45 protein-coding genes and 1 pseudogene (1 of these 46 cut by a window edge) are annotated in these 57671 nt (G+C 72.7%); 33 read left to right on the top strand and 13 right to left on the bottom strand.

Annotated features, from left to right (window positions below):
* Positions 1-127: 127 nt before the first annotated feature.
* From ACH4J0_RS05250 to ACH4J0_RS05265, 4 genes are all read right to left on the bottom strand, one after another.
* Entirely contained in the window at positions 128-2566 is a 2439-nt protein-coding gene (locus ACH4J0_RS05250) for a transglutaminaseTgpA domain-containing protein (protein ID WP_396236353.1), read from the bottom strand.
* Entirely contained in the window at positions 2563-3885 is a 1323-nt protein-coding gene (locus ACH4J0_RS05255; protein ID WP_396236355.1) for a DUF58 domain-containing protein, read from the bottom strand. The genes ACH4J0_RS05250 and ACH4J0_RS05255 overlap by 4 nt, the downstream gene beginning before the upstream one ends.
* Position 3886: 1 nt before the next feature.
* Complete coding sequence (locus tag ACH4J0_RS05260) at positions 3887-4831, bottom strand: AAA family ATPase (protein WP_396236528.1); 945 nt, start codon at positions 4829-4831, stop codon at positions 3887-3889.
* Between the two features lie 361 nt (positions 4832-5192).
* The gene (locus ACH4J0_RS05265) at positions 5193-5735 is read right to left on the bottom strand and encodes a beta-class carbonic anhydrase (RefSeq protein ID WP_396236357.1); all 543 of its coding nucleotides are present in this window, start codon (positions 5733-5735) and stop codon (positions 5193-5195) included.
* Positions 5736-6273: 538 nt separating this feature from the next.
* Between ACH4J0_RS05265 and rsmH the strand changes: the two genes are divergently transcribed.
* The 16 genes from rsmH to ACH4J0_RS05345 all read left to right on the top strand — a co-directional run bounded on the left by rsmH (position 6274) and on the right by ACH4J0_RS05345 (position 24862).
* On the top strand, positions 6274-7248 hold the full coding sequence (gene rsmH / locus ACH4J0_RS05270; protein ID WP_396236359.1) for a 16S rRNA (cytosine(1402)-N(4))-methyltransferase RsmH: 975 nt from the start codon (positions 6274-6276) through the stop codon (positions 7246-7248).
* A gap of 132 nt (positions 7249-7380) precedes the next feature.
* Positions 7381-7923, top strand: coding sequence for a cell division protein FtsL (locus ACH4J0_RS05275; protein ID WP_396236361.1), 543 nt, complete (start codon positions 7381-7383; stop codon positions 7921-7923).
* A complete protein-coding gene (locus ACH4J0_RS05280; protein ID WP_396236363.1) occupies positions 7920-10160 on the top strand; it encodes a penicillin-binding transpeptidase domain-containing protein in 2241 nt (746 codons plus the stop codon). The genes ACH4J0_RS05275 and ACH4J0_RS05280 overlap by 4 nt, the downstream gene beginning before the upstream one ends.
* Before the next feature lie 6 nt (positions 10161-10166).
* Positions 10167-11819, top strand: coding sequence for a UDP-N-acetylmuramoyl-L-alanyl-D-glutamate--2,6-diaminopimelate ligase (locus tag ACH4J0_RS05285; protein ID WP_396236365.1), 1653 nt, complete (start codon positions 10167-10169; stop codon positions 11817-11819).
* Positions 11816-13219, top strand: a complete 1404-nt coding sequence (murF, locus tag ACH4J0_RS05290; RefSeq protein WP_396236367.1) for a UDP-N-acetylmuramoyl-tripeptide--D-alanyl-D-alanine ligase — start codon at positions 11816-11818, stop codon at positions 13217-13219. The genes ACH4J0_RS05285 and murF overlap by 4 nt, the downstream gene beginning before the upstream one ends.
* Positions 13219-14280 (top strand): phospho-N-acetylmuramoyl-pentapeptide-transferase, encoded by a 1062-nt coding sequence (gene mraY / locus ACH4J0_RS05295; RefSeq protein WP_030282883.1) that lies wholly within the window; start codon positions 13219-13221, stop codon positions 14278-14280. Before murF ends, mraY begins: the two co-directional genes overlap by 1 nt.
* Positions 14277-15716: a UDP-N-acetylmuramoyl-L-alanine--D-glutamate ligase gene (murD, locus tag ACH4J0_RS05300; RefSeq protein WP_396236369.1), complete on the top strand. Its 1440-nt coding sequence runs from the start codon at positions 14277-14279 to the stop codon at positions 15714-15716. The genes mraY and murD overlap by 4 nt, the downstream gene beginning before the upstream one ends.
* Before the next feature lie 94 nt (positions 15717-15810).
* The gene (ftsW, locus tag ACH4J0_RS05305; RefSeq protein ID WP_396236371.1) at positions 15811-17151 is read left to right on the top strand and encodes a putative lipid II flippase FtsW; all 1341 of its coding nucleotides are present in this window, start codon (positions 15811-15813) and stop codon (positions 17149-17151) included.
* A 6-nt stretch (positions 17152-17157) separates the two neighbouring features.
* On the top strand, positions 17158-18264 hold the full coding sequence (gene murG / locus ACH4J0_RS05310; RefSeq protein ID WP_396236373.1) for an undecaprenyldiphospho-muramoylpentapeptide beta-N-acetylglucosaminyltransferase: 1107 nt from the start codon (positions 17158-17160) through the stop codon (positions 18262-18264).
* Positions 18257-19033 (top strand): cell division protein FtsQ/DivIB, encoded by a 777-nt coding sequence (locus tag ACH4J0_RS05315; RefSeq protein WP_396236375.1) that lies wholly within the window; start codon positions 18257-18259, stop codon positions 19031-19033. The genes murG and ACH4J0_RS05315 overlap by 8 nt, the downstream gene beginning before the upstream one ends.
* Before the next feature lie 363 nt (positions 19034-19396).
* Positions 19397-20632, top strand: coding sequence for a cell division protein FtsZ (gene ftsZ, locus ACH4J0_RS05320; protein ID WP_396236377.1), 1236 nt, complete (start codon positions 19397-19399; stop codon positions 20630-20632).
* Positions 20629-21360, top strand: coding sequence for a peptidoglycan editing factor PgeF (pgeF, locus tag ACH4J0_RS05325; RefSeq protein ID WP_396236379.1), 732 nt, complete (start codon positions 20629-20631; stop codon positions 21358-21360). Before ftsZ ends, pgeF begins: the two co-directional genes overlap by 4 nt.
* Positions 21360-22172: a YggS family pyridoxal phosphate-dependent enzyme gene (locus tag ACH4J0_RS05330; protein ID WP_396236381.1), complete on the top strand. Its 813-nt coding sequence runs from the start codon at positions 21360-21362 to the stop codon at positions 22170-22172. Before pgeF ends, ACH4J0_RS05330 begins: the two co-directional genes overlap by 1 nt.
* A 297-nt stretch (positions 22173-22469) precedes the next feature.
* Positions 22470-23078 (top strand): cell division protein SepF, encoded by a 609-nt coding sequence (locus tag ACH4J0_RS05335; protein ID WP_030282899.1) that lies wholly within the window; start codon positions 22470-22472, stop codon positions 23076-23078.
* Positions 23079-23177: 99 nt separating this feature from the next.
* Positions 23178-23459, top strand: coding sequence for a YggT family protein (locus ACH4J0_RS05340; protein ID WP_030282903.1), 282 nt, complete (start codon positions 23178-23180; stop codon positions 23457-23459).
* A 59-nt stretch (positions 23460-23518) separates the two neighbouring features.
* Positions 23519-24862 carry a DivIVA domain-containing protein gene (locus tag ACH4J0_RS05345; RefSeq protein WP_396236383.1) on the top strand — a complete coding sequence of 448 codons (1344 nt, stop codon included), beginning with the start codon at positions 23519-23521 and terminating at the stop codon, positions 24860-24862.
* 461 nt (positions 24863-25323) lie between these two features.
* On the opposite strand, the gene ileS is transcribed toward ACH4J0_RS05345, so the two are convergent.
* Complete coding sequence (gene ileS / locus ACH4J0_RS05350; RefSeq protein WP_396236385.1) at positions 25324-28452, bottom strand: isoleucine--tRNA ligase; 3129 nt, start codon at positions 28450-28452, stop codon at positions 25324-25326.
* A 559-nt stretch (positions 28453-29011) separates the two neighbouring features.
* On the opposite strand from ileS, the gene ACH4J0_RS05355 reads away from it, so the two are divergent.
* From ACH4J0_RS05355 to ACH4J0_RS05380, 6 genes are all read left to right on the top strand, one after another.
* Entirely contained in the window at positions 29012-29560 is a 549-nt protein-coding gene (locus tag ACH4J0_RS05355; protein WP_396236388.1) for a TraR/DksA family transcriptional regulator, read from the top strand.
* Between the two features lie 144 nt (positions 29561-29704).
* Positions 29705-30361, top strand: coding sequence for a signal peptidase II (gene lspA, locus ACH4J0_RS05360; RefSeq protein ID WP_396236530.1), 657 nt, complete (start codon positions 29705-29707; stop codon positions 30359-30361).
* A gap of 65 nt (positions 30362-30426) precedes the next feature.
* A complete protein-coding gene (locus ACH4J0_RS05365) occupies positions 30427-31365 on the top strand; it encodes an RluA family pseudouridine synthase (RefSeq protein WP_396236390.1) in 939 nt (312 codons plus the stop codon).
* Position 31366: 1 nt separating this feature from the next.
* Positions 31367-31828 carry a GNAT family N-acetyltransferase gene (locus ACH4J0_RS05370; protein WP_396236392.1) on the top strand — a complete coding sequence of 154 codons (462 nt, stop codon included), beginning with the start codon at positions 31367-31369 and terminating at the stop codon, positions 31826-31828.
* A gap of 266 nt (positions 31829-32094) precedes the next feature.
* Positions 32095-34929 carry an alpha/beta fold hydrolase gene (locus tag ACH4J0_RS05375; protein WP_396236394.1) on the top strand — a complete coding sequence of 945 codons (2835 nt, stop codon included), beginning with the start codon at positions 32095-32097 and terminating at the stop codon, positions 34927-34929.
* A complete protein-coding gene (locus tag ACH4J0_RS05380; RefSeq protein ID WP_396236396.1) occupies positions 34926-35795 on the top strand; it encodes an ABC transporter permease in 870 nt (289 codons plus the stop codon). Before ACH4J0_RS05375 ends, ACH4J0_RS05380 begins: the two co-directional genes overlap by 4 nt.
* Before the next feature lie 21 nt (positions 35796-35816).
* On the opposite strand, the gene ACH4J0_RS05385 is transcribed toward ACH4J0_RS05380, so the two are convergent.
* Both ACH4J0_RS05385 and ACH4J0_RS05390 read right to left on the bottom strand, forming a co-directional pair.
* The gene (locus tag ACH4J0_RS05385; RefSeq protein WP_396236398.1) at positions 35817-36455 is read right to left on the bottom strand and encodes a TetR family transcriptional regulator; all 639 of its coding nucleotides are present in this window, start codon (positions 36453-36455) and stop codon (positions 35817-35819) included.
* Positions 36456-36686: 231 nt separating this feature from the next.
* Positions 36687-37928: an MFS transporter gene (locus ACH4J0_RS05390; protein ID WP_396236400.1), complete on the bottom strand. Its 1242-nt coding sequence runs from the start codon at positions 37926-37928 to the stop codon at positions 36687-36689.
* 159 nt (positions 37929-38087) lie between these two features.
* On the opposite strand from ACH4J0_RS05390, the gene ACH4J0_RS05395 reads away from it, so the two are divergent.
* On the top strand, positions 38088-38465 hold the full coding sequence (locus ACH4J0_RS05395) for an ArsR/SmtB family transcription factor (RefSeq protein WP_396236402.1): 378 nt from the start codon (positions 38088-38090) through the stop codon (positions 38463-38465).
* Positions 38466-38571: 106 nt separating this feature from the next.
* On the top strand, positions 38572-39150 hold the full coding sequence (locus ACH4J0_RS05400; protein WP_396236404.1) for a dienelactone hydrolase family protein: 579 nt from the start codon (positions 38572-38574) through the stop codon (positions 39148-39150).
* A gap of 76 nt (positions 39151-39226) precedes the next feature.
* Here ACH4J0_RS05400 and ACH4J0_RS05405 read toward each other — a convergent pair.
* Both ACH4J0_RS05405 and ACH4J0_RS05410 read right to left on the bottom strand, forming a co-directional pair.
* Positions 39227-39520 (bottom strand): annotated as a pseudogene (locus ACH4J0_RS05405) (Lrp/AsnC family transcriptional regulator); the annotation flags it as partial.
* 376 nt (positions 39521-39896) lie between these two features.
* Positions 39897-41984 (bottom strand): transglycosylase domain-containing protein, encoded by a 2088-nt coding sequence (locus ACH4J0_RS05410; protein WP_396236406.1) that lies wholly within the window; start codon positions 41982-41984, stop codon positions 39897-39899.
* A gap of 447 nt (positions 41985-42431) precedes the next feature.
* Here ACH4J0_RS05410 and ACH4J0_RS05415 point away from each other — a divergent pair, with 447 nt between their 5' ends.
* The 3 genes from ACH4J0_RS05415 to dnaE all read left to right on the top strand — a co-directional run bounded on the left by ACH4J0_RS05415 (position 42432) and on the right by dnaE (position 47750).
* Positions 42432-42818 carry a VOC family protein gene (locus tag ACH4J0_RS05415; protein WP_396236408.1) on the top strand — a complete coding sequence of 129 codons (387 nt, stop codon included), beginning with the start codon at positions 42432-42434 and terminating at the stop codon, positions 42816-42818.
* A gap of 151 nt (positions 42819-42969) precedes the next feature.
* A complete protein-coding gene (locus ACH4J0_RS05420; RefSeq protein WP_396236410.1) occupies positions 42970-44055 on the top strand; it encodes a hypothetical protein in 1086 nt (361 codons plus the stop codon).
* Between the two features lie 161 nt (positions 44056-44216).
* A complete protein-coding gene (gene dnaE / locus ACH4J0_RS05425; protein WP_396236412.1) occupies positions 44217-47750 on the top strand; it encodes a DNA polymerase III subunit alpha in 3534 nt (1177 codons plus the stop codon).
* 58 nt (positions 47751-47808) lie between these two features.
* Here the strand turns inward: dnaE and ACH4J0_RS05430 are convergent, their stop codons facing one another.
* Positions 47809-48696, bottom strand: a complete 888-nt coding sequence (locus ACH4J0_RS05430; RefSeq protein WP_396236414.1) for a LysR family transcriptional regulator — start codon at positions 48694-48696, stop codon at positions 47809-47811.
* A 72-nt stretch (positions 48697-48768) separates the two neighbouring features.
* On the opposite strand from ACH4J0_RS05430, the gene ACH4J0_RS05435 reads away from it, so the two are divergent.
* From ACH4J0_RS05435 to ACH4J0_RS05460, 6 genes are all read left to right on the top strand, one after another.
* Positions 48769-49656, top strand: a complete 888-nt coding sequence (locus ACH4J0_RS05435; RefSeq protein ID WP_396236416.1) for a dihydrodipicolinate synthase family protein — start codon at positions 48769-48771, stop codon at positions 49654-49656.
* Positions 49657-49768: 112 nt separating this feature from the next.
* Complete coding sequence (locus tag ACH4J0_RS05440) at positions 49769-50815, top strand: aspartate-semialdehyde dehydrogenase (protein ID WP_396236418.1); 1047 nt, start codon at positions 49769-49771, stop codon at positions 50813-50815.
* Between the two features lie 249 nt (positions 50816-51064).
* Positions 51065-52366, top strand: a complete 1302-nt coding sequence (locus ACH4J0_RS05445) for an NYN domain-containing protein (protein WP_396236420.1) — start codon at positions 51065-51067, stop codon at positions 52364-52366.
* Positions 52367-52456: 90 nt separating this feature from the next.
* Positions 52457-53455 (top strand): ABC transporter ATP-binding protein, encoded by a 999-nt coding sequence (locus ACH4J0_RS05450; RefSeq protein WP_396236422.1) that lies wholly within the window; start codon positions 52457-52459, stop codon positions 53453-53455.
* Positions 53452-54261, top strand: coding sequence for an ABC transporter permease (locus ACH4J0_RS05455; RefSeq protein ID WP_396236424.1), 810 nt, complete (start codon positions 53452-53454; stop codon positions 54259-54261). The genes ACH4J0_RS05450 and ACH4J0_RS05455 overlap by 4 nt, the downstream gene beginning before the upstream one ends.
* Positions 54262-54314: 53 nt before the next feature.
* Positions 54315-55094 carry a hypothetical protein gene (locus ACH4J0_RS05460; RefSeq protein ID WP_396236426.1) on the top strand — a complete coding sequence of 260 codons (780 nt, stop codon included), beginning with the start codon at positions 54315-54317 and terminating at the stop codon, positions 55092-55094.
* 97 nt (positions 55095-55191) lie between these two features.
* On the opposite strand, the gene ybaK is transcribed toward ACH4J0_RS05460, so the two are convergent.
* The 3 genes from ybaK to ACH4J0_RS05475 all read right to left on the bottom strand — a co-directional run.
* Positions 55192-55686, bottom strand: coding sequence for a Cys-tRNA(Pro) deacylase (ybaK, locus tag ACH4J0_RS05465; RefSeq protein ID WP_396236428.1), 495 nt, complete (start codon positions 55684-55686; stop codon positions 55192-55194).
* Between the two features lie 15 nt (positions 55687-55701).
* Positions 55702-56439, bottom strand: coding sequence for an LON peptidase substrate-binding domain-containing protein (locus ACH4J0_RS05470; RefSeq protein WP_396236532.1), 738 nt, complete (start codon positions 56437-56439; stop codon positions 55702-55704).
* A 240-nt stretch (positions 56440-56679) separates the two neighbouring features.
* Positions 56680-57671, bottom strand: partial view of an oxidoreductase gene (locus ACH4J0_RS05475; RefSeq protein ID WP_396236430.1) — the 3' portion only. Its footprint extends 586 nt past the window's final position; only the last 992 of its 1578 coding nucleotides appear in the window; its start codon lies off the right edge, out of view; the stop codon is at positions 56680-56682.

The raw sequence follows: 57671 nt of genomic DNA on the forward strand, positions 1-57671 counted from the left end.
CGCGGGGGGGGGGGGGGCCCGGCGGCCCCCCCCCCCCCCCCCCCCGCCCCCCCCCGGGGGGGGGGGGGGGGCGGGGGGGGGGGGGGGCGCCCGCCCCCCCCCCCCCCCCCCCGGCTCCTGCGTTGTGTCAGGCCCCGGGACCGCTCCGCTCGCGCCGGGTGAACACCCGCCGCACCGGGCCGGTGATCGCCGCCGCGGCCCGGCCGGCTGCGGCGGCGACGGCCGTCCGGGCCGCCCGCACCGCGTCGGAGATCCGCCACCACAGCTGGGCCGAGGACGGCGGCAGCAGCAGCGCCCGGATCCGGCCGCGCCGGCCGGCGTCGGCCTGGAGGGCGCGCCGGGCGGTGCGGACGTCGGCGGCCAGCGGCGCCGTGGTGACCTGCCCGGCCGGGGCGTAGAGCACCCGCTCGGTGGCCAGCGCCAGCCGCCCGGCGGCGGCCGCCGCCTCCGCGTCCAGGTGCGCCGTCTCGGTGATCCGGCGGGCGGCCGAGCGCGGGGTGCGTGACTCGTCCGGGGGAATTCCGAGGTCCCAGGCGGAGTCGACCAGCTCGTCCCAGGCGGCCAGTACCTGGGCGTCGGTGAGTCGGGTCGGGCCGTCCCCGCCGGGCCGGCGCCGCCCGCCGCCGCCGAGCCGGCGACGGCGCACGGCGGTGCGCCAGAACATCGGTACGAGTAGCAGGGCGATCAGTGCCAGCACCACGGCCAGGGTGCCGAGCACCTGCCCGGACAGCAGCCAGGACTCCTCGGCGGACTGGCTGACGGCCTTGCCCTTGGGGGCGCAGTCGCCCAGCTGACGCTGCTTGGCGGTGCAGTCCGAGCTGCTGGACGGCGCCGGGGCGGCGGCCGCGCTGGTCGCCGCGAGGGTCGGCTGCTGGGTGGGCGCCGTGGTCGGGACGCTGGACGCCTCGGTGTAGCGGGCCGGGACGCCCCGGCTCGGGGTCGGCTCGAAGCGCATCCAGCCGTAGCCGGAGAAGTACAGCTCGGGCCAGGCGTGGTACATCCGGCCGGTGACCGAGTAGACCTTGCCGTCCTTGCTGTCACCGGGGGTGAAGCCGACCGCGACCCGGGCCGGGATCTTCAGCACCCGGGCCATCGCCGCCATGGTGGAGGCGAAGTGCACGCAGAAGCCCCGGCGGTCGCGAAGGAAGACCGCGATCGCGTTGCTGCCGGTGCCGCCCTCGACCGAGGTGTCGTACTTGAACTGCGGGCCGGTGAACCAGTTCACCAGCGCCGTCGCCCGGTCGTAGTCGTTGCGGGCGTTGGCGGTGACGGCCCTGGCCTGGTCCGCGACCACCGACGGCAGGTCGGAGGGGAGGGCCGTGTAGTGCTCCCGGACGTCCTGGGGGGCGAGCGGCGCGGTGCGCAGCTCGTCGGCGGTGGGCCGCAGGTCCAGCGCGCTGACCTGGTAGTGCAGCCCGCGGATCGCCTTGTCGCCGACCGGCACGACGGTGCCGGTCATCGGGTCGAGCTTCCAGTCGTTGCGGTTGGGGAGCGTGACCGAGGCGGCCGGGTACGGCATCGGCAGCCAGCTCTTGTCCAGCTGGTCGCTCACCTGGAAGTCGCCCTTGATCCGGGGGACGTTGGGGTCGTGCAGGCCCTCGGGCGCGGGCAGGGTGACCGGGAGGTCGCGGACCACGGGGCTGCTGAGCTTCCAGTTGGTGCCGTCGAACTGGTCCAGCGAGCCGGTGCGCAGGTAGATCTGGTCGGCGAGGTCGCTGTCCAGGGTGTAGCTGAGCAGTTCGTTGTTGCTCGGCTTGGTGATCGCGGACTCCAGGCTGACCAGCGGGTCGAGGCTGGTCGCCACGCTGCCCCCGGTGCCGCTGCCGGACGACCCGCCGGAGCCGGAGTCCAGCAGCCCGAGGTCCCAGCGCGGCAGGAAGACCGGCAGCAGCATCGCCAGTGCCAGCGCCAGGACGCCGACCTGCTGGCCGCCCGGGCTGACGTGGTTGGAGGTCACCGTGCCGCGCGCGCCGCCGCGGAAGACCCGCCCCCAGTGGGAGACCCGGTCCTGGCCCTCGGCGAACAGCAGCACCAGGTAGCCGGCCGCGGCGAAGCAGAACCAGACCCAGCTGCCGCGCTGCCCGGCGACGCCGTTGCCGATCGAGTACAGCGCCAGCAGTGGCAGCCCGGCCAGCGCCGCGCGCCGGTAAGTCACCGCGATGGTGTCCACCAGCACGGCGATCAGGCCGACCGCGGAGACCAGGATCAGCCGCAGGCCGGCCGTCGGCGGCGCCGGGAGGGCGTACTGCGCGATGTCGTCGACGCCGGAGGAGAACACCCGGCTCAGCACGCGCAGCGCGTTCGCCCCGGGCAGCACGCCCGCGGTCATCCCGGAGCCGGCGAACCCGATCAGCATCAGCAGGAGCAGCACCAGTACCTGGGCCACCGGCACCGACCAGCGGTACAGCGGGGAGCGCCGCATGCCCGCGCCGACCGCCGAGACCACTCCGACCACCAGGACGGCGTGGGTGAGCCAGCTGCGGGTGGTCAGCAGCGGCAGCATGCACAGCGAGGCGAGGACGGTGGCCAGCGCCGAGTAGACGGTCAGTTTGGCCCGGGTGGTCACGCGCCGGCCTCTTCTCGGTAGGGGGCGGTGGTCTTGGCGCCGTCGGCGGCCCGCCACAGGTCCGGCAGGGAGTCGCCGGCCCGGACCGGCAGGACCGTCCAGCCGGCGTCGCGCAGTTCGCGGACCCGCTGGTGGAACGGTTCGCCGCCGGTGTCGGGGGCGATCATCCGCAGGCCGGCCCAGGTGCCGGTGTCGAGGAGGAGGGCGATGGCCCCGCCGGTGCGGCTGCGCAGCCGTGCCAGCCGGGCGGCCTGCGTCTGGTCCAGGTCGCCGAGGACGGCGACCAGCAGGCCCTCACCGCCGGCCCGCAGCGGCTCCTCGGCGCGGGAGAGCCCGGCGCCGTCGGACAGCTCGGCGATCGCGAGGGCGTCCAGGATCAGCCCGGACGTGTCGGCGGCGAGGTTGTGGCCGCCGGCGCCGGGCCCGGGCACCCACTGGCCGGTGTCGGTGAGCAGCTGGGTCTGGTAGCCGCGCTCCAGCAGGTGCACGGCGACCGAGGCGGCGCAGCTGACCGCCCACTCGAAGGAGGAGGCGGGGCCGCTGCCCCGGTGGCCCACCGCGCGGGTGTCCAGCAGGACGGTGGCGCGGGCCTTCTGCGGCTGTTCCTCGCGGCGCACCATCAGCTCGCCGTACCGCGCGGTGGAGCGCCAGTGCACCCGGCGCAGGTCGTCGCCGGGGCGGTACTCGCGCAGGATCACGTCGTCGTCCCCGGCCAGCGCCAGGGTGCGGGCGTGGCTCTCGCCCTGGCCGATCCACTCGCCGGTCAGCCGTACCTGCGGCAGCGTCTGGACCTGCGGGACGACGGTGAGCACGTCGGAGGCGGCGAAGCCGCGGTTGACCTCGCACATCCCGAACGGGTCGGACAGCCGCAGCTGGAGCGGTCCGAGCGGGTAGCGGCCGCGCAGGTCGGAGCGGACCCGATAGGAGACCTCGCGAAAGCCGCGCGGCTCGACCCGGTCCAGCACGAAGCGCGGGCGCGGCCCGAGCACGTACGGGACCTGGTCCTCCAGGAGCAGCAGCCCGGTGGGCACCCGGGAGACGTTGTCCACCCGCAGGTGGACCCGGGCCTCCTGGCCGGCGATCGCCCGGTGCGGGCTGAGCCGGCGTCCGCTGGCCACCCGGTAGCGGGTGTTGGCGACCACCAGGGCGGCGGCCAGCGGCAGCGCGGCGAGCAGCACGCCGACCCGCAGCAGCGCGTCCTGGTCGAGCACGTAGGCGCAGACCATCGCGGTCAGACCGGCCGCGAGGAAGGAGCGGCCCCGGGTGGTGAGGCCGCGCAGTCCGGCCCGCAGTCCGCCGGTCTGATCGGATGAGGCCACCTCAGCCCCTCCGGACGGCCGGGCCGCCCTGCGGACGCGGCAGCGGCAGCCGGGCGACCAGGTCGCTCACGATCTGCTCGGAGCTGCGGCGGCCGAGCTGGGTCTCGGCGGTCGGCATCAGGCGGTGGGCGAGGACCGGGACGGCCAGGCGCTGGATGTCGTCCGGGGTGACGTAGTCGCGCCCGTCCAGCGCGGCGGCGGCGCGGGCGGCCCGGACCAGGTGCAGGGTGGCGCGCGGCGAGGCGCCCAGCCGCAGCTCGGGGCTGGTGCGGGTGGCGGCGACCAGGTCGACGGCGTAGCGGCGGACCGGGTCGGCGATGTGCACGGTACGGACCAGGTCGACCAGCTTGAGGATGTCGGCGGCGTGAGCGACCGGCTGGAGGTCGTCCAGCGGGTTGGCGCCGCCGTGCACGTCGAGCATCGCGAACTCGGCCTCCGGGCTGGGGTAGCCGATCGAGATCCGGGCCATGAAGCGGTCCCGCTGGGCCTCCGGGAGAGGGTAGGTGCCCTCCATCTCGACCGGGTTCTGGGTGGCCACCACCATGAACGGCGAGGGCAGCTCGTAGCTGGTGCCGTCGATGGTGACCTGGCGCTCCTCCATGGACTCCAGCAGCGCGGACTGGGTCTTGGGCGAGGCGCGGTTGATCTCGTCGCCGACCACGATCTGGGCGAAGATCGCGCCCGGACGGAACTCGAAGTCGTGCCGGTGCTGGTCGTAGATGTTGGTGCCGGTGACGTCCGAGGGCAGCAGGTCGGGGGTGAACTGGATGCGGCGCACGGTGCAGTCCACGGACCTGGCGAGCGCCTTGGCCAGCATGGTCTTGCCGACGCCGGGCACGTCCTCCAGCAGCAGGTGGCCCTCGGCGAGCAGCACGGTCAGGGCGATCCGGACCGCCTCCGGCTTGCCCTCGATCACGCTCTCGATGTTGGTGCGGACCCGGTCCACGACCGCGGCGAGCTCGGGGAGCCCGACCTGCTGGTACCCGTTCGCCCTCTGTTCGCCCCCCGCAGGACTGCCGAGACCGGCCTGATCGCTGTAGCTCGTCACCCGTTTACGCTCCCTGGCACGCTGCGCCCGCCCCACCCGAGGCCGGACCCCACCCCATGCTTGACGCGACCGTCCCGAGGGCGGTTCCGAAGGGGATCCGGCGCCGGGTAGGCGGCCTGCGGCCCGGCCGCCCCAGGTGGTTCGGGGTCTGACCGGCAGGCGCATTCTCCCCCGTGCGGCGGCCAGAAGTCACCATTCGGCCCTCGCCGAATGCAGGGGGCCGGGGCTCGGGGCGGGGCCGGGGCGCGGCGGCCCCGGGCTACCGGATCTCGCGCAGCAGCCCGGTGTGGACGTCGAAGACGAAGCCGCGGACGTCGTCGGTGTGCAGCAGGAAGGGGGAGGTGCGGACCCGCTGCATGGACTGGCGCACGTCGCCGTCCAGGTCGACGAAGGCCTCGACCGCCCACTGCGGTCGCTGGCCGACCTCCAGCTCCAGTTCGCGACGGAAGTCCTCGGTGAGCCCGAGCAGGCCGCAGCCGGTGTGGTGGATCAGCGCGATCGAGCGGGTGCCCAGGGCGCGCTGGCTGATCGTCAGGGAGCGGATGGTGTCGTCGGTGACGACGCCGCCGGCGTTGCGGATGACGTGGGCGTCGCCCAGTTCGAGGCCGAGCGCCGCGAACAGGTCGAGGCGGGCGTCCATGCAGGCCACCACGGCGATCCGCTGGACGGGACGGGCGTCCATGCCGCCGTCGCGGAAGGTCACCGCGTACTCGCGGTTGGCCGTGACGAAGCGGTCGATGATGGTGGGACTCGGGGAGTCGGCGGCGGCGTTCGGCGTGGGCCGGTCGGGAGTCACTGTCATGGTGGCGACGTTAGTGCGAACCGGGGCCGCACGGTGGGGCGAAGAGCTACAGAACGCGCGGCTGTGATCGAGCGCATGGCGACAACGGGACGGTTTGCCCGGGCTGGTCCCGGAGCGGGTTCGTACCCGGTCGCTCGACGGGGCGCGCGGCGGTCGCCGGAGGCCCCCGGCCGACGGTCCCGCCGGACCGTCCCCACGGCTGCGACCTGCGGTGATCCGTACCGCCGCCCGGGTGGTGCGCCGGAGCTGACCATTGACTGGAAGGGCCCGCGCGATAGAGTTGCGGCGCGTTGGAGCACATCCGCCGGAGCCCGTCAACCGGGCGTCGTCCGACCGGTGTGGCCGGCCGACGCGGCCTGTGGCCTCCACCCGCTCCGTGTTCACCTGGCGCACCTTCCCCGGCGCCGGGCGGTCACGACCTTCCCCCCGAGCGGGCGGGGACCACGGGCCGCGTCGTCGTGCCGGCGGGCGGTGGGCGAGAATGGTCGGAGCTCCCGGACGACGGGCTGCTCCGCACCGAGGAAGGGCGCCACCACGCATGACCACCAACGAACCGGGTCCCAAGCACGTTCCGGTGATGCTGCAGCGGTGCATGGACGCGTTGGCCCCGGCGATCTCGCGCCCCGGCGCCGTGGTGGTGGACGCCACCCTCGGCCTCGGCGGGCACAGCGAGGCGCTGCTGACCCAGTTCCCGGAGGTCCGGCTGGTCGCGGTGGACCGCGACCCGCAGGCGCTGAAGCTGTCCGGCGAGCGGCTGGCCCCCTTCGGGGACCGGGCCACCCTGGTGCACGCGGTGTACGACGAGATCCCCGAGGTGCTGGAGCGCCTCGGCATCGACCGGGTGGACGGCGTGCTGTTCGACCTCGGCGTCTCCTCGATGCAGCTGGACGAGGCCGACCGCGGCTTCGCCTACGCCCAGGACGCGCCGCTGGACATGCGGATGGACCAGACCCGGGGGATCAGCGCGGCGGAGGTGCTGAACACCTACAGCCACGGCGACCTGGCCCGGATCCTCAAGGTGTACGGCGAGGAGCGGTTCGCCGGGAAGATCGCCTCGGTCATCGTGCGGGAACGGGAGAAGGAACCGTTCACCAACAGCGCGCGTCTGGTCGATTTGGTGCGCAACGCCATTCCGGCGGCGACCCGCCGGACCGGCGGGAACCCGGCCAAGCGGACCTTCCAGGCGCTGCGGATCGAGGTCAACGGCGAGCTGGAGATCCTGGACCGGGCGATCCCGGGGGCGCTGGACGTCCTCGCGCTCGGCGGCCGGATGGTGGTGATGTCGTACCAGTCGCTGGAGGACCGGCTGGTGAAGCAGTACTTCGCCGCCGGGGCGACCAGCACCGCCCCGCCGGGGCTCCCGTTCGTCCCGGAGGAGCACCAGCCCTGGCTCCGGCTGATCACCCGCGGTTCCGAACTGGCCACCGAGGAGGAGATCGAGGAGAACCGGCGCGCCGCGCCCGTGCGGCTGCGGGTGGCGGAGAGGATCAGGGACCGAGGCAAGCGGGGCTGAGGGACGGCTCCGGCGGGGTCCGAAGGGCGGAGGAGAGCGGTGGGGCCGGTGGCCGGTGAGGTCCGGGCGGGGCGGGGAGGACTCCCCGGACAGGGCAGGGCGCGGATCACGGTCCGGCCGGGGCGGCGCCCCGTGCGGGGGCGCACCCCGTTCGCGGTGCTCGTGGTGGTGCTGTTGGCGGGCGGTCTGCTCGGCCTGCTGGCGCTGAACACGGCGCTCAACGAGGGCTCCTTCGAGCTGTCCCGGCTGCAGAAGCAGACCACCAAGGCGACCGACGAGCAGCAGAGCCTCCAGCTCGACATCGACCAGAGCTCGGCCCCGGACGCGCTGGCCAAGCGGGCCGGCGAGCTGGGCATGGTCCCGGCCGGCGGGATGGCCTTCCTGGACGTGCCGAACGGCGGCAAGGTGATCGGCACGCCCGGTCCGGCCCAGGACAGCCCGCCGGTGAAGAAGTCGACGGTCGATCCGTGGCCGACGAAGCCCGTGCCGGGGGCCCAGAACCCGGTGCCGACCCCGTCGCCGACCCCGGCCCAGCCGAGCGGCTCACCGAGCGCCCAGCCGACAACGCAGCAGGCGCCCGCGCCGCCGACCCCGGCGGCCTCGGCCGGTGACTCGGTGATCCAGCTCAACCCGGTGTCGCCCGCGCCGGCCCAGCACGGGGGTGGTACCCGATGACGACGCCTCGTCAGCCGTCCGGTTCCGGGTCGGGCTCCGGCCGCCGGCAGCCGCCGCGCAGCGGTGCGGCCCGACCCGTCGCCGGGCGCAGCCAGCCCGCGAAGGGGCAGCCGGCCAAGGGCCAGGGCGCCGCCCGCGGTCAGGCCGCCGACGCCCAGCCTCCGAAGAGTCAGCCCGCGAAGGCCCAGCCCGTGCGGGGCCAGTCGGCCAAGGCGCAGCCCGCCAAGACCGCGGCCGCGGGCCGTACCCCGCGCGCGCCGCAACAGCGCCGCCCGGAGGGCCGTCCGCCGGCCCGCAGCCAGGCGGCGGTGCGGCCGCGCCCGAAGTCCCGGCTGCCGCAGCGCCCCAAGGCACTGAAGCTGGCCGAGCCGAAGCGGCGGCTGCGGGTGATCACCGTGGCGCTGTCGCTGGTGTTCTCGGTCTTCGCCGGGCGCCTGGTGCAGCTCCAGCTGGTGGACGCCAACGCGCTGGCCGCCGACGCCAACACCAACCGCTACCAGAACATCCCGATCACCGCGGAGCGCGGCTCGATAACGTCCTCCGACGGCGTCGCGCTGGCCGCCACCGTGGACGCGTACGACATCACCGCCGACCCGGCGATGTTCACCCCCGGGGCGACCGGCATCCCGGACGCGCCGGAGCAGGCGGCCGCCCTGCTGTCGCCGATCCTCGGCGTGCCCAAGGAGAGGATCGCCGCCGACCTCCACACCCCGAAGACCCGCTACAAGCGCCTCGCCGCCCAGCAGACCCCGGCCGCCAAGAACCAGATCAGCGACCTGAAGGCGGGCCTGGAGAAGCAGGCCGGCTCGCGCGCCTGCCAGGCACAGAGGAAGCTGCTCGGCAAGCCCGCCGACCAGGGCGGGCGCACCCGGGTGGACAACGAGTGCGCCAACCCGCTGGCCGGGGTGTTCAACCGGGAGACCCAGAAGCGGATCTACCCGGCCGACGGGCTGGCCGCCAACCTGGTCGGCTTCGTCAACGGCGAGGGCGAGGGCGCCGGCGGGCTGGAGCTGCAGTACCAGAAGCAGCTGGCCGGCAAGGACGGCCACAGCAGCTACGCCCAGGCGGGCGGCCGGCTGGTGCCCACCGCGGGGGGCTCGATGGACCCGGCCGTGCCCGGCAGCGACATCAAGCTGACCATCAACCGGGACGTCCAGTGGGCCGCCCAGCGGGCGATCACCGACCAGGTGGCCAACTCCGGGGCGGAGAAGGGCTACGTCGTCGTCCAGGACGTGAAGACCGGCCAGGTCATCGCGATGGCCAGCGCGCCCGGCTTCAACCCCAACGACCTGAGCCTCACCAAGCAGTCCCAGATGGGCAACCCGGCCCTGGTGGACGCCTACGAGCCGGGCAGCACCGCCAAGCTGATGAGCCTGGCCGCCGTCCTCGACTCGGGCAAGGCCAACTGGGACACCAGGGTCACGGTGCCCAACCGGCTGGTCCGGGCCGGGCAGCAGTTCAAGGACGACGTCGAGCACGGCGACTGGTACCTGACCCTGGCCGGGGTGCTCGCCAAGTCCTCCAACATCGGCACCATCGAGGCCGTCGAGACCCTCGGGGACGGCGACCAGTCGAAGGCCAACCAGATCCTGGACGGCTACCTGCGCAAGTTCGGCGTGGCCCGGCCGACCGGCCTGAACTTCCCCGGGGAGACCCCCGGGGTGCTCAAGAAGCCGGAGGACCTGGTCGCCTCGGAGAAGTACAACATCGCCTTCGGCCAGGGCCCGCTGCAGATGAACGCGCTGCAGGCCACCTCGGTGTACTCGACCATCGCCAACGGCGGGGTGCGGGTCGCGCCCAGCATCGTCCAGGGCGTCACCGGGCCGGACGGCAAGTACGTCCCGACCCCGCCGGGCGAGCAGACCCGCGTGGTCAGCGAGCAGACCGCCAAGACCCTCACCTCCATGCTGGAGTCCGTCGTCGACGACGAGCAGGGCACCGGCGGCAAGGCCGCCATCCCCGGCTACCGGGTCGCAGGCAAGACCGGCACCGCCAACCGGGGGGCCGCCGACGGCAAGGGCTACGACGGCTACACCGCCTCCTTCATCGGCTTCGCCCCGGCCGACGCCCCCCGGTACACCGTCTCCTGTACCCTCCAGGGCCCGGTCAACGGCCACTTCGGCGGCTCGCTGTGCGGCCCGGTGTTCAAGCAGGTGATGGAGTTCACCCTGAAGACCATGCAGGTGCCGCCGAGCGGAAGCCAGGCGCCGAACCTGCCCGTCGAGTGGAAGCCGTGAGCGAGGATGAGCAACCAGCGGGCCGGTCTGGACGGCGACGCGGCGAAGGCCCGGTTTGGCCCTGGGCACCCTTCGGCGGATAGCCTTCCCGCCGTGCCGAAACCCGATCAAACCACCGTGAGTCCGCCCCGCCCGGCCGGGACCGCCGCCCTGCCGCTCGCCGAGCTGGCCGCCCGGCTGGGCCTGCCGCCCGTCGAGGGCGGCGCCGTCACCGGCGTCACCCACGACTCCCGGGCGGTGCGCCCCGGCGACGTGTACGTGGCCTTCCCGGGCGCCAACCACCACGGCGCGGCCTTCGCAGGCAAGGCCGCTCAGGCCGGCGCGGTGGCCGTGCTGACCGACCCGGCGGGCGCCGAGCTGGCCGCCCCCACCGGCCTGCCGCTGCTGGTCGTCGACCGGCCGCGGGCCCGGATGGGCGAGCTGGCCGCGATCGTCTACGGCCACCCGTCCGAGCGGCTGCTGATGATCGGGCTGACCGGTACCAACGGCAAGACCACCACCTCGTACCTGGTCGAGGGCGGTCTGCGCGGCGCCGGGCGCAGCCCGGGCGTGATCGGCACCGTCGAGATGCGGGTCGGCCAGGAGCGGATCAAGAGCGAGCGCACCACCCCCGAGGCCACCGACCTGCACGCGATCCTCGGCGTGATGGCCGAGCGCGGCGCGGACGCGGTGACCATGGAGGTCTCCAGCCACGCCCTGGTCTTCGGCCGCACCGACGGCGTGGCGTACGACGTCGCGCTGTTCAACAACCTCACCCCCGAGCACCTCGACTTCCACCCGGACATGGAGGACTACTTCCAGGCGAAGGCCCGGCTCTTCGCACCCGGCAAGTCCCGCCACGGCGTGGTCAACCTGGACGACGAGTACGGCCGCCGGCTCGCCGCCGAGGCCAAGATCCCGGTGACCACCTTCTCCGCGACCGGCGACGCCGGGGCGCACTGGCGGGCCCTGGACGTCCAGCTCGGCCCGACCGGCTCCACCTTCCGGGTGGTCGGCCCGGACGGCGCCGGGGCGGACGCCTCCGTCCCGCTGCCCGGCCCGTTCAACGTCGCCAACGCGCTGGCCGCGATCACCGTGCTGGTCGCCGCCGGGCTGCCGCTGGAGCGGGCCGTGGCCGGCGTCGCCGCCGTGGCCGGCGTGCCGGGCCGGCTGGAGCGGGTGGACGCCGGACAGCCGTTCGTCGCCGTGGTGGACTACGCGCACAAGCCGGACGCCCTCCAGGCCGTCCTCGGCTCGCTGCGCGAGGTCACCAAGGGCCGGCTGCACGTCGTCGTCGGCTGCGGCGGCGACCGCGACCCCCACAAGCGCGGCCCGATGGGCGCCATCGCCGCCCGGCTGGCCGACACCGCCCTGCTGACCAGCGACAACCCGCGCAGCGAGGACCCGCTGGCGATCCTCGCCAGCATGCTGACCGGCGCCGCCGCGGTGCCCGAGGCCGAGCGCGGGGACGTCCTGGTCGTGCCCGACCGGGCCGGGGCGATCGAGCTCGCGGTCGCCCGCGCCCGGGCGGGGGACACCGTGTTGGTGGCCGGCAAGGGCCACGAGCTCGGCCAGTACGTACGAGACGAGATCCGCCCCTTCGACGACCGGGAGGTGCTGCGCGAGTCCATCGCGCGGGCCACGGCCGCCCGGGGCGACCGAGGAGTAGAGCAGCAGTGATCGCACTGACCCTCGCCGAGGTGGCCGACGCCGTCGCAGGCACCCTGGACGGCGCCGACCCGGACACCCTGGTCACCGGCCCGGTCGAGGTCGACTCGCGGAAGGTGAGCCCCGGCGGCCTGTTCGCGGCCTTCGTCGGCGAGCACGCGGACGGCCACGACTACGCCGTCACCGCGGTCGAGGCCGGCGCCGTCGCGGTGCTGGCCTCCCGCCCGGTCGGCGTGCCCGCCATCCTGGTCGACAGTGTGGTGGAGGCGCTCGGCAGGCTGGCCCGGACCGTGGTCGCCCGCGCCGAGGGCACCGCCGTGGTCGCGCTGACCGGCTCGGCCGGCAAGACCAGCACCAAGGACCTGATCGCCCAGCTGCTCCAGCGTCACGGCGAGACCGTCTTCCCGCCCGGCTCGCTGAACAACGAGATCGGCCACCCGATGACCGCGCTGCGGGTCGAGGAGGGCACCCGGCACCTGGTGATGGAGATGGGCGCCCGGCACAAGGGCGACATCGAGTACCTCACCTCGATCACTCCGCCGCGGATCGGCCTGGTGCTCAACGTCGGCACCGCCCACCTCGGCGAGTTCGGCTCCCAGGAGGCGATCGCCGAGGCCAAGGGCGAGCTGGTCGAGGCACTGCCCGCCGACGGCGCCGCGATCCTCAACGCCGACGACCGGCTGGTGCGTGCGATGGCCTCCCGCACCAAGGCGAAGGTGGTGCTGTTCGGGGAGTCCCCGGACGCCCACGTCCGGGCGACCGACGTTCGCCTGGACGTCACCGGACGGCCATCGTTCACGCTCACCACCCCGGCCGGTTCCGCGCCCGTGCAGCTGCGCCTGTACGGTGAGCACCACGTCTCGAACGCCCTCGCCGCCGCCGCGGTGGCGACGGAGCTCGGGATGACCGTCGACGACACCGCGGCAGCCCTGGGCGAGGCGGGTGCGCTGTCCCGCTGGCGCATGGAGGTCGTCGACCGGGCCGATGGTGTCACCGTCGTCAACGACGCCTACAACGCGAACCCCGACTCGATGCGGGCCGCGCTGCGGGCGCTGGTCTCGATCGGCGGCCGCGGTCCGGAGCGCCGCCGCACCTGGGCGGTGCTCGGCGAGATGCGGGAGCTCGGCGAGGACAGCCTGGCCGAGCACGACGCCATCGGGCGGCTCGCCGTCCGGCTGGACGTCACCAAGCTGGTGGCGGTCGGCGGACGCGAGGCGGCCTGCATGGAACTCGGCGCGAGGAACGAAGGTTCGTGGGGTGAGGAGTCGGTGCTGGTGTCCGACGCGGACGCGGCGGTCGAGCTGCTGCGCAGTCAGCTTCGGCCGGGGGATGTGGTCCTGGTGAAGGCGTCCCGTTCGGTGGGGCTGGAGAAGGTGGCCGAGGCCCTCCTGGCGGACGGTGCTGCCCGATGATGAAGCAGATCCTCTTCTCCGGGATGATCGGCCTGATCCTCTCGCTGGTCGGCACGCCCGCCCTGATCAAGCTGCTCGCCCGGCAGGGCTACGGCCAGTACATCCGTGACGACGGCCCCAAGGCGCACCACAGCAAGAAGGGCACGCCCACCATGGGCGGCATCGCCTTCATCCTGGCGACCCTGATCGCCTACTTCGCCACGAAGGCGATAACGGGCGACACCCCGACCGCCTCCGGGCTGCTGGTGCTGTTCCTGACCGCGGGCCTCGGCCTGGTGGGCTTCCTGGACGACTACATCAAGGTCGTCAAGCGCCGCTCGCTCGGCCTGCGGGCCAAGGCGAAGCTGGCCGGCCAGTCGATCGTCGGCCTGGTGTTCGCCGTCCTGGCGCTGCAGTTCCACGACGACCGCGGGCTCAGCCCCGCCTCCGAGAAGCTGTCCTTCGTCCGCGACTTCAGCTGGTCGATCGGCCCGGTGCTGTTCGTCATCTTCGCGTACTTCATGATCGCGGCGACCTCCAACGGCGTGAACCTGACGGACGGTCTGGACGGCCTCGCCACCGGCGCCTCGGTGATGGCCTTCGGCGCCTACACCTTCATCGGCGTCTGGGAGTACACCCAGAGCTGCGCCTACTTCATCTCCGCCACCGGAGCCTGCTACGACGTCCGGGACCCACTGGACCTCGCGGTGGTCGCCTCGGCCCTGATGGGCTCCTGCTTCGGCTTCCTGTGGTGGAACACCTCGCCCGCCAAGATCTTCATGGGTGACACCGGCTCGCTCGCCCTCGGCGGCGCCCTGGCCGGCCTCGCGATCTGCTCGCGCACCGAGCTGCTGCTGATCATGCTCGGCGGCCTCTTCATGATCATCACCCTCTCGGTGATCATCCAGGTTGGCTCCTTCCGGATGACCGGCAAGCGCGTCTTCAAGATGGCACCACTGCAGCACCACTTCGAACTCAAGGGCTGGAGCGAAGTCCTGGTCGTGGTCCGCTTCTGGATCATCCAGGGCCTGTGCGTGGCCGTCGGCCTCGGCCTCTTCTACGCGGGATACCGGACCGGATGACGAACACCGACTTCACGAACCTGCCCGTGGTGGTCGCCGGACTCGGCGTCTCGGGCATCAGCGCCGCGCGCGTCCTGAAGGGCCTCGGCGCCCGCGTCACCGTGGTGGACGGCGGCAGCGGCGAGGGCCTCAGGGCCCGCGCCGCCGAGCTGGAAGCGCTCGGCGTCGCGGTGCGCCTGGGCGACGGCGCGAGCCTGCCCGAGGGCACCGGACTGATCGTCACCTCGCCCGGCTGGGCCCCCGACAGCCCGCTGTTCGCCGCCGCCGCGGCGGCCGGGGTGCCGGTCTGGGGCGACGTCGAGCTGGCCTGGCGGCTGCGCGAGCCGCTGCCGGGCACCGGCGAGCCCGCCCCCTGGCTGGCCGTCACCGGCACCAACGGCAAGACCACCACCGTCCAGATGCTCGCCTCGATCCTCACCGCGGCCGGCAAGCGCACCGCCGCCGTCGGCAACGTCGGGGTCTCGGTGCTGGACGCGGTGCTCGCCGAGGAGCCGTACGACGTGCTCGCCGTCGAGCTCTCCAGCTACCAGCTGCACTGGGCGCCCTCGCTGCGCCCGTACTCGGCGGCCGTGCTCAACCTGGCCCCGGACCACCTCGACTGGCACGGCTCGATGGAGGCGTACGCCGCCGACAAGGGCCGGATCTACGAGGGCAACGTGGTGGCCTGCGTGTACAACCTGGCCGACCCGGCCACCGAGGCGCTGGTCCGGGAGGCCGACGTCGAGGAGGGCTGCCGGGCGATCGGCTTCGGCCTCGGCGCGCCGGGCCCGTCGAACTTCGGCGTGGTGGACGGCCTGCTGGTGGACCGCGCCTTCGTCGAGGACCGGGCCAAGAACGCGGCCGAGCTGGGCTCCGTCGAGGACGTCAACCCACCGGCCCCGCACAACATCGCCAACGCGCTCGCCGCGGCGGCGCTGGCCCGGGCGTACGGGGTCGAGCCGAAGGCCGTCCGGGAGGGCCTGAGGGCCTTCCGCCCGGACGCCCACCGGATCGCCGAGGTCGGTACGGTCCGCGGGGTCACGTACATCGACGACTCCAAGGCCACCAACACCCACGCCGCCGCGGCCTCGCTGGCGGCCTACCGGCCGATCGTCTGGATCGCCGGGGGACTGGCCAAGGGCGCGACCTTCGACGACCTGGTGCAGGGCGCGGCCGAGCGGCTGCGCGCGGTCGTGCTGATCGGGCAGGACCGGGCGCTGATCCGCGAGGCGCTGGAGCGACACGCTCCGGATGTGCCGGTGATCGAGGCGGCCGAGGGCCAGACTGGCGCGGTGGCGATGGCCGAGGTCGTTCGAACGGCCGCGTCGCTCGCCCGATCGGGTGACACGGTGTTGCTGGCTCCGGCCTGTGCGTCGATGGACATGTTCACCAACTACGGCGAGCGCGGCGACCTGTTCGCGGCGGCCGTCCGGGAGCTGGCGGGCTCCGGCGAGTGAGCCCGGGCCCCGGCGCGGTGCGGCCCGGAGGCGAACGAGCCGCAAGGAGAGGGAACGGGGAGCGGTGGCGGGGCAGGGCAGGGCGGATTCCGGCGTGACGAAGCAGGGCGCCGCCGAGCCGTGGCGAGTGATCTCCGCCACCACGACCAAGTACAAGTCGGCCGGTCCACTGGGACGGTTGCGGGCCTTCCGGGCCCGCGTCCGGTACTGGCTGGACCGCCCGCTCACGCCGTACCTGCTGGTGGTCGGAACCACCCTGCTGCTGGTCGTGCTCGGCCTGATGATGGTCTTCTCGGCCTCGCAGATCCTGGCGCTGAACCAGCACCACACCGCGCAGTACTACTTCCTCAAGCAGCTGATCGCGGCCATCCTCGGCCTGGTCCTGCTGGTCGGCTTCGCCTCCGTCCCGGTGGCGGTGCTGCGGGTGATCGTCTACCCGGTGATGTTCGGGGTGATCGGCGCGCTCGCGCTGGTCGCGGTGCCGGGCGTCGGGGTGCGGATCAACGGCAACCAGAACTGGCTGGACTTCGGGTTCTTCCAGTTCCAGCCCTCCGAGTTCGCCAAGCTGGCGCTGGTGCTCTGGGGCGCCGACCTGCTCGCCCGCAAGCAGAAGGCCGGCACCCTCACCTCCTGGAAGCACCTGCTGGTGCCGCTGGTCCCGGGCGCCCTGCTGCTGCTCGCGCTGATCATGATCGGCGGCGACATGGGCACCTCGATGATCCTGGTGGCCATGGTCTTCGCGCTGCTGTGGATGGTCGGCGCACCGCTGCGGCTGTTCGTGGCCACCCTCGGGGTGGCGGTCGTGGTCTGCACCGCCCTGGTGATCACCGTCCCGCACCGGGCCGAGCGGCTCGGCTGCATAGGCGTCACCAAGCTCGACCCGGAGGGCGCCTGCTTCCAGGCCCTGCACGGCGTGTACTCGTTCGCGCTCGGCGGCGGCTTCGGCACCGGCCTGGGCGCCGGCGTGGAGAAGTGGGGCCAGCTGCCCGAGGCGCACACCGACTTCATCTTCGCCGCGACCGGCGAGGAACTGGGCCTGGTGGGGACGCTGTCGGTGATCGGTCTCTTTGCGGCACTAGGCTACGCGGGTATCCGTGTGGCCATCGGTACGAAGGATCCCTTCGTCAGGTACGCCGCGGGAGCCGCCACCACCTGGATCATGGCGCAGGCCATGATCAACCTGGGGTCGGCGCTGGGACTGCTGCCCATCGCGGGCGTCCCGCTCCCGCTGTTCTCCTACGGCGGTTCCGCCATGCTGTCGGCCATGTCCGCGATCGGGGTGCTGCTGTGCCTGGCACGCAGTTCCTCGGGCGCGAAGGCGGCCCTGGCCGCCCGGAGCAAGAACTCCCGGATCAGGAAGCGACTGGCCCGGGTGCTGCCACGACGACGAACCACAGCGCGCCCGGCCCCCGGGCCGGCACGCAGGGAGCGGTGAATTTCGGTGCATGTCGTACTCGCCGGCGGGGGGACCGCCGGTCACATCGAGCCGGCCATGGCCCTCGCGGACGCCCTCCGCAGGCACGACCCGTCCATCGGGATCACCGCCCTGGGCACCGAGAAGGGGCTGGAGACCCGGCTGGTACCCGAGCGCGGTTACCAGCTGGAGCTCATCCCGGCCGTCCCCCTGCCCCGCAAGCCCACCCCCGAGCTGATCACCGTCCCCGGTCGGCTGCGCGGCACCGTGCGGGCCGCCCAGGAGATCATCGAGCGGGTCAACGCCGACGCCGTGGTCGGCTTCGGCGGCTACGTCGCGATGCCCGCGTACCTGGCCGCGAAGCGGGCCGGGGTGCCGATCGTGGTGCACGAGGCCAACGCCCGCCCCGGCCTGGCCAACAAGATCGGCGCCCGCTACACCGACTTCGTCGCGGTCTCCACCCCGGACAGCAAGCTGCGCGACTCCCGGTACATCGGCATCCCGCTGCGCCGGACCATCGCCACCCTGGACCGCAACGCCACCCGGCCGGAGGCCCGCCAGTACTTCGGCCTCGACCAGCGGCTGCCCACCCTGCTGGTCTCCGGCGGCTCCCAGGGCGCGCGCCGGCTCAACGAGACCGTCACCGCGATCGCCCCGCGGCTCCAGCAGTACGGCGTGCAGATCCTGCACGCGGTCGGCCCGAAGAACGAGCTGCCGCAGGTCGCGGACGTCCCCGGGATGCCGCCGTACCGCGCGGTGCCGTACGTCGACCGGATGGACCTCGCCTACGCGGCGGCCGACCTGATGCTCTGCCGGGCCGGCGCCATGACGGTGGCCGAGCTGGCGGCCGTCGGCCTGCCCGCCGCCTTCGTGCCGCTGCCGATCGGCAACGGCGAGCAGCGGCTGAACGCCCAGCCGATGGTCAAGGCCGGCGGCGGTCTGCTGGTGGACGACGCCGAGCTGACCCCGGACTGGGTGCTGCAGAACGTGCTGCCGGTGCTCACCGACCCGCAGCGGCTGTGGGACATGAGCCGGGCCGCCGCCGAGTTCGGCCGCCGGGACGCCGACGACCTGCTGGTCGGAATGGTGTACGAAGCGATCCAGGCGCACCGGGCCGGCCGCCGCCGTGGCTGACGGTCGGCTCGCCGACCCGTTGGAGGAGGAGCTGGAGGAGGAGGAGTCCACTCCCCGCCTCCGGCTCTCCCGGCGGGGCATCGTGGTGCTGAGCGTGCTCGGCGCCGTGGTGCTCGGCGTGCTGGCGTGGGTGGTGTTCTTCTCGTCGGTGCTGGACGTGCGCGACGTCGCCGTCCAGGGGGCGACGGACGACAAGCTGACGTCGGACCAGGTCCGCGGCGCGGTCGGCGGGCTGGCCGACAGTCCGCTGGCCCGGGTCGACCTGGACGGCGTCCGGCACCGGGTGGAGGCGATCCCCCGGGTGGCGAAGGCCGAGGTCTGGCGGGGCTGGCCGCACACCCTTCAGGTCAAGGTGGTGCAGCGGACCGCGGTGGCCGCCGTCAAGGGGGATGACGGCCAGTTCACCCAGGTGGATGCCGCCGGCGTGAGCTTCGCCACCGAGGCGGCCGCGCCGCAGGGCGTGCCGGTGGTGGAACTGCGGCTCAGTCAGCCCGCGAAGGACGTGGACGGGGTGATCTCCCGGACGCAGCTGGTGCAGGGCGCGGTGGCGGTGGCCGCCGGGCTCCCGCCGGAGATCGCCAAGCGCGCCGGATCGGTCCTCGTGCACTCCTACGACGACATCGAACTGCAGCTCAGCGGGGGTGCGACGGTGCGCTGGGGGAGTCCGGAACAGACCGACCGGAAGGCCCGGGTGCTGCTGGCGCTGATGAAGCAGAAGGGCACCGTGTTCGACGTGACGGCGCCGGAGGCGCCGGCGGTGTCGGGCTGATCCGCTAGATTCTGTGCCCGAGGGAGGGGTTGACGCCTCGAAGTGTCGGCCCGACCCTTGGTGGTCACCCCGGTTTCCATTGCCGGCTGATGATCACATAGGCTCAAAAGAAAAAGGGAAGCTCGGCGTGTTCGTTGAAACGCGTGCCCGGAGCCACCTAGTGTCCTGTGTCACCAGACTGTGTCCGTTGGTGATGTGACGGAGGCACAGGACTAACCCTAAAGGTCAAGTTTAGGGTTGGGGTCGGCGGTCGGCATTTCGGACATTCAGTCAGAAACCAGGCTCCCTACCCATCGACATCCGTCGGTACGGCCCACCGTCGGGCCGCACCGACCCGGAAATTCGAGGCGAGAGGCCTTCGACGTGGCAGCACCGCAGAACTACCTCGCAGTCATCAAGGTCGTCGGAATCGGCGGCGGTGGTGTCAACGCCATCAACCGGATGATCGAGGTCGGTCTCAAGGGCGTCGAGTTCATCGCGATCAACACCGATGCGCAGGCCCTCCTCATGAGCGACGCCGACGTCAAGCTCGATGTGGGCCGTGAACTCACCCGGGGCCTCGGCGCCGGCGCCAACCCCGAGGTCGGCCGCAAGGCCGCAGAGGACCACCGCGAGGAGATCGAGGAGGTCCTCAAGGGGGCCGACATGGTCTTCGTGACCGCCGGCGAGGGCGGTGGCACGGGCACGGGCGGCGCGCCCGTCGTCGCCAACATCGCCCGCTCGCTGGGCGCCCTGACCATCGGCGTGGTCACCCGCCCCTTCACCTTCGAGGGCCGTCGTCGGGCCAACCAGGCCGAGGACGGCATCGCCGCCCTGCGCGAAGAGGTCGACACCCTCATCGTGATCCCCAACGACCGGCTGCTGTCCATCTCGGACCGCCAGGTCAGCGTGCTCGACGCGTTCCGCTCCGCGGACCAGGTCCTGCTCTCCGGTGTCCAGGGCATCACCGACCTGATCACCACCCCGGGTCTGATCAACCTTGACTTCGCCGACGTCAAGTCCGTCATGTCGGACGCCGGTTCGGCGCTCATGGGCATCGGCTCGGCCCGCGGCGAGGACCGTGCCAAGGCGGCCGCCGTGATGGCGATCTCCTCGCCGCTGCTGGAGGCCTCGATCGACGGCGCCCGCGGCGTGCTGCTCTCCATCTCGGGCGGCTCGGACCTCGGTCTGTTCGAGATCAACGAGTCGGCCCAGCTGGTCAGCGAGGCCGCCCACCCCGAGGCCAACATCATCTTCGGTGCGGTCATCGACGACGCGCTCGGCGACGAGGTGCGGGTCACCGTCATCGCGGCCGGCTTCGACGGCGGCCAGCCGCCGGCGATCGTCCGCGACCCGGTGGTGAAGTCCACCACCCCCTCCGCCCCGGCCACCCCGCCGGCCGCCCCGGAGCGCCCGGCCGGCCGGCCGTCGTACGGGAGCCTCGGCTCGGTGGCGTCCCGCTCCGAGGGTGACGCCCCGGCCGCCCCGTCGCGTCCGGCCGAGACCCAGGCCGGCACGGCCACCACCGCTCCGGTGCCGCCGCAGGTGCAGCAGTCGAGCCGCCAGCCGTTCGTGGAGAGCCCGGCCGAGGAGCTCGACGTCCCGGACTTCCTTAAGTGATCGATCACGCGGTCCGCGCGGGTGCTCACTTCGCCTTCACCGATCGGTGGGGCGGGGTGAGCACTTCGCCGTACGGGGAGCTCAACCTCGGCGGCGCGGTCGGGGACGACCCGGAGGCCGTGCGCGAGAACCGGGCGATCGCGGCCCGGGAGCTGGGGCTGAACCCGGCCGACGTGGTCTGGATGAACCAGGTGCACGGCGCCGAGGTGGCCGTGGTGACGGAGCGCCAGCCGCTCGGGGAGGCTCCGACGGTGGACGCGGTGGTCACCGACCGGCCGCTCGCGCTCGCGGTGCTGACCGCGGACTGCACCCCGGTGCTGCTGGCCGACCCGGTGGCGGGCGTGGTGGGCGCGGCCCACGCGGGCCGGCCCGGGCTGGCGGCCGGAGTGGTGACCGCGGTCGTCAAGGCGATGGTCGAACTGGGGGCCGAGCCGGCGCGGATCACCGCCGCCACCGGCCCCGCGGTCTGCGGCCGCTGCTACGAGGTGCCGGCCCGGCTGCGCGCCGAGGTCGCCGAAGTCGTCCCGGCGGCCTTCGCCGAGACCTCCTGGGGGACCCCGGCGTTGGACGTGCCGGAGGGAGTCGCGGCCCAACTGGCCGCGGCGGGGGTCACCGAGCTGGTGCGGTCACCGGTCTGCACCCTCGAATCCGCCGATCACTTCTCCTATCGTCGCGAGCAGCGCACGGGCCGGCTCGCGAGTTACGTCTGGTTGGGCTCTGATCACTGATGACGAACGACATCTACGGACCGTTCCCGGGGAGCACCGAGTTCGCGTCCGCCCTGACGGAGGGGCAGCGGGCCCGGTACGAGGAACTCGGCACCAACCTCGAGGTGGTCGAGCGCCGGATCGCGGACGCCTGTGCGGCCGCCGGACGTCCGCGCGAGGACGTCACCCTGATCGTGGTCACCAAGACCTACCCGGCCGAGGACACCGCACTGCTGGCCGGACTGGGTGTGACGGACGTCGCGGAGAACCGGGACCAGGACGCCGCGCCCAAGGCGGAGCAGTGCAGAAACCTTCCTCTTGACTGGCACTTCGTCGGACAGCTGCAGACCAACAAGGTTCGCTCGGTCGTCCGGTACGCGAACCACGTGCACTCGGTGGACCGGCTGCGGCTGGTCGAGTCGCTCTCGGCGGCCGTGCTCAAGTCCGGGCGGCCGGAGTTGGGTTGCCTGGTGCAGGTGGCGCTGGACAAGGAAGCGTCGATCAGCGGCTCCGCCGCGGGCGGCGAGGGCGGGCACCGGGCCGGGGTCGCCCCGGAGGACGTCGCGGAGCTCGCCGACGCGATCGCCGACACGCCCGGACTTCGCCTGGACGGTGTGATGACCGTCGCTCCACTGGCCGGTCCGCTGGCCGGCGACCCGGCCCGCGCCTTCGACCGGCTGGCGGAAATCGCAACCGCCGTACGGGCGGCCCATCCGGCTGCCACCATGGTCTCCGCAGGGATGAGCGGCGACCTTGAGCAGGCGATTGCGGCCGGAGCGACACATGTGCGCGTCGGAACGGCGGTACTCGGAGTGAGGTCACCCCTCAGGTAACGTCACCGGGTAAGTAGATCAGACTGCAGGACAAAATAGGACAGAAGCTAGCAGCTTTCAGAAGCGCTAGCCAACCGTGGATCGCAGCTCCGCGGCCCCGACCCACGAACCCTGACGGTGCGTCGCCTTGACGGGCCGTCGTGGGCGGACCGCGGAATCCGCAGGCAGGGCCGTGGCCCCGGCCGTAGGGACGGTTCGCACGGAGCGAGCGGAGCGAGCGACCGATGGAAGGCGCGCGGCTTCGCGAAGCAGCCACCGAGCGCCAGCGAGGTGGCCATGAGCGGAGGAGACAGGAGCATGGCCGGCGCAATGCGCAAGATGGCGGTCTACCTCGGCCTCGTGGAGGACGAGACGTACGACGGCCAGGGGTACGACCCTGACGACGACTACGACGCGGACCCCGAGCCGATCCGTACCGGGCAGCGGACCGAGGACATCCCCCGGCCGGCAGCCGCTCCCGCGCCCGCTCCGGTCTCCTCGATCACCCCGCAGCCGGTCCCGGCCGCGGTGCCGATCCGGCAGGAGACCCCGAGGATGGCCCCCGTGTCGTCCATCACACCCGAACGCCGCCACAACCTGGAGAAGAGCGCACCGGTGATCATGCCCAAGGTAGTGAACGAACGAGAGCCCTACCGCATCACCACGCTGCACCCCCGGACCTACAACGAGGCCCGTACCATCGGGGAACAGTTCCGTGGCGGTACACCCGTGATCATGAATCTGACCGAGATGGACGACACGGACGCGAAGCGGCTCGTAGACTTCGCCGCTGGACTCGTCTTCGGTCTGCACGGCAGTATCGAGCGCGTGACACAGAAGGTGTTCCTGCTGTCGCCTGCTAACGTCGATGTCACGGCGGAGGACAAGGCTCGGATCGCCGAGGGTGGGTTCTTCAACCAGAGCTGACCCGGCCACGACTTTACGTGTGGATCTGATCAACAGTGGTTGGCGACAGGTGACGAGCGGCAGGCCCTAGGGCCCGGGACCGGGGAGAGGGGAAACGCGATGGACATCGTGTGGGCGGTGCTCTACTACGCCCTGACCGTCTTCCTGGTGTTCCTGCTCGTTCGACTGGTCATGGACTGGGTCTTCCAGTTCGCGCGTTCGTGGCGGCCCGGCAAGGCCATGGTCCTGGTCCTGGAGGCCACGTACACTGTCACGGATCCGCCGCTCAAGCTTCTTCGGCGGTTCATTCCGCCGTTGCGTTTCGGGGGCGTGGCGCTCGACCTGTCCTTCTTCGTACTGATGATCATTGTGTATGTCCTGATCTCGCTTGTGCACCCCTAGTCGTAGGTGAGCGATGCGACAGGATGCCGGTGTGCCGACGATCACGTTGAGGTGAAGAGATGCCATTGACCCCCGAGGACGTTCGGAACAAGCAGTTCACGACCGTCCGCCTGCGTGAAGGCTATGACGAGGACGAGGTCGATGCCTTCCTCGACGAGGTCGAGGCGGAGCTGACCCGCCTCCTCCGGGAGAACGAGGACCTGCGTGCCAAGCTGGCCGCCGCGACTCGCGCCGCCGCGCAGAACCAGGCCAACATGCGGAAGGAGCCGCCGCAGGACGCCCAGCGTCCGGCTGCTCCCGTCCCGGCCGCCATATCCGGCCCGCCGGTCCCCGGCCAGCAGGGTCCGGGCGGCCCGCAGCAGATGGGCCCCGGCGGCCCGCAGCAGATGGGCCCCGGTGGTCCTCAGCAGCAGCAGCAGCAGATGGGCAACCAGCCGCTCGGCCTGCCCTCCGGTGCGCCGCAGCTCCCGGCCGGCCAGGGCGGTCCGATGGGCCCCGGCGGTCCGCAGCAGATGAACCAGACCATGGGCGGCCAGCAGCAGCTGGTCCAGCCGATGGGTGGTCAGATGCTCCAGCCCATGGGCGGTCCCGGCGGTCCGCAGCAGATGGGCAACCCGATGGGCCAGGGCATGGGCCAGCAGCAGCAGATGCAGCCGATGGGTGGCCCCATGGGCGGCCCGCCGCAGCAGATGGGCGGCCCGCTCGGCGGCCCGATGCAGCAGCAGGGTCCCGGCGGCGACAGTGCCGCCCGCGTGCTGGCGCTCGCCCAGCAGACCGCCGACCAGGCGATCTCCGAGGCCCGCTCCGAGGCCAACAAGATCGTCGGCGAGGCGCGCAGCCGGGCCGAGGGTCTGGAGCGCGACGCCCGGGCCAAGGCCGACGCCCTGGAGCGGGACGCGCAGGAGAAGCACCGCGTCGCGATGGGGTCGCTGGAGTCCGCGCGGGCCACGCTGGAGCGCAAGGTCGAGGACCTGCGGGCGTTCGAGCGTGAGTACCGCACGCGCCTGAAGTCGTACCTGGAGACCCAGCTGCGGCAGCTGGAGTCGCAGGCCGACGACTCGCTCGCGCCGCCGCGGATCCCCGCCACCGCGTCGCTGCCGCCGGCGGCCTCGTCGATGGCGCCGGCCGGTGCGGGGTCGATGGGCTCGGCGCCTTCCTTCGGCGGGAACCAGCCGTCGTTCGGTGGGAACTCGCCGTCGTTCGGCGGGCAGAGCTCCTTCGGTGGGAATCCGCCGGCGCCGAGCTTCGGTGCGCAGGGCGGTGGCAACAGCGGGGCTCCGCAGATGCAGCCGGCCGGGATGACCCAGCCGATGGCGGCCGTCCGGCCGCAGCCGCCGCAGCCGATGCAGCAGGCTCCGGCGCCGATGCGGGGCTTTCTGATCGATGAGGACGGCGACAACTGAGGTTGTAGCCGGGGCTTTTGAGGGCGTCCCCTTTCTGACCTTCGGGTTGGGGAGGGGGCGTCCTTTTTTGTGTTCGTCGGGGTCTGTGGGGGGGTGGGCTTTCGGGAGGGTGGGTGACGCCGGGGGCGGTTCCGGGGGTGGGTGCTCCGGGGGCCGGGTGATTTTCGGACTGCCGACTCTGTGGGTGGGGGTTGGGCGTCGTTGGCAGTCCGAAAATCACCCGTTACGCCCTCTCCGCACCCACCCCCTCCACTGCCCCCTCCCGCAGCGCGTCCCTCTCGCCTGGGAGGGGGGTGGGGCGTGGGGGCGGTGGCGTGGGGGTGTCGTGGCCGGTGCGGGGCGTTGGCCGCGCGCACGGAGGGTGCGGGCGCGCGGGGGCTTTGCCCCGCGCGCCCGTGAGGGGTTGGGGAAAGGGAACCGCCGCCCGGCTCGGGGAGCTGGGCGGCGGTTCCTCGGGTCGGTCAGGCCTTGCGGAGTTGGAAGGCGAGGCCGAGGGATTCGTCGGTGAAGGTGTCGGAGGTCCAGTCGGCTGCGCCGGCGGCGAAGTCGGTGGCGAGGACCTCCTCGGCGACGAGGGGGCCGTGTTCGGCGATGGCCTCGGCGGTCTCCTCGGTGGTGGCGTGCCAGCGGAGGACGATGCGGTCGGCTACGTCGAGGCCGGAGTTCTTGCGGGCCTCCTGGATCTGGCGGATGGCGTCGCGGGCGATGCCGAGGCGCTTCAGCTCCGGGGTGATGGCCAGGTCGAGGGCGACGGTGGCGCCGGACTCGTTGGCGACGGCCCAGCCCTCGCGGGGGGTCTCGGTGATGATCACCTCGTCGGGGGAGAGGGGGATCGTCTCGCCGTTCAGTTCGACGGTGGTGGTGCCCGAGGCGCGCAGTTCGGCGGCCAGGCGTGCGGCGTCGGTGGCGGCGACCGCCTTGGCGACGTCCTGCACGCCCTTGCCGAAACGCTTGCCCAGCGCGCGGAAGTTGGCCTTGGCGGTGGTGTCGACCAGGGAGCCGCCGACCTCGGCGAGGGACTCCAGGGTGGAGACGTTGAGCTCCTCGGCGATCTGCGCGCGCAGGTCGGCGGGCAGCTCCTCCCAGCCCTGGGCGGCGACCAGGGCGCGGGAGAGCGGCTGGCGGGTCTTCACACCGGACTCGGCGCGGGTGGCCCGACCCAGCTCGACCAGGCGGCGGACCAGTGCCATGTGGCGGGAGAGCTCGGTGTCGATCAGGGTCTCGTCGGCCTCCGGCCAGGTGGCCAGGTGCACCGAGGTCGGGGCCTCCGGGGCGACCGGGACGACCAGGTCCTGCCAGACCCGCTCGGTGATGAACGGGGTGAGCGGGGCCATCAGACGGGTGACGGTCTCCAGCGCCTCGTGCAGGGTGGCGAGCGCGGCCGCGTCGCCCTGCCAGAAGCGGCGGCGGCCGCGACGGACGTACCAGTTGGAGAGGTCGTCGACGAAGCCGGAGAGCAGCTTGCCGGCGCGCTGGGTGTCGTACGCCTCGAAGGCCGCGTCGACCTCGCGGACCAGGGTGTTCAGCTCGGAGAGCACCCAGCGGTCCAGCTGCGGGCGCTCGGCCGGGGCCGGGTCGTTCGCCGAGGGGGCCCAGTTCGAGGTGCGGGCGTACAGGGCCTGGAAGGCGACGGTGTTCCAGTAGGTGAGGAGGGTCTTGCGGACCACTTCCTGGATGGTGCCGTGGCCGACCCGGCGGGCCGACCAGGGCGATCCGCCGGCCGCCATGAACCAGCGGACGGCGTCGGCGCCGTGCTGGTCCATCAGCGGGATCGGCTGCAGGATGTTGCCCAGGTGCTTGGACATCTTCCGGCCGTCCTCGGCCAGGATGTGGCCCAGGCAGACGACGTTCTCGTAGCTGTTCTTGTCGAACACCAGGGTGCCGACGGCCATCAGCGTGTAGAACCAGCCACGGGTCTGGTCGATCGCCTCGGAGATGAACTGCGCCGGGTAGCGCCTCTCGAACAGCTCCTTGTTCTGGTACGGGTAGCCGTACTGGGCGAAGGGCATCGAGCCCGAGTCGTACCAGGCGTCGATGACCTCGGGCACGCGGGTGGCGGTGCCGCCGCAGTCGCGGCAGGCGAAGGTCACGTCGTCGATGTACGGGCGGTGCGGGTCGAGGGCGCTCTGGTCGGTGCCGGTGAGCTCGGACAGCTCGGCCAGCGAGCCGACGCAGGTGAGGTGGCCCTCCTCGCAGCGCCAGATCGGCAGCGGGGTGCCCCAGTAGCGGTTGCGGCTGAGCGCCCAGTCGATGTTGTTGTTCAGCCAGTCGCCGAAGCGGCCGTGCTTGACCGTGTCCGGGAACCAGTTGGTGGCCTCGTTCTCGCGGATCATCGCGTCCTTGACGGCGGTGGTCCGGATGTACCAGGACGGCTGCGCGTAGTAGAGCAGCGCGGTGTGGCAGCGCCAGCAGTGCGGGTAGCTGTGCTCGTACGGCAGGTGGCGGAAGAGCAGGCCGCGCTCCTTGAGGTCCGCGACCAGGGCCTCGTCGGCCTTCTTGAAGAACTGGCCGCCGACCAGCGGGACCTCGGGGGCGAAGGTGCCGTCGCCGAGCACCGGGTTGACCACCGGCAGGCCGTACTTGCGGCAGGTCGCGAGGTCGTCCGCGCCGAAGGCGGGGGACTGGTGGACGATGCCGGTGCCGTCCTCGGTGGTGACGTAGTCGGCGTTGAGGACGTAGTGGGCGTTCTCGATCTCGACCAGGTCGAAGGGGCGGCGGTAGGCCCAGCGCTCCATCTCGGCGCCGGTGAAGGACTCGCCGGTGGTCTCCCAGCCCTCGCCGAGCGCCTTGGCGACCAGCGGCTCGGCGACGACCAGCTTCTCGCTGCCGTCGGTGGCCACCACGTAGGTGACCTCCGGGTGGACGGCGGCGGCGGTGTTGGAGACCAGGGTCCACGGGGTGGTGGTCCAGACCAGCAGGGAGGCCTGCCCGGCCAGCGGGCCGCTGGTGAGCGGGAAGCGGACGTAGACCGAGGGGTCGACGACGGTCTCGTAGCCCTGGGCCAGTTCGTGGTCGGACAGGCCGGTGCCGCAGCGCGGGCACCAGGGGGCGACCCGGTGGTCCTGGACCAGCAGGCCCTTGTCGAAGATCTGCTTGAGCGACCACCAGACGGACTGGACGTACGACGGGTCCATCGTCCGGTACGCCTCGTCGAGGTCGACCCAGTACCCCATGCGGGTGGTCAGCTCGGTGAAGGCGTCGGTGTGGCGGGTCACCGACTCGCGGCACTTGGCGTTGAACTCGGCGATGCCGTACGCCTCGATGTCCTGCTTGCCGGAGAAGCCCAGCTCCTTCTCGACGGCGAGTTCGACCGGGAGGCCGTGGCAGTCCCAGCCGGCCTTGCGGGCGACGTGGTAGCCCTTCATCGTCCGGTAGCGGGGGAAGACGTCCTTGAAGACGCGGGCCTCGATGTGGTGGGCGCCGGGCATGCCGTTGGCGGTCGGCGGGCCCTCGTAGAACACCCACTCGGGGCGGCCCTCGGACTGCTCCAGGCTGCGCTGGAAGATCTTGTTGTCCTGCCAGAAGGACAGGATCTGGTGCTCCAGGGCAGGCAGATCCACCTGCGCGGGAACGGGGTTGTAGGTGCTCATCGCGGGCGTCTACCTCCGGCGGATGCTGGGACTGGATCCTCCGGAGGGACGAGACGGACCGGCCGCCCCGCGGTACCACCCTCCTTGGCCGCGGTGCTGCGTTGCGGCCCTCTTGTTTGGGCTTGCTGCCGGGTCTAGTGAGCCGCCGCGGGTTGCGCGGTGGCCGTTCTTCCGGCGGCTCCGGGGTGATCTTCCCGCCGCGCACACCCCCGGGCTCGCACCGTCCCCGGGTCGCTGGTGGCTGCGTACGTCGGTACTCGTCCCATCTGCGCCTTGCAGGGCCAGTGTATCGGCCGGGCGAGACGGTTTGTCCAAAGGGATTCCGGGAGTGGGTGCGGGGGCGCGATCCGGGCCGGTCGGCGGGGGCGGTTAGGTGGGGGCGAGGTGGGCACAAGTCTGTCAGCGCGCGGGGCGTGGCGGTTGGGGCGGCTGCCTGGGTGGGATCATCGTGAGGCGCCGGTATGTCATGTTGTGACCGGTTTTAATCGGGATTATCGTTCCGGCACTGGAGGCCGCCGGGAACCGGCGGCTCGATTCGTTCGTAGATGGGGTCGAAGCCATGGCTGAGAAGGCAACCGGCGCGGGTACCGCCACCAAGCGGGCACGCAAGGCCGTGGCGGCCGATCCAGGGGAGGGGACCGTGACCACTACCGCACCTCAGAAGACCAGTACCGACACCGTCACCGTGCCGCGCGGAGCCGAGTCGGTCGACCCGGCGACCCTGCCGGTCCGGCCGGGCGAGGACGCCTGGACCTCGGACGAGGTCCACGAGCTGCACGACGAGCTGATCAGCGACCTGGAGCGGCTGCGCGGGGAGATCGACGCCGCCGACGCCGCCATCGCCGGCCTGATGCGCGACTCCAACGACGGAGCCGGTGACGACCAGGTGGACGCCGGTACGAAGAACATCTCGCGGGAGAGCGAGCTGGCGCTCGCCAACAACGCGCGGGACAGCCTCGCCCAGACGGAACGCGCGCTGGAGCGGCTGGAGGGCGTCGGCTTCGGCACCTGCGAGTCCTGCGGACAGGCCATCGGCAAGGCCCGGATGCAGGCCTTCCCCCGGGCCACGCTCTGCGTGCAGTGCAAGTCCAAGCAGGAACGCCGCTGAAGCAGGCGCCGACCGGACGACCGGCCGCGCCACCGGGGCGACGCGGGGGGTCGGGCTTGCCGTACGCTCGACCCCGTAACGTCGCCTGACTCGTCGGTACGCACGCGTTCAGGCCCTCACCGGCTCACATCGGCAGCGGAGCGGATCATCAGTACGCAAGGTTCCCCCCAGACCCGGGACGACGCCGTCCCGAATCCCGCGGATGACGCGGAGGTGGCCGTGTCCGATTCCGGTGAGTCGACCGGGGCCGGTGAGGCGGCTCCGGTGGGCGGCGGCTCGGCGGCGGACGAGCCCAAGGGCCCGCGCCGGGTCGGGGTGCTGCTGGTCGTCGCGGTGCTCGCGTTCCTGATCGACCTCGGCAGCAAGCTGCTGGTCGTCGCCAAGCTGGAGAACCACGCGGCGATCAAGGTGATCGGTGACGTCGTCACCTTCCAGGTGATCCGCAACTCCGGCGCCGCCTTCGGCATGGGGCAGGCGCTGACCGTCGTCTTCACGATGATCGCCGCGGCCGTCATCGTGGTGATCTGGCGGATCGCCCGCCGGCTGTACAGCCTCCCGTGGGCGATCGCGCTCGGGCTGCTGCTCGGTGGTGCCCTGGGCAACCTGACCGACCGGCTGTTCCGCGCGCCGGGCGTCTTCCGCGGGCACGTCGTGGACTTCATCTCCGTCCAGCACTTCGCGGTGTTCAACCTCGCGGACTCGGCGATCGTCTGCGGCGGCGTCCTCGTCGTGCTGCTCTCGTTCCGCGGCAGCAACCCGGACGGAAGCGTGCACCAGGCGGCGGAGAAGTCCGAGAAGTAGGGCCCGGCCCCGGGCGGGGCGGCTCGCGGGCGGGGCGGGGCCGGGTTTCCGGCATACTCGTACGGGTGAGTACCGCAGCGCAGAACCGCAGCCTCCCCGTTCCCGACGGCCTGGAGGGCGAGCGTCTCGACGCCGCCCTCGCCCGGATGTTCGGCTTCTCCCGGACCAAGGCCGCCGAGCTGGCCGCCGAGGGCAAGGTGACGCTCGACGGCGCCATGGCCGGCAAGTCGGACCGGGTGACGGCCGGCTCCTGGCTGGAGGTCGAGATCCCGGCCCCCGCCGCCCCGGTGCGGATCGTGGCCGAGCCGGTCGACGGCATGCGGATCGTGCACGACGACGAGGACATCGTGCTGGTCGACAAGCCGGTCGGCGTCGCCGCGCACCCGAGCCCCGGCTGGACCGGCCCCACCGTCATCGGCGGGCTCGCCGCGGCCGGCTACCGGATCTCCACCTCCGGTGCCGCCGAGCGCCAGGGCATCGTGCACCGGCTGGACGTCGGCACCTCGGGCCTGATGGTCGTCGCCAAGTCCGAGCGGGCCTACACCGACCTCAAGCGGCAGTTCCACGACCGGGTCACGGACAAGCGCTACCACACGCTGGTCCAGGGGCACCCGGACCCGCTGAGCGGCACGGTCGACGCGCCGATCGGGCGCCACCCCAGCTCGGACTGGAAGTGGGCGGTGACCCGCGACGGCAAGCCGTCCGTCACCCACTACGACCTGATCGAGGCGTACCGGGCGGCCTCGCTGATGGCCATCAAGCTGGAGACCGGCCGCACCCACCAGATCCGCGTCCACATGTCCGCGCTGCGGCACCCCTGCGTGGGCGACCTGACGTACGGCGCCGACCCGACGCTGGCCAAGCGGCTCGGGCTGACCCGGCAGTGGCTGCACGCCGTCTCGCTCGGCTTCGAGCACCCGGCTGACGGGCAGTGGGTCGAGTTCAGCAGCGAGTACCCGGCGGACCTGCAGAAGGCGCTGGACATCATCGCGTCGGAGAGCTGAGATGACGGTCTCCGTGCGGGTCGCCGAGGGGGAAGCCGACCTGGAGCTGGCGCGGGCGGTGCGGCGTGAGGTGTTCGTCGTCGAGCAGAACGTGCCGGAGGAGCTGGAGTACGACGAGTACGACGCCACCTCGGTGCACGTGCTGGCCGTGGGCGCGGGGGGCGCCGCGCTGGGGACCGGGCGGCTGATCTTCGGTGACGAGGCACTGAAGCTGACCGGGGGCGTCGAGGGGCGGGTGCTGCTCGGGCGGCTCGCGGTCCTGGCGGCGGCCCGGGGGACGGGACTCGGGGTCGAACTGGTCCGGGCGATCGAGGCGGCGGGGCGCGAGCGCGGTGGCGTCGAGGTCGAGCTGCACGCACAGGTGCAGGCGCTCGGGTTCTACGAGCGGCTGGGGTACGTGGCGGAGGGGCCGGTGTACGACGATGCCGGGATTCCGCACCGGACGATGACGAGGGTTCTGTAGGCGAGGGCTTGTGCGGGTGAGCGGGGGGTGGGCCTCGGGCTGCGGCGCCGAAGGGCCTGGTCGGCGGTCCGGCCGACCGCCGGGGTGGCGGCGACGGCTCCGAGCGGGGTGATCGGCGGCCGGAGCGCGGGACCCTCCCGGGGTGTTCCCGGGCCGGGGGAAGCCTGGTGAGCCGCCCGGCACCGGGGCACAGCGGGGCGAACCGGGCGAAGAGGGCCGGTGGCTTTATCGGACGCCTACCCGGACGACGGATACGATCTGCCCCCATGGAGTTCGGTGGGGCATGGCGCCGGTGGCGCGGCCGGGGTACGTCGGTGCGGCGCAGGGTGCTGGCCGGGGCGGTGGCCCTGGTGGCGGTCGCCGGGGTCGGCACGGCGACGGTGGCGTCCGGCAGTGAACAGGCGGTCCATCAAGAGGATCGTTTCCTCAGCATGCCGGAGACGCCCGGCAGCGCACAGCAGGTCCAGTTGGACACCTCGTTCTTCACCACCGGCACCGGTCCGCGACCGGCCGTCCTGCTCGCGCACGGCTTCGGGGGTTCCAAGGAGGGCGAGCGGGACCGCGCCGAGCAGCTGGCCCGGCAGGGCTACGCGGTGCTGACCTGGTCGGCGCGCGGCTTCGGGCACTCGGGCGGGAAGATCGGGCTGAACGCGCCCGACCGCGAGGTCGAGGACGTCAAGCACCTGGTGGACTGGCTGGCCCAGCGCCCCGAGGTGCAGCTCGACGCCCCCGGCGACCCGCGGGTCGGCATCACCGGGGCCTCGTACGGCGGGGCGATCTCGCTGCTGGCATCGGCGTACGACCACCGGATCGACGCGGTGGCGACCCAGATCACCTGGTGGAACCTGGCCGACGCGCTGTTCCCGCAGGGGGTGCAGGGCTCGGGCGCGGCGGACGGCGTGTTCAAGAAGCTGTGGGCCGGGATCTTCTTCACCACCGGCTCGGCCGCGCCGGGTTCGGGGGGCGGGCTCGGGCCCTCGGGCGGTGCGCCGCGTGGCGGGACCGCGCCGGACGCGACGGTGGCGCAGGGGCAGGTCGGCTGCGGGCGGTTCCTGGAGTCGCTCTGCCAGATGTACGACCGGGTCGCGACCGCGGGGCACGCGGACCCGGAGGCCGTCGCGCTGCTGGACAAGTCGAGCCCGTCCTCGGTGGCGGCACAGCTCAAGGCGCCCACGCTGGTGGTGCAGGGACAGCAGGACTCGCTGTTCCCGCTCGACCAGGGCGACCGGATCGCCCGGGCGGTGGCGGCCAACGGCGCGCCCGTCTCGGTGGACTGGTTCGCGGGCGGGCACGACGGTGGGACGGACACCAGCGCCCGGGTGGACGACCGGGTGACCGCCTGGTTCGACCACTACCTGAAGGGGCGCGGCAACGACACCGGCCCGGGGTTCCGGGTCACCCGGACCGGCGGGGTCGACTCGACCGGTTTCCAGGCCGTACTGCGCGGTGCCGACGCCGACCGGTACCCGGGGCTCGACGGCACCGGGACGCGGTCGGTCGAACTGGCGGGCGGGGAGAGGACCGTCGCCAACCCGCCCGGTGGGGCGCCGCCCGGCATCTCGACGCTGCCGGGGATCGGTGCGCTGAGCCAGGCGGCCTCGCTCGGGGTCGGGCTGTCGCTGGACTTCCCCGGGCAGAACGCCGCCTTCGACTCGGCGCCGCTGGACACGCCGCTGCACCTGACCGGGCAGCCGACCGTGCCGGTGCGGGTGAAGGCGGACCGGCCGGACGCGGTGCTGTTCGCGAAGCTGTACGACGTCGGGCCGGACGGCAAGGCGGTGCTGCCGGAGCAGCTCGCGGCTCCGCTGCGGGTGACGGGTGCGGACGAGGGGCGGACGGTGACGGTCCGGCTGCCCGCCGTGGACCACGAGTTCCCGGCCGGGCACCGGCTGCGGCTGGTGCTGGCGTCCACCGACCTGGCGTACGCCTCGCCGAACGAGCCGGCCACCTACCGGGTGGCGGTCGCCGGGGCGCTCACCGTGCCGACGGTGGCGGAGCTGCTCACGGAGGCGGCGCCGTTGCCCGCCCGGACCTGGATGCTGCCGGTGGCCGCCGTGGTGGTGGCCGCGGGGCTGGTGCTGGTGCCGTGGATGCGTCGGCGTTTCGTGGCCACGGCCGGTGGGGCGGCGGGGTCGTCACGGCCGTCGCGGCCGTCGGGACCGGAGTTCGACCCGGCGCTGGCCGGGGTGCCGCTGCAGATCAGCGGGCTCAGCAAGCGCTACAAGGGATCCCATGACCGTTACGCGGTGAGGGAGTTGGACTTCCGGGTGGAGCAGGGCCAGGTGCTCGGCCTGCTCGGGCCGAACGGCGCGGGTAAGACCACCACGCTGCGGATGCTGATGGGCCTGATCCGGCCGGACGCCGGGGAGATCCGGGTCTTCGGGCACCTGATCCGCCCCGGGGCGCCGGTGCTCTCGCGGGTCGGCGCCTTCGTCGAGGGCGCGGGCTTCCTGCCGCACCTCACCGGTCGGGCCAACCTGCGGCTGTACTGGCAGGCCACCGGGCGGCCGGAGGCCGATGCGCGCTTCGACGAGGCGCTGGCGATCGCCGGGCTCGGCGAGGCGCTGGACCGTGCGGTGCGGACGTACTCGCAGGGCATGCGGCAGCGGCTCGCCATCGCGCAGGCGATGCTCGGGATGCCGGACCTGCTGATCCTGGACGAGCCGACCAACGGGCTGGACCCGCCGCAGATCCGTGAGATGCGCGAGGTGATGATCCGGTACGCGGCCGGCGGGCGGACCGTCATCGTCTCCAGCCACCTGCTGGCCGAGGTCGAGCAGAGCTGCACCGACCTGGTGGTGATGGACCGCGGGCGGCTGGTGACGGCCGGGCCGGTCGGCGAGATCGTCGGCGCCGGAGAGCTGCTGATGATCGGGGTGGCCGCGTCCTGCGACCCGGAGTCGGTGGTCGAGAAGGCCGGCGCGCTGGCCGGGGTCGGTTCGGCGGAGGCCGTCGAGGGCGGACTGCTGGTCCGGCTGGACGGGCTCGCGGCGAGCGAGCTGCTGGCGGAGCTGGTGCGGCTGGGGGTGCCGGTGGAGAGCGCCGGGCCGCAGCGGCGGTTGGAGGACGCGTTCCTGTCGTTGATCGGAGGTGCGGCGTGAGCGCCAGTACTACGGACCGTGGCCCCTCGGACCATGCCGAGGGCTACCGGGCGAGCCGGACGCTGCCGCTGCGGGTGGAGGCGATGCGTCAGCTGCGCCGTCGGCGCACGCTGGTGATCGGTGGGGTGCTGGCCGCGATGCCGTTCGTCATCCTGGCGGCGTTCCAGATCGGCGGTACCCCGGGGCGTCCGGACCGGACCACCTTCATCGACCTGGCCACCGCCTCCGGGGCCAACTTCGCGGTCACCATGCTGTTCGTGGGCACGGGCTTCATGCTGGTGATCCCGGTCGCGCTGTTCTGCGGGGACACGGTGGCCTCGGAGGCCAGCTGGTCCTCGCTGCGCTACCTGCTGGCCGCGCCGGTGCCGCGGGCGCGGCTGTTGGCCCGCAAGTTCGCGATCGGGCTGGCGTTCTCGGCGGTGGCGATCGTCATGCTGCCCGCGATCGGGCTGGTCGTGGGGACGGCGGCGTACGGGTGGGGGGACCTGAAGCTGCCCGCCGGGGCGAGCCTGCCGGCCGGGGAGGCGCTGCCCCGGATCGCGATCGCGGTGGCGTTCGTGTTCCTGAGCGAACTGGTGATCGCCGCGCTGGCGTTCTGGCTGTCGACGGCGACGGACGCGCCGCTGGGGGCGGTCGGCGGGGCGGTGTTCCTGTCGATCATCACCGGGGTGCTGGACGCGGTCACCGCGCTGGGTGACCTGCGGGAGTGGCTGCCGGCGCACTGGCAGTACGCGTGGGCGGACGCCCTGCAGCCGCAGTTGGAGTGGGGCGGCATGCTGCAGGGGGTCTCGTTGTCGCTGTCGTACGCGGTGGTGCTGTTGGCGTTGGCGTTCCGCGGGTTCGCGCGCAAGGACGTGGTGTCGTAGCGGGGTGGCTCGTCGGGGCGGTCAGGGGAGCGCGGGGGCCGGGGCAGGGCTGCCGGACAGGGCGGTGAAGAGCAGTCGCCAGAGCGGCCCTTCGCCGGGGGCGGCGGTGTGGGCGTCGGCGGTGTGGGTGTGGTCGGTGTTGGAGGGGCCGGTGCGTTCGGCTGTGGTCAGCAGCCCCCGGATCACGGTCAGCAGCAGCTCGGCGACCAGCTGCGGGCAGTGGTCGGGGAAACCGCTGTCGCGCTGGGCGCGGCGGACCAGGTCGGTCAGGGCGCCGTGCATCTCGGCGAGGACGTCGCAGGGGGCGGGCGCCAGGTCGGGGTGGTCGACCGCGAGCCTGAGCGCGGCCCGCAGGCGTACGTCCGAGCGCAGTCGGTCGGCGAAGCCCACCACGACGCCTTCGAGCACGTCGGCGGCGTCGGCGCCCGGGGTGTCGTACGCGGCCCGCAGGCTCGTCCAGGTGTGCCGGGACTCGTCGATCAGGGCCCTGGCCAGCGACCGCTTCGAGGGGAAGTGGCCGTAGAGCGCGCCCTTGGTCATGCCGATGCGCTCGGCCACGGTGTTCAGCGTGGTGCTGTCGTAGCCCTGGGCGGCGAAGACCTCGGCCGCGGCCGTCAGGACCTTCTCCCGTGTGCGTCGCGCCCGTTCCTGCTTGGCCATGGCCCTGCCTTCCCTCGTTGCCTGGAACTCATACATACCATCGGGATGGAATGTTGTTGCAAAGCGTTCCGCTGTGAGTCGAAAGTGCTTGATGGGGCCTGTGGCATCGGAGAAAAGAAAACATACCTGTAGGAATCTTGCGAACGCATGAACGGCGCGGCCGGGGGCCCGTGCACGCTGGGTGCACCGGCCCCCGGCTGCGCCGTTCATGCGGCGGCTCCGGAGCCCCCGTCAGGTCGGGTCCGTCACCTCGCGCCTGGTGGCGAGGACCACCAGGCCGCCGAGGGCGGCCAGGCCCAACAGGACGGCGGCGAAGACGGTGGCGCCGCGGGTCAGGCCCACCGCGTCGCTGAGGTAGCCGGCCGAGACGGGCAGCAGGCCGGCCGGGATGTAACCGCCCACGTTCAGCGCGGCGTTGGCCTCGGCGAGGCGCTGCGGCGGGATGCCGGCGTTGAGCAGTGACAGGCCGCCGAGCTGGCCCATGCCCTGGCCCGCGCCGGCGAGCAGGGCGGCGAGGACGAGCACCGCCACCGCCTCGGTGCGCACGGCGACGGCCAGGGTGGCCATGCTCAGCGTGGTGGCCGCCGCGCCGGCGGTCAGGACGGTGCGGCGGCGCAGCTTCCGGACGGCGAACTGCACGCCCGTGGCGGCGAGGAACATCACGAAGACCATCGCGCCGGCGACGATCCGGTCGGTGGTGCCGAGCAGACCGGACAGCAGTGAGGGGCCGAGCGAGAGCACGAACGAGGTGGCGGTGATGCCGGGGGCGAACACCGCGATGCCGAGGGCGAGTTGACGGCCGTTGCCGCGCGGGACGCCGGGCACCCGGATCCAGGCGCCCTGGGCGCGGCTCCCGGGGCGGTGCACCGGCATCCGCAGGACGACCAGCACGGCGCCGGCCAGGACCACGGCCTCGACGACGAAGACGGTGGTGGTCGGCGCGGGCGCCAGCTCGGAGAGCACGCCGGCGAGCAGCGGGCCCAGGCCGGCGCCGAAGACCATCGCGCAGGAGGCCAGCAGGGCGGCGGTCCGTTTGCGCTCGGGCCCGGCCACGTCGGTGACCGCGGCCATCCCGGCCGAGACCACGGCACCGACCGCGATGCCGGTGAACAGGCGGGCCACGATCAGTGCGGCGACGCTGGTGGCGCTCCCGAAGACCAGGCAGGCGGCGAGGCCGAGCGCCAGGGCGGGCAGCAGGACGGGCTTGCGGCCGACCCGGTCGGAGACCACGCCGGAGACCAGCAGTGAGCCGATCAGGCCGACGATGTAGAAGGCGAACACCACGGTCAGGGTGCCCCTGGAGAAGCCGATGTCGTGTTGCCACAGCACGTACAGCGGGGTGGCGGCGTTGGAGAGCACGAAGACGGCGGTGACCGGCCAGGCGGCCAGCCAGATCCACCACAGGGGCGTGGCGGCGGTCTGGGCCGGGGCCGGTGGGGCGGCTTGGACGGGGGCGGTCCGGGTTGCGGACATGACTGTTCCCTCCCGAGGCGTGCTGCGGGGCCGCAGCAGTACGAGTCGAGTCGAACTTAGCATGCAGTACGATTGGAGTCGTACTGATTGCCGATGCCGGGTCATGTCGTGCTGTTCCGCGTGAAAGCCTTGGCAGCGCGAGGAGTTGAGGAGATGCCCATGTCCGTGACCACGACCGGTGCGCCCGCCGTCAAGGTGCTCCCCGAGCCCTCCGGCCTGCCCGCGCCGCTGCCCGAGCCGGGCATCGACGAGCTGCGGCTGGAGACCGTCCTCGGTGCGCTCAGCGACCCGCTGCGGCTGACCATCGTCCGCAAACTCCTGCTGGAATCCGAGGACTTCGACCACTCCTGCGGCTGGTTCGGGCTCGACCGGCCCAAGTCCTCGCTCACCCACCACTTCAAGGCGCTGCGGGAGGCCGGGGTCACCCGGCAGCGCCAGTACGGGCTGGAGCGGCGCAGCCACGTGCGGGTGGAGGACCTCAATGCCCGCTTCCCCGGCCTGCTCGACCTGGTGGCCGCCTGGGCGCCGCGGGGCTGACGCTTCGCGGGAGTGCCTTCGGGGCGTGCCTTCGGGCGGGGCTCCGGGGCGGGGTGGGGGATCATGGGTGGGTACCCCTGATCTCGTTCGCCGAAGGACCCCACTCGTGGCCCAGATCCTCCTCTTCCACTCCGCCCACGGCCTGAGCCCGGCCGTGCGCGGCGCCGCCGACCGGCTGCGCGCCGCCGGGCACACCGTGCACACGCCGGACCTGTTCGAGGGGCGCACCTTCGACGACACCGAGGCCTCCCGGGCCTACCAGGAGCAGGCCGGCGGCGGGGACGAGCTGCTGCGGCGCGCGGTGGCCGCCTCCGCCCCGCTCTCCGAGGGTGGGCTGGTGTACGCCGGGATCGGGCTGGGCGGCGCGATCGCCCAGAACCTCGCACTGGCGGACGAGAAGGCGCGCGGACTGCTGCTCCTGCACGGCACCTCGGACCTGCGCGAGGATGCGGTGACCGGCATCCCGGTGCAGCTGCACATGGCGGAGCCGGACCCGTACGAGCCGGAGGACTGGCTGAACGCCTGGTACCTGCGGATGCGGCGGGCGGGCGCCGAGGTCGAGGTGCACCGCTACCAGGGCGCCGGGCACCTGTTCACCGACCCGGACCTGGACGACTACGACGCGGAGGCGGCGGACCGGGCCTGGGCCGCCGCGCTGGACTTCCTCGCGGACCTGGAGGCGTAGCGCGGTTCGTGGGCCTGCGGCCCGCGGCTCCGTGCGTTTGGCCGGCCGGGGCCCGGCCGGAGGGTCGGCCGGGGCCTTACGGGCGGGCCGGGCCGCGGCGGGCGAGGGTCTGGCTGTAGACGACGCTGGTGGTGGTGGAGCCGAAGCCGGCGAGGGTGTCCACCAGGGTCTCCAGGTGTTCCATGGAGGTCGCGGCGACCTTGAGGGTGTAGCAGTCGTCCCCGGTGGTGCGCAGGCACTCCAGGATCTCGCGGCGCCGGGCGAGCAGCTCGTGCAGCGGCTGGTGGCGGTTGCCCGGGTACTTGAGGCGGACGACCGCGAGCACCGGGTAGCCGACCTTGGCCAGGTCGACGGTGGCGTGGTGGCCGGTGGTGGCGCACGACGGGCCGGCGCTGTTCGAGGAGGCGCGGGGGCCGGTCGAGGCGTACTACCGGGAGGCGTGAGCCCGGGCCTCGGTCGCGAGGTGACGACGCCGTGCTCCGTCGGGGAGTTGACCCTCACGTGGCGTGAGGTCCTACGGTTCCGGGGCGTGGAGGTCGTGGTTCCGCGGTCGGTACACCTCCCGCAGCGCCTCGGCCCACCGGGCGAGGTCCTGGCCGGCACCGGGGTGCCGCCCGGAGTGCGAGGGGGCCGGGCAGTCGGCGGGGCGCGCGAGGGGACGCCCCGCCGACTGCGGCCGGGTCCTGTGTGCTTCGCCCCGCCGCGCTGGTGCCCGGCGGGGCGAAGCGCCGTGCGGGCGGGGCCGGTCAGCGCTGCGAGCCGGAGGGGGTGGTGTTCGGGGCGTCGGTGGCGGTGGCGGTGGTGCCCGGGTCGGGCTTGGTCACCGGGTCGGGGATGTCGGCCATCGGCAGGGACTGCTTGGGCGCGCCGCGCAGGGCTCCGTTCATGGCGTCCCGCCAGATCGGGCCGGGGCCGTCGGCGCCGAACACCTCTGTGCGGTGGGTCCCGTTGATGGTGATGTCGCGCATCTCGACGCCGCCGGCCGGGCCGCCGAGCCAGACGGCGGTGGCCAGCTGCGGGGTGTAGCCGTTGAACCAGGCGGCCTTCTTGTGGTCCGAGGTGCCGGTCTTGCCCGCGATCTGCCGGTTGTCCTCCAGGTGGAGCATCGCGCCGGTGCCACCGTTCTCGGTCACGCCGTTCAGGACGGTGTTCATCTCCCGCGCCGTCGTCTCGGAGAAGGCCTTCTCGCAGTGGCCGGCCGGGACGGGGACGTCCTTGCCGTCCACGGTGGTGATCTTGCTGATGGCGACCGGGTCGCAGTGGGTGCCTTCGGCGGCGAAGGTGGCGTACATGCTCGCCATGGTCAGCGGGCTCATCTCCTCCACGCCCAGAGCCATCGCGGGGACCTCCTCCAGCGGCTTGCCGCTGGCCTTGGCGGTGATGCCGAGCTTGTTGGCCATCTGCTTGACCGCGCAGAGGCCGATCTCCTGCTCCATCTCCACGAAGTAGGTGTTGACCGACAGGGCCATCGCCTGCTTCAGCTGGTACGGGCCCTTCTCGCTCGCGGACTCGTTGGGGACCATGGTCCTGGGTCTGGCCTCGTTGCGCCAAGTCCCTTGGCAGGTCTTCATCGTCGGGTACTCCATCGTGTTCGGCGCCTTGTACTCCTGGACCGGTGGCAGGCCCGCCTCCAGCGCGGCGGCCGCGACGACCGGCTTGAAGGTGGAGCCGGGCTGGAAGCCGCTGCCGCCGCCCATCGCCAGGTCGACGTTGAGGTTGACGACGGTCTGGTTCTTCTCCTTCACCAGGCCGTACGGGCGGGTCTGGGCCATGGCCAGGATCTTGCCGGTGCCGGGTTCGACCATGCTGGCGGCGGCGGAGACGGTGTCGGTGATCCGGACGTTGCTGCTCACGGCGTTCTGGGCGGCGGCCTGCTTGTCCGGGTCCAGCGTGGTGTAGATGTTCAGACCGCCCGTGTCCCACAGCTTCTTGCGGTCGTCGGCGGACTTGCCGAAGGCCGGGTCCTGCTTGACCACGTGGCGCACGTAGTCGCAGAAGAAGCCCATGCCGGCCTTGGCGGTGATGCAGCCGTTCTGCGGGTCCTTGTACCTCAGGCCCAGCGGGGCGGCCTTCGCCTCCTTCGCCTGGTCGGCGGTGATGTGCTTGTTCTCCAGCATCTTGTCGATGACGACGTTGCGGCGCTTGACGGCGTTGTCGGGGTAGCGCACCGGGTCGTACTGCGACGGGTTCTGGACCAGACCGGCCAGGGTGGCTGCCTCGGCGATGGTCAGGTCCTTGTTGCTCTTGCTGAAGTAGCGCTGGGACGCGGCCTCCACGCCGTAGGCGCCGTTCCCGTAGTACGTGATGTTGAGGTAGTTGGTGAGGATCTGCTCCTTGGGCAGTTCCTCCTCCAGCTTGATCGCGACCTTGAGCTCCTGGATCTTGCGGCCCAGGGTCTTGCGCTGGGCCTCCAGGACGGCGGCCTTGTCGTCGCCGGCCTTCTCCACGTTGACGTTCTTCACGTACTGCTGGGTCAGGGTGGAGGCGCCCTGGGAGGCGGTGCCGCTCTCCGCGTTCTTGCCCAGTGCGCGCAGGATGCCCTTGAGGTCGACGGCGCCGTGCTCGTAGAACCGGGCGTCCTCGATGTCGACCTGGGCGTGCCGCATGAGGGGTGACATCTGGTCCGGGGTGAGGACGGTGCGGTCGCGCTCGTAGACCTTGGCGATCAGGCCGCCCCTGGCGTCGAAGATCTGGGTGGCCTGGGTGAGCGGCGGGGTCTTGAAGTCGTCGGGAATGTCGTCGAAGCTCTCCGCCGTGCTCTTGGCGGTCAGTCCGATGCCCCCGGCGACGGGCAGGGCGAGGCCTGCCAGCAGCACGCCGGAGACGACGCTCACGCCGATGAAGGTCGCCCCGAAACGAGCCAGCCGGAGCGGCGATCTGCGGGGAGGGCGGGGCTCTTCGGCGGCGCCCGAGGAATTCCGTATCGGAGAGGGATTCGATTCCATTCCGGAATGCTAACGCTGGGTCCTCGCTGGTCGAACGATTTTTGGCGAGGGTCTGTCACGGCTTTGCAACAGGCATGGGAATTGCTGGAACGTATACGAACTGAATAAATGTGGGGGAATTCCGTATTCTGCTGGACGCGCACTGGCCGAGCCCCCCTGGCGTGCGCCGCCCCTCCCCTTTCCCTGGCCTGACACCCCTTTGATGCGGTGAACGGGGCGAAACGTTGCACGCGTTCAGGCGGGGGAGTGGTCGTCGGTGCCGCGGGGTGGGCTCCCCTTCCCGACCCGCGAACAATCGGCGTGCGGGGGAGTGGAGTTGGTGGTTGGGTGCGGCGCATGAGTGATGTGAGCGGGGCACCCGCGCGGTTCAAGGACCTGGCGCTGGACGCGGCCGATCACCAGGGCTTGGCGGACTGGTGGTGCGCGGCGATCGGGTACGTGCGCAGGCAGTCGATCGACGGGGTGGAGCTGCCGGACGGGTGGGGCGTTCCGATCGTGGATCCGGACGGGGGTGGTCCGCTGGTCTGGATCAACCCGGTGGCGGAGGCGAAAACGGTCAAGAACCGGATGCACCCGGATGTGTGGGGCGATGCGGCCCGGCTGGTGGAGCTCGGGGCGACGGTGGTGCGGGAGCCCGCGGGTGAGGTGCACTGGCACGTGCTGGCGGATCCCGAGGGGAACGAGTTCTGCGTGTTCGCCCGGCAGGACGGCGAGGTCGGTTGACGGCCCCGCGCACCCTCGGCCATGCGCGAGGGGGCGCCGCGCTCCTGCTCGCCCGACGCCGACGAGGGGCGCCGCGGCTGTGGCCGCTGCCGGCGGCGGCCGAGGAGGACGGGGGCGGCGAAGGAGGTGACGGTGGGGCACGATGGGGGCCGTGGCAGAGCGGAGACACGAGTACGCACCGGCGGGGACGCTTCCGGGATTGTTGCAGCGCGGGCGGGGCCTGGGGGCGCTGATGGCGGCGGAGAATCCGGAGGCGGCCGCCGACCTGGTGTACGGGTGCGTCCGTTGGGAGTGGCGCTGGGACGCGCGGATCGACGAGCGGGACGTCTACCTCGCGCGTCTGATCCGGGACCTGGGGCTGCCGCTCGGGCCGGTGGTCGAGGTGTTGTCCGGGACCGGAAACGCCCGTGCGCGGGCCACCCGCGTTCTGGAGCTGCTGGCGCTCGACGGATCGGCGGAAGCCCGGGAGGCGCTGGGGGCGTGCGCTCGGCGAGAGCGCGAGGAGGCCGGGGCGGGTGCGGCGCACGAGGCTGGACGACCCGATCCGATGGCCGAGTTGGCGAGCAGCGCGCTGCTGGAGCTGCTGACCGATCCCGGGGAGTCGGAGCAGCGGAAGGTCAACGCGCTGCGGGTGCTCTGCGGGCGGGAGCCGGAGGCCGGGCTCGTCCCCCTCGTACCGTCGCTCGGTACGGCCGACGGCAGGTACCCGCTGTCGCGACTGCCCGGCGTGATCCGCGAGCTCGGCGCCCTCGCGATGCCGGCCGCCCGTGACTGGGCGGCCTCGGGCACCCGCTGGCTGGCGGTGGAGGGCCTTGCGGTGCTGGTCGAGCACGGTGAGGAGCAGGACGTTCCGACCCTCGTCGCGGAGCTGGAGCAGGACTGGGTGGACCGCGCCTGGTGCGGCCCGATGCACCTGGCGCGCGGGCTGGCGCGGTTCGGCCCGGGGGCGGCGGACGCGGTGTCGCTGCTGCGCCGGTTCTGGTTGCAGACGCCGCACTCGTCCGAGCGGGCCGCGTACCTGGAGGCGCTGGCGGCGATGGGGTCGGCCGGGATGGCGCAGGCGTACGTCGAGTCGCTCTGGGACTGCGAATCCGGTGTCCGGCTGTTGGGGGTGGAGCACGCTCCGGAACGGCCCGAGGTGTGGGAGCGGCTGCGCTACCTGCGGGACGATCCGATGGAGGAGAGGGCGGTGCGGGAGGCCGCGGGGCGGCGTCTGTCCGGGGGAGGGGCGAGCTAGAGTGGACGCGTGAACGTGTGAGTGATGGTCCGGACCCCGAGAGGTGTTCCGGGCCACATCCATTTCCAGCGGAAACTCCCGGGGACGCTCGGGGAGAGGCCCCTGTGACCGCGCGTTCGCCGGCCCACCAGATCAGCACCAGAGCCTCCGGAGGCCCCGCCTTGAGCGACCAGCCGTTCGCGCATCTGCACGTCCACACCGAGTACTCGATGCTGGACGGTGCCGCCCGGCTGAAGCAGATGTTCAAGGAGGTCGAGCGGCTGGGCCAGACCCATGTCGCGATGACCGACCACGGGAACATGTACGGTGCCGCAGAGTTCCACAAGCAGGCGACCGACGCGGGCATCACCCCGGTGATCGGCATCGAGGCGTACGTCGCCCCCGAGTCCCGTTCGAACACCAAGCGCATCCTGTGGGGCCAGCCGCACCAGAAGAAGGACGACGTCTCGGCGTCCGGCGCGTACACCCACAAGACCATCTGGGCCCGGAACAAGGAGGGCCTGCACAACCTCTTCAAGCTGACCTCGCGCTCCTACGCCGAGGGCTGGCTCGTGAAGTGGCCCCGGATGGACAAGGAGCTGATCTCCGAGCTGTCCGGCGGCCTGATGGCCACCACCGGCTGCCCCTCCGGTGAGGTGCAGACCCGGCTGCGGCTCGGGCAGTTCGACGAGGCCGTGAAGTCCGCCGCCGACTACCAGGACATCTTCGGCAAGGAGAACTACTTCCTGGAGCTGATGGACCACGGCCTCGACATCGAGAAGCGGGTCCGCGACGGGCTGCTGGAGATCAGCAAGAAGCTGAAGATCCCCCCGGTGGTCACCAACGACTCGCACTACACCACCGAGGCCGACGCTGGCGCCCACGACCTGCTGCTCTGCGTGCAGACCGGCAAGAACCTCTCCGACCCGGACCGCTTCCGCTTCGACGGCACCGGCTACTACATCAAGTCGGCCGCCGAGATGTACGCGCTGGACTCCTCGGACGCGTGGCAGGAGGGCTGCCGCAACAGCCAGCTGCTGGTCGCCTCCCGGGTCGACACCGAGGGCATGTTCAAGTTCAAGAACCTGATGCCCCGCTTCCCGATCCCGGAGGGCTTCGAGTCCGAGGCGGACTTCTTCAGGTCCAAGGTCTGGGAGGGCATGGACTGGCGCTTCCCGAACGGGTACGACGAGGAGCACAGGAAGCTCGCCGAGTACGAGATGGACACCATCATCCAGATGGGGTTCCCGGCGTACTTCCTCGTGGTCGCGGACTTCATCATGTGGGCCAAGAGCCAGGGCATCGCGGTGGGCCCGGGCCGTGGTTCGGCGGCCGGTTCGCTGGTCGCGTACGCGATGGGCATCACCGACCTCGACCCCATCCCGCACGGCCTGATCTTCGAGCGCTTCCTCAACCCCGAGCGCGTCTCCATGCCCGACGTCGACATCGACTTCGACGAGCGCCGGCGCGGTGACGTGATCCGCTACGTGACGGAGAAGTGGGGGTCCGACAAGGTCGCCATGATCGTCACGTACGGCACCATCAAGGCGAAGGCCGCCATCAAGGACTCCTCCCGGGTCCTCGGCTACCCGTACGCGATGGGCGACCGGATCACCAAGGCGATGCCGCCGGACGTCATGGGCAAGGGCATCCCGCTGTCCGGCATCACCGACCCGACGCACCCCCGCTACAGCGAGGCCGGCGAGATCCGCGGGCTGTACGAGACCGACCCGGACGTCAAGAAGGTCATCGACACCGCGCGCGGCATCGAGGGCCTGATCCGCCAGCCCGGCGTGCACGCGGCCGGCGTCATCATGTCCGCCGAGCCCCTGACCGACCACATCCCGGTGTGGACCCGGCACACCGACGGCGTCACCATCACGCAGTTCGACTACCCCACTTGTGAGAGCCTCGGCCTCCTCAAGATGGACTTCCTCGGCCTGCGCAACCTGACGATCATGGACGACGCCGTCAAGGCGATCGAGAAGAACAAGGGCATCAAGATCAACCTGCTTGATCTGCCCCTGGACGACAAGCCCACCTACGAACTCCTCGCCCGCGGCGACACGCTCGGCGTCTTCCAGCTCGACGGCGGGCCGATGCGCTCGCTGCTGCGCCTGATGAAGCCCGACAACTTCGAGGACATCTCCGCCGTCCTCGCGCTGTACCGACCGGGCCCGATGGGCGTCAACTCCCACACGAACTACGCCCTGCGCAAGAACGGTCAGCAGGAGATCACCCCGATCCACCCGGAGCTGGAGAAGCCCCTGGAGGAGGTGCTCCGGCCCACCTACGGCCTGATCGTCTACCAGGAGCAGGTGCAGAAGGCCGCGCAGATCCTGGCCGGCTACTCGCTCGGCCAGGCCGACCTGCTGCGCCGCGCCATGGGCAAGAAGAAGAAGGAGATCCTGGAGGCGGAGTTCGTCCCCTTCCAGAAGGGCTGCCGCGAGCGCGGCTACTCCGACGCGGCCATCCAGGCGGTGTGGGACGTGCTGGTCCCCTTCTCCGGCTACGCGTTCAACAAGGCGCACACCGCCGGGTACGGGCTGGTCTCGTACTGGACGGCGTACCTCAAGGCCAACTACCCGGCCGAGTACATGTCCGGCCTGCTCACCTCCGTCAAGGACGACAAGGACAAGTCGGCGGTCTACCTCAACGAGTGCCGCAAGATGGGCATCCAGGTGCTGCCGCCGGACGTCAACGAGTCCGACTCCGACTTCACGCCGCACGGCAGCGACACCGTACGGTTCGGCCTGACCGCCATCCGCAACGTCGGCGGTCCGGTGGTCGAGTCGATGATCCGCACCCGGAAGGCCAAGGGGAAGTTCACCTCCTTCCCGGACTTCCTGGAGAAGGTGGAGTCGGTGGTCTGCAACAAGCGGACCGTCGAATCGCTGATCAAGGCGGGGTCGTTCGACTCGCTCGGGCACACCCGCAAGGGCCTGAGCGCCCAGTTCGAGCCGATGATCGACAACGTCGTCGGAGTGAAGCGCAAGGAGGCCGAGGGGCAGTTCGACCTCTTCGGCGGCGACGCCGCCTCGGACGAGCCGAGCTTCGGGCTGGACGTGGTCTTCTCCGAGGAGGAGTGGGAGAAGTCCTTCCTGCTCACCCAGGAGCGGGAGATGCTCGGCCTCTACGTCTCCTCGCACCCGCTGCACGGCATCGAGCACGTGCTCGCCGACAAGTCGGACTGCGCGGTCGCCGACCTCGCCGAACGGCCGGACGGCACGATCGTCACCATCGGCGGCATCATCTCGGGCCTCCAGCGGAAGATGACCAAGCAGGGCAACGCCTGGGCGATCGCCACCGTCGAGGACCTCGCGGGCTCCATCGACTGCATGTTCTTCCCGGCCAGCTACCAGCTGGTCTCCTCCCAACTGGTCGAGGACGCCGTGGTGTTCGTGCGCGGCAAGCTCGACAAGCGGGAGGACGTGCCGCGGTTGATGGGCATGGAGCTGTCCGTCCCGGACCTGTCGAACGCCCACGCCGAGGCGCCGATCACCATCAACATCCCCAGTGGGAAGGTCACCCCGCCGCTGATCGCCCGGCTGAGCGAGGTGCTGACCCACCACAAGGGCACCACCGAGGTGCGGGTGCGGCTGGAGGGCCGCACCAAGACGACGGTGCTGCGGCTGGACCGGCACCGGGTGAAGTCGGACCCGGCGCTGTTCGGGGACCTCAAGCAGCTGCTCGGGCCGAGCTGCCTGGCCGGCTAGGGCCAGTGGGCGTGCGAGGGGCCCGGGGTGCACGGCGCCCCGGGCCCCTCGCGTGCTGTCACGCCCCGCTGCCGAGCCCCGGCGGGACGGCCGTGTGGAGCGCCGAGACGAAGGCGGAGATGGCCGGGTGGGAGCCCGCGCCGGCCCGGAAGGCGGCGCGGGTGCGGCGGTACATCGGCAGGCGGGTCAGGACGACGCCGGGCGGGGGCTGGGCGGTGCCGAGGTGGGGGACCAGGGCGACGCCCTGACCGGCGGCGACCAGGGCGAGCACCGTGGTGAAGTCGTCGATCTGGTGCCGGATCCGGGGCGCGAAGCCCGCCGCCTCGCAGGCCCGGACGGCCATGGTGTGGCAGAGGGTGCCGGGCGGGGACGTGATCCACGGCGCGCCGCGCTGCTCGGCGACCGTCCCCGGGGCGCGGGCGGCCAGGTACATCGGCTCGGTGAAGACCGGACGGGTCACCGCGAGGCCCGGTTCCGGGTCGGCCGGGACCAGGTCGTACTCGTGGACCAGGGCCACGTCCAGCTCGCCCGCGCGCAGCGCCGCGCCGACGGCCGCCGGGTCGACCTCGGTGACCATCGGCTCCAGCCCCGGGTGCCAGGCGGCCAGGCCTCCGAGCACCGCCGGGATGATCGCGCGGGCCGCCGAGGGGTAGGTGCCGATCCGCAGCGGCCCGGCCAACCCCTGCTTGGCGTGGGCGAGTTCGGCGCCCGCCTGCTCCAGCAGGGCGAGCACGGACTCGGCGTGACGGACCAGGCCCAGCCCGGCCGGGGTGAGGGCGACCCGCCGGCCGGTGCGTTCCAGCAGCGGCACGCCGGCCTCCTTCTCCAGGACGGACAGCTGCTGGGACACCGCCGAAGGGCTGAAGGAGAGCGCCTCGGCCACGGCCGCGATGGTGCCGAGGTGGGCGAGTTCGCGCAGCAGGCGCAGGCGTCGGACGTCGAGCATCGGCTCAGCTTACGAGAAGCGTCGGAAATGTGAACTGGACCTGGGCGATCGGCGGGCCGCAGGATCGTCGGCATGGAACTCAAGGGCATCCACATCCCGCTGATCACCCCCTTCGCCGCCGACGGCAGCGTCGCCCTCGACGCGCTGGAGAAGCTCGCGCGCGAGGTCCTGGACGCCGGGGCGGCCGGCCTGGTCGCGCTCGGCACCACCGGCGAGCCCGCCGCGCTGACCGCCGAGGAGCGGGACGCGGTGGTGGACGTCGCCGCGGCCGTCTGCGCCGACCGCGGGGCGCGGCTGACGGTGGGCGCCTCCGGCGGCGACACCCGGGCCGTCGGCGAGGCGCTGGCCGCGCTCGGTGCGCGGGTGCCGCACGCGGCGGCGCTGGTCACCACGCCGGCCTTCGTCCGGGCGGGGGAGGCCGGGACGGTCGCCCACTTCGGGGCGCTGGCCGCGAGCAGCCCGCTGCCGTTGGTCGTCTACCACATCCCGTACCGCACCGGGCAGCAGCTCTCCACCGCCGCGCTGCGCGAACTGGCCGCGATCGAGGGTGTGGTGGGCGTCAAGTACGCGACCGGCGGGCTGGACCAGACGGCGGCCGAGCTGCTCGCCGACACCCCGGCCGGGTTCGCGCTGTTGGCCGGCGAGGACGCGTTCCTGGCGCCGATGCTGGCGCTCGGCGCGTCGGGCGGCATCCTGGCCTCCGCGCACCTGGCGACCGGCCGGTTCGTCGAGCTGTACGAGGCCTGGCAGGCCGGGGACGTCGAGCGGGCCCGGGCGCTCGGGCACCGGCTGACCGCCCTGGCGCTGTCCGCCTTCACGGCGCCCAACCCGGCGGTGACCAAGGGCGTGCTGCACGCCCAGGGCCGGATCCCGACCCCGGACGTGCGGCTGCCGTTGCTGCCGGCGGGGGAGGCGGAGGTCGCGGCCGCGCTGGCGCTGGCCAGTGGTCTGGACCATTAGGACCGTCCGAGGGCCCTCTCACACCGTGGAACACCAGCTCGTACCACGCCCGTGACAAGGCATGATGGGCAGAGTGCGGCTGTAGACAGCACCATTCAGAGGAGTAGTCGGAATGAAGATCGGCATTGTCGGGGCCACCGGCCAGGTCGGCGGCGTGGTCCGCGAGATCCTGGCCGAGCGCGCTGGACTTCCTGGTGGAATCGGCCCGGTGGAGCAGCTGCGGCTGTTCGCCTCGGCCCGTTCGGCCGGGCGCACGCTGCCCTGGCAGGGCACCGAGGTCACCGTCGAGGACGCGGCCACGGCCGACTACACCGGCCTGGACATCGTGATCTTCTCGGCCGGCGGCTCCACCTCCAAGGCCCTGGCACCCAAGGTCGCCGCGGCCGGTGCCGTCGTCATCGACAACTCCTCCGCCTGGCGCCGCGACCCCGAGGTCCCGCTGGTCGTCTCCGAGGTCAACCCCGAGGCCGTGGCCGACCGCCCCAAGGGCATCATCGCCAACCCCAACTGCACCACCATGGCCGCCATGCCCGTGCTGCGCCCGCTGCACGAGGAGGCGGGGCTCGCCGCCCTGGTCGTCTCCACCTACCAGGCCGTCTCCGGCAGCGGCGTGGCCGGCGTGGCCGAGCTCCAGGACCAGGCCGCCAAGGTCGTGGACGGCGCCTCCGCGCTCGCCCACGACGGCTCCGCCGTCGAGTTCCCCGAGCCCAAGGTCTACAAGCGCCCGATCGCCTTCAACGTGGTGCCGCTGGCCGGCTCCGTCGTCGAGGACGGCTCCAACGAGACCGACGAGGAGCAGAAGCTCCGCCACGAGAGCCGCAAGATCCTCGGGATCCCGGAGCTCAAGGTCGCCGGCACCTGCGTGCGCGTCCCGGTCTTCTCCGGCCACTCGCTGCAGATCAACGCCCGCTTCGAGCGCCCGATCAGCCCCGAGCGGGCCGTCGAGCTGCTCACCGGTGCCCCCGGCGTCGAGCTGTCCGAGATCCCCACCCCGCTCCAGGCGGCCGGCCGGGACCCGAGCTACGTCGGCCGCATCCGGGTCGACGAGACCGTGGAGAACGGCCTGTCGCTGTTCGTCTCCAACGACAACCTGCGCAAGGGCGCCGCGCTCAACGCCGTGCAACTGGCCGAGCTGGTGGCGAAGGAGCTCAAGGGCTGACCCGGTCGACCCGGCGTGACGTTTGGCGGGCCCCGTCGTTGAACGGGGCCCGCCTTCGTGTTTCTTTGCGACTCGTTGGGGCGGCTGTTGCGGGACTGGGACATCCCCCGAGGTTCGGGCCGCGAACCATGGGGAAAAGGTGACCCAACGATCGGGCGGTCACGGGGGCCCCTCACCCCACACGTTCGGACGCCGGGCGGACCGCCCACCCTGACCGACCTTCGAGGGCGAGCGGAAAGAGGTGCGCGGATGGACCGCTGTGTCGTCCTGGTGGATGCCGGATACCTGTTGGGCGCCGCCGCCAGCCTGCTCGCCGGTGACCCCTCCCGCTCCAAGGTCACCGTCAACCACACCGCGCTGATCAGCGCCCTGCGGGAACGCGCGGAGGCCGAGACCGGGTTGCCCCTGCTGCGGATCTACTGGTTCGACGCGGCCCCCGACCGCCGTCCGATGCCCGAACACCGGCGGCTGCGCGTGCTGCCCCGGGTCACCGTACGGCTGGGCGCCCTCACCCGGGCCGAGGGGCGCTGGGTGCAGAAGGGCGTGGACGCGGCGATGCACGCCGAGCTCTCCGAACTCGCCCGCAACCGGGCCTGCGCCGACGTCGTGCTGATCACCGGCGACGGCGACCTGCTGCCCGGGATGATGACCGCGAAGGAACACGGCGTGGCCGTGCACCTGTGGGCGTTGCAGGCCGCCGACGGCGACTTCAACCAGTCCGAGGACCTGGTCGGCGAGGCCGACGAGCGGCGGGTGCTGGACCGCGAGTGGATCGAGGCGTCCTTCTCGCTGCGCGACCACTCCACGGTCTTCCCCGAGCCCGGGACGGGCGGCGCCCGGCAGGAGATCGCCAAGATCCTCGCCGCCCCTCCGGCGTCCCTGCCCAGCGTGGTGCCCCCGGTCGTCCGGCCGGCCGCGGCGGCGGTGTCCGAGGAGCCCGCCGCGAACGGGCGGTCGCAGCCGGCCGCGGCGCTGCGGGTGGTGCCCACCCCGAAGGACCTCGCCGGGCGGGTCTCGGCCGTCACCCCGATCACCCCGGCGGCGGCCCTGTCGGCCACCGGGCACGCCAACGGGCACGCCAACGGACACGCGGCGGCCGGGCAGTCGGCCAACGGGCACCCGACGGGCGGGCCGGTGCTGCGCTGGTCCTCCGACCGGGGCTGGGTCGACCGGCCCGTGCCCGAGCCCTCCGCCACCGCCGGGGACGGCCTGCCGACCCTGGCCCAGCTGACCACCGCCGAACAGCGCTGGGCCGACCGGGAGGAGGACATCACCAGCATCGGCGGCGACGCCCACGAGGTCGGCCAGGTCTTCGCCCGGCGCTGGAGCGAGCGGCTCGGAGACCTCGAACGGCTCACCGTGCTCTGGCCCGACTACCCGCGCATCCCGCACCGGGTCGACGGCGAGCTGCTGCGCTACGCGGCCCGCTTCGGGCTGCTCGCGCACAAGGACGACCAGATCGACGAACACGACCGCTACGCCATCCGGGCGGGCTTCTGGAAGGAACTCGCGCTCCGGGTGCCGGGCGGATCGATGGTGGTGGACGACTGACCGCCGTCAGCGCCACACCGCGAGGTCAGGGGACCGGCGACCGGGCCCCGTTGTCCGGTTCGCCCGTGTGAGCGCGTAAAGTCTCCGGTCGTGAACGAGACGGCCGGGCGAGCACCCCAGGACACCCCGCCGTGCGTCGCCGTACGCGACCTGGTCAGGACCTACCGCAGCGGGCGCGGCGCCGCCGCCACCGAGATCCGGGCCAATGACGGGATCAGCCTGACCGTCCGGAAGGGCGAGATCTTCGGGCTGCTCGGGCCCAACGGCGCGGGGAAGTCCACCCTGGTCCGCCAGCTCACCGGCCTGCTGCGGCCGGACTCCGGGACGGTCGAACTGCTCGGGCACGACATCGTCCGCCACCCCGAGCGGGCCGCCCGGCTGCTCGGCTACCTCGGGCAGGAATCCACCGCGCTGGACGAGCTGACCGTCGCCCTGGCCGCCGAGACCACGGGGCGGCTGCGCGGGCTCAGCCGCTCCGCGGCCCGGGCCGCGGCGGGGGACGTCCTCACCGAACTCGGGCTGGAGCCGATCGCCGGGCGGCCGCTCGCCAAGCTCTCCGGGGGACAGCGGCGGCTCGCCTGCTTCGCGGCCACCCTGGTCGGGGACCGGCCGCTGCTCGTCCTCGACGAACCGACCACCGGCATGGACCCGGTGGCCCGGCGGGCCGTCTGGTCGGCCGTCGACCGGCGACGGGCCGAGCACGGCACGACGGTGCTGCTGGTCACCCACAACGTGATCGAGGCCGAGACGGTGCTCGACCGGGTCGCCGTGGTGGACGAGGGCCGGGTCATCGCCTGCGACACGCCCGGCGGGCTCAAGGCGCTGGTGGACGGTGACGTCCGGCTCGACCTGGTCTGGCGGGACGAGGCGCCCATCGGCGTCCCCGCCGTCGCCGAGCTGGCCGAACGGGCCGAGCGCACCGGGCGCCGCTGGACCGTCCGCACCACCCCGGAGCAGGCCCGCGAACTGGTCGCCGCCGTCACCACCGGTCCGGCCTTCGCCGCCCTCGACGACTTCACCCTCGCCACCCCGAGCCTTGAGGACGCCTACCTCAAGCTGGGCGGCCGCCACGGAGGACTGGTCAAGTGACGCTGCTCTCGGTGCCCCCGCCGACCCGCCGGTCCGCCCTTTCCCCGGCCCCGCTCGCCGACGCGGCACGGCTGCTGCCCGCGCTCGCCGCCGTGTACCGGGCGCAGCTCGCCCGGGCCAGGGTGGCGCGCATCCCGCTGCTGTTCGTGGCGACCTTCCAGTCCGTCGGCATCCTGGTGATGATGCGGGGCGTCGTGGACGCCGGGCAGACCCCGGCGGCGCGGTCCGTGGTCGCCGGGTCCAGCGTGCTGGTGGTGGCGTTCGTCGCGCTGAACCTGCTGGCGCAGTACTTCGGGAAGCTGCGGGCCACCGGAGGCCTCGACCACTACGCGACCCTGCCGGTGCCCGCCGCCTCGGTGGTGCTCGGTGCGGCCGCCGCGTACGCCTCCTTCACCCTGCCCGGGACGCTCGTCACGGCCGGCATCGGCGCGGTGATGTTCGGACTGCCGCTCGGCCAGCTGTGGGTGCTGCTCGCCGTCGTACCGCTCGCGGGGGCCGCGCTGTCCGGGCTCGGCGCGGCCTGCGGGCTGCTGGCGCCGCGGCAGGAGATCGCGACCATGCTCGGGCAGCTCGGCATGTCGGCGGCCCTGCTGCTCGGCGTCCTGCCCGTCGACCACCTGCCGCAGCCGGTGCTGTGGCTGCGCGACCTGCTGCCCTCGACGTACGGGGTCGAGGCCTTCGCGCGGACCTTCGCGCCGCACCCGGAGTGGGGGATGGTGCTCGCCGACCTCGGGGTCTGCGCGGCCGTGGGTGTGGTGTCGCTGGCCCTGGCCACCTGGGCCTACCGGCGGGCGGTCGCGCGGTAGCGTCCGCTCGGGTGGGTGGGCCGTTCGGACGGCCGTCGTGAAACGATGGGCCCGTGACCGTACCGAACACACCTCCGGAACCCGCCCGCGCCGACGCGGCGGCCGAACCGGGCGCCGCACCGGACCCGTTCGCACCGCCGCCGGTCTCCGACGGGGAACCGCCCGCCGGCCTGCCGGCCGCCCCGCCCGCCGCGGAGCACCCGCTGCCGGCCGAGCTGCGGATCGGCTCCGGGGTCGTGCTCGCCTGCCTGCTGGTCGGACTGGTGATGGCCGGGCTGTGGGCCTGGCTCGCGCCCAAGGTGCCGCTGGTCGTGGACGGGGACCGGATCCTCTACGCCGACCCGGAGGGCGAACAGCGGGCCGGTGCCGACGCCGTGTTCGTGCTGATCGGGCTGGGCGCGGGCATCCTCACGGCGCTCGGCGCCTTCCTGCTGACCCGCAAGCGCGGCGGCGGGATCTCGGTCGCGCTGGGGCTGGCGATCGGCGGACTGCTCGGCTCGATCGGGGCCTGGAGGCTCGGGCGCTGGCTCGGTCCCAGCGACAACCTGATCGGGGAGGCGCGGCGGGTCGGCAACGGCGGGCACTTCGACGCGGGCATCGACCTGGGGGCGCTGGGTGCGCTGCTGGTGTGGCCGATGGCGGCGATGGTGGTGCTGCTGGCGCTGTCGGCGGCGTTCGGGAAGCGGGAGGAGGACCCGCCGCCGTACTGGGGGGTGCCGGCGGGGACGTACGGGCCTCCCGCGGAGGGCGCTGCCGCGCAGGGGGCTCCCGCGGAGTCGGCTCCGGCTCCGGTGGACGGGCGGCCGGGGGCGGATGAGCAGGGGCGGGGCTGAGTTCGGGAGTGGGGGCGGAAGGCCTGCGGTCGGGTACAGGCCGAGGGCTTCCGCCCCCCCGCGTTTTCCGGGCTCCTGTCCCGGGGTCCCTGGCGGGTCAGCGGGCGATGGGGGCGGTGCTGGCCCGGGTGAGGGCGATGAGGTCGGCGGGGGCCAGTTCCACTTCGAGGCCGCGTCGGCCCGCCGAGACGTAGACGGTGGGGTGGGTCAGGGCGCTGGCGTCGATCACGGTGCGTAGCGGGCGGCGCTGGCCCAGCGGGGAGATGCCGCCGCGGACGTAACCGCTGCTGCGCTCGGCGGCGGCCGGGTCGGCCATGGCGGCGCGCTTGCCGCCGACGGCGGCTGCCAGGGCCTTGAGGTCGAGTTGGCCGGCGACCGGGACCACGCCGACGGTCAGGATGCCGTCCACGTCGGCGACCAGCGTCTTGAAGACGCGTTCGGAGGCCACCCCGAGGGCTTCGGCGGCCTCGCCGCCGTAGGAGGCGGCGGCCGGGTCGTGCTCGTAGGCGTGGACGGTGAAGGGGACGGCGGCGGTCTCCAGGGCGACGGTGGCGGGGGTGCCCTGGCCGCCCTTCTTCGGCTTCTTGGCCATGCGGGGTCCCGGGGGTCAGTTGGGGCTGAACGACTGGCGGGTGAGGTCGACCGCGGGCAGCGAGGGCAGCCAGCTGAGGACGGCGCTCTCGCGGCGCAGCAGGTCGAGTTCGGTGCGCAGCCGCTGGGCGGTGTCGGGGCAGGCGAGCAGCTGCTGCTTGACCGGGGTCTCGAACACCGAGGCGGCGGCGACCAGGTAGGAGAGCACCTGGGGGTCGTCGGGGAGCTGCTGGCGGCCGTGGGTGGTGGCCTCGCGGGCGCCGGCCAGGCGCTTCTGGTAGACCCGGAAGGCTCGCTCGACCTCGGAGGCGAGCGCGCCGGAGCCCTCGCCGGGGCGCTCCTCGATCGGCTCCGTCCCACCGGTCAGGTACGGCCCGGTGACGTCCACCGAGTGCAGCCGGAACCGGGTGGTGCCGGTGACCAGCAGCTCGTAGCGGCCGTCGGGCTGGAGCTGGGCGGAGGAGACGTCGGCGACGCAGCCGATGTGGTACATCGCCTCCAGCGGGTCCCCGGTGACGGTCCCGAGGCCGTCGAGCGGCCCGGCCGGGCCGCCCTCGGGCCGGACCGGGGCGACCTCGCGGCCGTCTTTGATCGCGAGCACGCCGAACCGGCGCGGCTCGTCCTCGGGCTGTTCGAGCAGGTCGGCGACGAGACGGCGGTAGCGCTCCTCGAAGACGTTCAGGGGCAGCACGAGGCCCGGGTAGAGCACGGTGTTCAGCGGGAAGAGCGGCAGCCGTTCTGTCACGGCGGACAGCGTAGTTCCCCGGGGCCCGGCCTTGTCGCCCGGTTGACGCCTCGAACCCGGTCAGCGGACAGCAGGAGGACCGGCCGACGGGCTCGGCCGCGGAAGCGGCGGCGGGGAAGGACGGGGGTGGGAAGGGCGGCTCGATCGGGCTTCCGGCGGTCCCGGCCGATCTCGGCCGGGACCGCCGCTGGTTCGCGGTTCGCAGAAGGGGTGGGCGGGCTCCGGGAGACCACCTGCGGCCCGGCGGGTTCAGCCGCGCTGGAGGAGTCTGCTGGCGCCCGCGACGACGGTGGAGGCGAGCAGCCAGCCGACCACGACCAGTCCGGCGGCGATCCACTGGCTGGTGCCGCCGGGGTTCCAGGCGCCCTGGTTGAGGTCGATGATCGGCAGCAGCTGGTTGAGGGTGTAGAGCACCGCGTTCCAGTGCGGTTTCTCGTCGGCCTTGAGCGGGTCCGGCTGGTGGGCGGCGAACCAGACGCTGCCGAGCGCCCAGGCGAGCAGCAGCCAGAGGCCGGCCCTGCCGGGGCGGTAGCCGTAACCGACGGTGACGTCCTGGACCAGGCCCCAGATCCGGGCGGGCAGCGGCAGGGTCTCCCGGCGGCGGCGCTGCTTGGCGTACAGCACCTCGCGGGCGTCGTCGTCGGCGCCGTCGCGGCGCAGGGCGGCGGCGAGCTGCTCGTAGGACTCCGGCTGGAACTCCACCGCGGAGCCCTCCAGCCAGGCGATCCGCTGCCGGATGGTGAACGGGCCGACCGGGCGGAGGTTCTCGTAGACGAAGCCGGTCAGCCGCAGGTGCTTGCCGAGCGGCCACGCCTCCGGGGTGTCGACCAGGTTGCCGACCCGGGCGCGGGAGAGGGAGACGGTGCCGGTGGGCCGGATCTTGCAGGTGAAGCGGAGCTCGGGGGTGTGGATGCGGCGCAGTGAGACCTCGTCGTCACCCTCCAGGTGGAATTCTCCGGAGATCAGGCACGCGGCCTCGAAGCGGGCGTCGGAGAGCCGCACCTGGCCGAAGGCGCGGAAGGGGGTGCTGGGGGCGTCGGGCGGGGGGCTCTGGCCGTAGCCGGAGCCGTAGTAGCTGCGGGAGCCGAACCAGCCGCCGTCGGCGGAGCTGGTCAGGTAGAGGGTGTGGCCGACGTTGAGCCGGACGGCGTTCAGGCAGACCCGGTTCTGCGGGTCGGCGTGCAGCTGGGCGCCGCGGAGCGAGAACCGGCCGCCTATCCGGGCCGTGCGGACGCTCAACT

Source organism: Kitasatospora sp. NPDC017646 (assembly GCF_044329365.1).
Taxonomy (GTDB): Bacteria; Actinomycetota; Actinomycetes; order Streptomycetales; family Streptomycetaceae; genus Kitasatospora.

What these genes read in the sequence shown, in the direction of transcription:
- ACH4J0_RS05265 (WP_396236357.1), bottom strand. Translation starts at nt 5,735, where the DNA reads ATGACAGTGACTCCCGACCGGCCCACGCCGAACGCCGCCGCCGACTCC.
- rsmH (WP_396236359.1), top strand. Translation starts at nt 6,274, where the DNA reads ATGACCACCAACGAACCGGGTCCCAAGCACGTTCCGGTGATGCTGCAG.
- ACH4J0_RS05280 (WP_396236363.1), top strand. Translation starts at nt 7,920, where the DNA reads ATGACGACGCCTCGTCAGCCGTCCGGTTCCGGGTCGGGCTCCGGCCGC.
- ACH4J0_RS05285 (WP_396236365.1), top strand. Translation starts at nt 10,167, where the DNA reads ATGAGCAACCAGCGGGCCGGTCTGGACGGCGACGCGGCGAAGGCCCGG.
- mraY (WP_030282883.1), top strand. Translation starts at nt 13,219, where the DNA reads ATGAAGCAGATCCTCTTCTCCGGGATGATCGGCCTGATCCTCTCGCTG.
- murD (WP_396236369.1), top strand. Translation starts at nt 14,277, where the DNA reads ATGACGAACACCGACTTCACGAACCTGCCCGTGGTGGTCGCCGGACTC.
- ACH4J0_RS05330 (WP_396236381.1), top strand. Translation starts at nt 21,360, where the DNA reads ATGACGAACGACATCTACGGACCGTTCCCGGGGAGCACCGAGTTCGCG.
- ACH4J0_RS05335 (WP_030282899.1), top strand. Translation starts at nt 22,470, where the DNA reads ATGGCCGGCGCAATGCGCAAGATGGCGGTCTACCTCGGCCTCGTGGAG.
- ACH4J0_RS05340 (WP_030282903.1), top strand. Translation starts at nt 23,178, where the DNA reads ATGGACATCGTGTGGGCGGTGCTCTACTACGCCCTGACCGTCTTCCTG.
- ACH4J0_RS05345 (WP_396236383.1), top strand. Translation starts at nt 23,519, where the DNA reads ATGCCATTGACCCCCGAGGACGTTCGGAACAAGCAGTTCACGACCGTC.
- ileS (WP_396236385.1), bottom strand. Translation starts at nt 28,452, where the DNA reads ATGAGCACCTACAACCCCGTTCCCGCGCAGGTGGATCTGCCTGCCCTG.
- ACH4J0_RS05355 (WP_396236388.1), top strand. Translation starts at nt 29,012, where the DNA reads ATGGCTGAGAAGGCAACCGGCGCGGGTACCGCCACCAAGCGGGCACGC.
- ACH4J0_RS05370 (WP_396236392.1), top strand. Translation starts at nt 31,367, where the DNA reads ATGACGGTCTCCGTGCGGGTCGCCGAGGGGGAAGCCGACCTGGAGCTG.
- ACH4J0_RS05375 (WP_396236394.1), top strand. Translation starts at nt 32,095, where the DNA reads ATGGAGTTCGGTGGGGCATGGCGCCGGTGGCGCGGCCGGGGTACGTCG.
- ACH4J0_RS05385 (WP_396236398.1), bottom strand. Translation starts at nt 36,455, where the DNA reads ATGGCCAAGCAGGAACGGGCGCGACGCACACGGGAGAAGGTCCTGACG.
- ACH4J0_RS05390 (WP_396236400.1), bottom strand. Translation starts at nt 37,928, where the DNA reads ATGTCCGCAACCCGGACCGCCCCCGTCCAAGCCGCCCCACCGGCCCCG.
- ACH4J0_RS05395 (WP_396236402.1), top strand. Translation starts at nt 38,088, where the DNA reads ATGTCCGTGACCACGACCGGTGCGCCCGCCGTCAAGGTGCTCCCCGAG.
- ACH4J0_RS05415 (WP_396236408.1), top strand. Translation starts at nt 42,432, where the DNA reads ATGAGTGATGTGAGCGGGGCACCCGCGCGGTTCAAGGACCTGGCGCTG.
- ACH4J0_RS05430 (WP_396236414.1), bottom strand. Translation starts at nt 48,696, where the DNA reads ATGCTCGACGTCCGACGCCTGCGCCTGCTGCGCGAACTCGCCCACCTC.
- ACH4J0_RS05435 (WP_396236416.1), top strand. Translation starts at nt 48,769, where the DNA reads ATGGAACTCAAGGGCATCCACATCCCGCTGATCACCCCCTTCGCCGCC.
- ACH4J0_RS05440 (WP_396236418.1), top strand. Translation starts at nt 49,769, where the DNA reads ATGAAGATCGGCATTGTCGGGGCCACCGGCCAGGTCGGCGGCGTGGTC.
- ACH4J0_RS05445 (WP_396236420.1), top strand. Translation starts at nt 51,065, where the DNA reads ATGGACCGCTGTGTCGTCCTGGTGGATGCCGGATACCTGTTGGGCGCC.
- ybaK (WP_396236428.1), bottom strand. Translation starts at nt 55,686, where the DNA reads ATGGCCAAGAAGCCGAAGAAGGGCGGCCAGGGCACCCCCGCCACCGTC.